Below are 53353 nucleotides of genomic sequence, written 5' to 3'. Positions count from 1 at the left end.
CCCCCGTTGGCCTTCACGTAGTGCACCACGTAGTCCACGGCCACCCGCGCGTCCTCGCTCCCCCGGTTCACGAGGTCCGCCGTGAACTCCAGGCTCGTCGGCAACTCGACGGCCTCACGGTCCAGCGTCAGTCGCGGCACCTCGACCTGCGCGGGGACGAAGCCCAGGAGCGCCATCGCGCCCGGATGCGCCTTCTTCACGAGCGTGCGCAGCCCGTGGCGCACGACCCAGCGCGCGTCCTCGCCGCCGTCGCGCATCCAGCGCCCGGCCACCGCCACGACGAGGTCCGGGGCATGCCGCGCCAGGTCGTTCAAGTGGTTTGCCACCGAGCGCCGCACGTACTCGCTCGGATCGGCATACAGCGCGTCGAGGATGGGCACGGTCGCGCCGGGATCGGCGATCAGCCCCGGCACCCGCACCGCCCACGGCAGGTAGCTCCGCGTCCCCTCGCTGGCCAGACGGCGCACGTGTTCATCCGGATGCGACGCCCATCCCCGCGCCACGAGCAGCGAACGCTGAAGATCGTGCCGCAGCATCCGGCGGATCGGGAACTCGCTCGTCAGCCGCGGCGTCAGCTCCGCCAGCAGCACCAGTGCGTCGTCGAACGACGCCGTGGCCCCGTCGTCCAGCGCGAGCGTCACCACCGTCTCCCCCACCGGCCACACCATCCAGCCCTTCAGCCCCTCCCCGGCGAGCGCCTGGCGCACGGCGGAGGCCCCGGCGTCGTACCCGGCCCCGGAGCGCCCCAGCGAGGCGAGCATCAACCCCGACACGGCGTCCGCCCGGGCACGGATCGACATCGCGCCGTAGCCCGCCGGCAGCTCCGCCAGGCCGTCCCAGCGGATCTCCGGCGCCGCCGCCTCCAACACGGAGCGCAACCGCGCCACGACCTCCGGGGAGAGCAGCTCGTCAATGGCGCCCATGCGCGTCCTCCCGTCGCCCGGCCCCGTCCTCGGGCCGCGGCTTGAGCATCCGCGGCAGCGCGACGAGCAGGAACAGGACGGCGGCCAGCACGCCGAGGCCGATGGCGAGCGACGGTCCGATCCCGAGCATGACGTCCACGATGAAGAACACGCACGCGCTGACCATCACGCCGATGCTGACCACGGAGATCTTCACGATCCGGTGCCCGTGCCGCACCGTCGCCTCCTTGACCTGCTTGCCGAAGAAGCGGCGGTGGATCGCCACGGGAGTCATGATGAGCCCCGTCAGCAGGGCGGAGAACGCCAGGAGACCGATGTAGAAGCCCTGCTGGAACGCGCCGAGGTCCTCGAAGCGCGATTGGAACGGCAGCATCATGAGGAACGCCGTGATGATCTGCGCGCCCGTCTGCATGACGCGCAGTTCCTGGAGGAGGTCGTTCCAGTTCCGGTCGGAGCGTTCCTGCGGGGTCTCGTCCCGCCCCCGGCCCGGCCGCCCGCCGGACGTGTCGCTGCCTGTTTCCATAGGGTCAAGGTACCGGATGCCCCGGCGTCCGGACGGCCGTGTGGTCCACACACCTGCCGCGCGGGCCGCGGGCTGCATAAGCTGTCCCCCATGGACGCCCACCCCTTCGACCACATCACGTCCGAGGAGCTGCGCCGCCGCGGATCGCTCAAGTGGACGGGATACCCGGAGATGCTCGGCGCCTGGGTGGCGGAGATGGACTTCGGGACGGCGCCCGGCGTCATCGAGGCGGCGCAGGAGACGGTCGCCTCGGGCATGCTCGGCTACGCGCCCCCGCGCCTCGTGCGGAACCTGCGGGAGTCGACGGCGGCGTGGCTCGCCGCGCGCTTCGGCTGGGAGGTCGACGACGACGCCGTCCGCCCCGTGCCGACCGTCCTGTCCGCGCTCGTCGCCGCGATCCTGCACTTCTCCCCCGTGCACCGCCCGGAGGCGCCGGTCGTCTTCCTGACGCCCGCCTATCCGGGGTTCCTCGACGTGCCGTCCCGGCTGGGCCGCCGGTCCCTGCACGTGGAGATGGTTGCCGGCGACGCGGGCTGGGAGGTCGATTGGGCGGCGCTCGAGGAGGCGCTGCGCGGCGGGGCGCTCCTGATCCTGGTCAATCCGCACAACCCGCTCGGGAAGGTCTACGCGCACGCCGAGCTGGAGCGCATCTGCGACCTCGTCGACGCGACGGGATCGCGCGTCTTCGCGGACGAGGTGCACGCCCCGCTCGTGTACGACGGCGCCACGCACCTCCCGTACGCCTCGCTCGGTCCCACGGCGGCGGGCCATGCGCTGACGGCCGTGAGCGCGTCCAAGGCGTTCAACCTGCCGGGACTGAAGTGCGCGCAGGTGGTGCTTTCCAACGACCTCGACCGTCTCGTGTGGGGCGCGGTCGGCTCGATCGTGGAGGACGGGACCGCGAACGTCGGGCTGGCGGCCACGGCCGCGGCGTACGACGGCGGGGCGGCCTGGCTCGCGGGGGTGGTCGACTACCTCGACGACAGCCGCCGACGCCTCGAGGGGCTCGTCGCCGAGCACCTGCCGGCCGCCCACTACGTGGCCCCGGAGGGAACGTACCTGGCGTGGCTCGACGTCTCCCGGCTCATGCTCGGCCGCAACCCGGCCCGCTTCTTCCGGCACCAGGCCGGGGTCGCCACGGTCGGCGGGACGGACTGCGGCGAGGCCGGGCGCGGCTACGTCCGGCTGAACTTCGCCACGCCGCGTCCCGTGCTCGAGGCGATCGTGCACCGCATGGGAGCGGCCGTCGACGGCTGCGACCCCAACGACTCCGGCGACCTGGACGACTACCTCTAGCCCGCCCCGGGCGCTACCTGCCCTGGATGTCGGCCAGGAGCTGCTCGAAGGGCAGGGACTGCATCGGCCCCGCACCGGAGCTGCCCCGCGCGGAGGCGGGCTCCGCACCGGGGCCGACGTCCGGCGTCGTACCCGCTGCCTGCCCCGCGCTCCCCGTGCCCGCGGCCGCGGCACCCTGCGCCTGCGCCTGCGCCTGCGCCTGACCGAGGTTCCGCGCCACGGCGTCCGCGAGCTCGCGCCCGGCCCGGTCGCCGCGGGCGGACAGCGGGCCCTCGCCCGTGTCGCCTCCCCAGTCCTCCGGCGCGGCGAAGACGCCGGTCGGGGCGACATCGGCGCGCAGGTAGCTGAAGACGGGGCGCATCACGTGGTCCAGGACCATGCTGTGCCGGCTCGAGCCTCCCGTCGCGGCCAGCAGGACGGGCTTGCCGGCGAGCGCCTGGGGGTCGAGCACGTCGAGGAAGGACTTGAACAGTCCGCTCACGGACGCCGTGAACACGGGGCTCACGGCGATCACGGCGTCCGCGGCGAGGACCCGCTCGATGGCCTCCGCGAGCCGCGGCGAGGGGAAGCGCGTGAGCATCATGGTGGCGATGTCCACGGCGTGCTCGCGCAGCTCGACGACCTCGACCGCCGCCTCGATCCCGCGCCCGGAGAGGGCGCGGAGGGTGGACGCCGCGAGCTGGTCGCCGAGCATCCGGCTCGTGGAGGGGACCCCGAGGCCTCCGGAGAGGACCACGATGTGCGCGGACATGGGAACCGCCTTTCCTTGGGTTTCATGCGTTTGCATATAAAACCGGGGACGCGGCGGATTCATTCCCGGGGTCCGCGCGCCCTCTCCTTCCGACCCCGGCCGGCCCGCGCGGGTTCCCGATTCGGCGATGGGCTTAAGGGGTGGCGCGCCCCACCATGCCCCGTTACCGTGGCGTAGGTAAGCGCCCATCCGGGCACACGGACCAGCGAAAGGAGCCTGTTATGGGTTTGGGTGACAAGATTTCGAACAAGGCCGAGGAGCTCAAGGGCCAGGCCAAGGAAACGATCGGCGACCTGACGAACAACGAGTCGCTGCAGGCCGAGGGGGCCGCCGACAAGGCGGCCGCCGGGGCCAAGCAGGCCGGCGAGCACGTCAAGGACGCCGCGCAGGACCTCAAGGACGGCTTCAGCAAGTAGCCTCCTGCACGGAAGCGCCGCCCCCGTTCGCGTGGGGCGGCGCTTTTTTATGCGGGTACGACGCCGGCGCCACACCGGCCGCGGCTACGTCGCCTAGTTCTCGCGGTCGCCCGGAGAGTCGTCCCACAGCTTCTGAAGCACGTTGCTGCCGCCGATGCGGCGGTAGATCCCGTAGCCGATCATGCACAGGCCGAGGAACATCGCGAAGAACAGCGATCCCCCGGCCCCGGATCCGCCCAGCCCCACGGCGCTGAACCAGGCGCTGAAGAGCAGGAGCGCCAGGCCCCAGCCCGTCAACGCGGCCCCGGGGAGATGGCGGGTCCTCATCGGGCGGCCTCCCCGTGTTCCACCCGCTGCGGCGATGTACTGGTGTCCCATGGCGCTCGCTCCTTTGCTGCGGCCTCACCGGCCAACGCAGCCGGTTGGATACCCCAACGGTAAACTCGCCGTCAACACCGGACAAGGGGTGGACGGCGACCGTCACGGCCTTGTGATCTGCCGGCCCCGGCGACCGCCCGCGCCATGCATCCAGGCCGCCCGTCCGGCTACGGCGAGGCCTTGCCGCCGTTCACGTTCAGCGTCTCTCCGACGACGTAGCTGGACTCCGCCGACGCGAGGAAGACGTAGGCCGGCGCCACCTCGACCGGCTGGCCGGCCCGCCCGAGGGGCGTGTTGTGGCCGAATTCCGGGAGCTTGTCCTTCGGCTGCCCGTCGGAGACCTGCAACGGCGTCCACACCGGGCCCGGCGCCACGGCGTTGACCCGGATCCCCTTCGGCGCGAGCTGCATGGCCAGGCCCTTGGTGAAGCTGTTGATCGCGGCCTTCGTGGAGGCGTAGTCCAGGAGGTTCGGTGACGGGTCGTAGGCCTGGATCGACGTCGTGTTGATGATGCTGGCCCCTGCGGGCAAGTGCTTGAGCGCGGCCCGCGTGATGCTGAACATGGCCATGATGTTGACCTGGAACGTCTCGAGGAGCTGCTGTTCGTCCAGGTCCTCCAAGCGGTCCACGCTCAGCTGCTTCCCCGCGTTGTTGACCAGGATGTCCAGCCCGCCCAGGGCCTCTGCGGCCTGGTCCGCGAGGCCGTTGCGGTACCCGGAGTCCATGAGGTCGCCGGGGAAGCCGATGCCGACGCGCCCTTCGGCCTCGATCAGCGCGATGATGCGGCGCGCGTCCTCCTCTTCCTGCGGAAGGTAGGCGATTCCGACGTCCGCGCCCTCGCGTGCGAAGGCGATGGCCACGGCCGCGCCGATGCCCGAGTCCCCGCCCGTGATGAGCGCCCTGCGCCCCTTGAGGCGGCCCGTGCCGCGGTAGCCGTCCTCACCGAGGTCGGCACGGGGCTGCAGCAGCGCATCGAGCCCCGGTTCGGGCTGGTCCTGCTTCGGCGGCGAGATCCGCGGGTGCCTCGTGACGGGGTTGTCCAGCGTCAGCTGCCCGGAATCACCCACCGTCGTGCTCGCTTCGCGCATGTCCGTGTTGGCCTCGTTGTCGTCCCGCATGGTGCCGTCCTTTCGTGGTTGGAACTCATCCGGCGTCGAACCGGTCCTCGTCCTCGCTGCCCGCGCGCTCGCGGCCCCGGTTGCCTCCGCTGCCGTCCGGCAGCTCATCCGCGTCCGGCCGCACCCGGGAATCGACGACGTCCTCGGCCCGCCGCTCCGAATCCGAGTCCGAGTCCGCAGGATCCTGGCCGTCGTCGCCGGGGATCGCGGCCCCGGCGGACTCGGAGTCCGCCGGATCGGCGCCCGGGAGGCCCGGGCCGGGGCGCTCCAGCAGCGCGTCGACGTCCTTCAAGGGGTCGACGGCGTCGAGCGTTCGCGGGTCGTCGGACGAACCCTCCTCGACGGGCTGGCCGTCGCGGCCGTCCAAGGGCTCGGAATCCGGCGAGCGGGGCGCTGAGCCCGTGAACTCGGGCTGTTCGGTCGGTGACATGGTCGTCTCCTTCGCGTGGGTGGTGGGTCCGGGGAGGAGCTCCCCGGTGGTCGGACGTCCGGGCACCGCGCCTCCACGAGGCGCCGTCCCGGGACGTGCGCCGGGTAGTACAGCCTAGGAGTCGCGCAGGGCCTTGATGAGTCCCGCCTTCGCCAGCCCGGAGTAGCCCTCGAGGCCGATCTCCCTGGCTCGCTGCCGAAGCTCCTCGACCGTCCAGTCCTCGTAGCTGCCGGAGCTTCCGCCGCGTTCCCCGACGGCCTTGCGGCCGTCCCGGGCGGCGGCGTTGGCGATGCGGGCGGCCTTCTGCTTCGACTCGCCCTCGTCCCGGAGCTTCTCGTAGAGTTCCGGATCCTTGATGCCGGGATCGTCGGCTGCGCCTCCGCCGGATCCGGTGGACCTCTGCTGCCCTGCCATGCGTGCGACCTCCGTACGTGGACTGCTGGGTGGACTGCGCGCGCCGCCGGATCGGGGAGAACCGGAGCACCCCGCCACCATAGGCACGGACCGGCCCCCCGGGTCAATGGTTGTGCTGGCGACGCCGATTCCCGGTGTCGGCGGGCGTGGGAACGGACCATCCCGGGGATTCGGGACGGTCCGTGCTACTGGCTGAGGCAGTGGTGGGCATCCGCCGCGTCGGCTTCCCGCGCCGGCGGCGGGACGGGCGTCCTAGCCGCCGCGCTGATCGGGATGGAATCCGCCGGGGTAGTCGAGCGCGCTCGGCCCGACGAACCAGCGGACGAGCCCCATGCCGATCATGAGCAGGCCGAAGACGGCCCCGATGACGACGGGCGAGAGGCCGCCGCCCTGGACGGCGACGACGATCGCGAACGCCGAAAAGAGGGCGATGACCAGCAGGCCCGCGACGATCAGGACCTTGCCGTTGTGCGCCGCCTGCTCCCGGACGGGATCGTGGCGGTCGAGGTGTACGTGGTGAAACGGTCCAGCCATGACAAGTACCTCCTATGCCGCTGGTACTGCCAACGGTAGACCTGCCCACGCCAGAGTCAAGGGGCCGGACCCCGCACGCCCGAGGGGTCCGGCACGCGGCCGGGCCCCTCGTCGACGTACCGCGCGGGGACGCCTCAGGACACGGCGGCCCCGTTCTGCTTGGCGCGCTCGATCTGCTCCTGGCGCTCCTCGGCGGCCTGCTCCGTCAGGCGCGCGCCGGCCTCGGCGTCGCGGGTCAGGTTCTCCCCCGAGCCGGGATCGAAGATATGCAGGCGGCGCGTGTCCAGCCACAACTCCGCCGGATGCCCGCCACGGATCCGGCTCGCGGCGTCGAGCGTGACGACGACCTGCGGGCGCAGCTCCTCGGCGTCCATGTCCGCCGCGAGGCCCTGCAGCAGGTCCCGCACCTCGGGGCTCGGCTCGAAGTCGATGTAGCCGTACTGCTCGTTGCCGAGCCACTCGGTGTGGGTGAGCTCCGCCTGGAACCGCGAGCCGTGCTGGAGCTTGTGCTCCTCGACGAGCGAGGCGTCTTCGAAGAACTCGGGCCGCACGCCGAGCAGCACGACGTCCTTCCCACGCGCCACGGCGGCCTTCTCCTCGGGAACCGGGATGTCTCCGATCGGGGTCTTCAGGACGGTGCCGTCGAGCGTGGCCGGAAGGAAGTTCATCGACGGGCTGCCGATGAATCCGGCGACGAACAGGTTCACCGGCTGCTCGTACAGCTCCCGCGGCGAGGCGATCTGCTGCAGGAGGCCCTTCTTCAGCACGGCCACGCGGTCGCCGAGGGTCATGGCCTCCGTCTGGTCGTGGGTGACGTAGACGGACGTCGTGCCGAGGCGGCGCTGCATCTGCGAGATCTCCGAGCGCATCTGCCCGCGCAGCTTGGCGTCGAGGTTGGACAGGGGCTCGTCGAACAGGAACGCGTCGGCCTGCCGGACGATCGCGCGGCCCATGGCCACGCGTTGGCGCTGGCCGCCGGAGAGGTTGCCGGGCTTGCGCTCCAGGTGGTCCATCAGCTCCAGCGTCTTCGCCGCCGACGTCACGCGCTCGCGCACCTGCTCCTCGGTGAACTTCCCCTTGGCCAGGCGGAGCGGGAACGCGATGTTCTCGAACACCGTCAGGTGCGGGTAGAGGGCGTAGTTCTGGAACACCATCGCCAGGTTTCGGTCGCGCGGCGCCTTCTCGTTGACCCGCTTGCCGTCGATGAGCAGGTCGCCGCTCGTGATGTCCTCCAGTCCCACGATCATGCGCAGGAGCGTGGACTTGCCGCAGCCCGACGGGCCCACGAGGATGATGAACTCCCCGTCGGCGATGTCGATGGACACGTCGTTGACGGCCGGGAAGCCGTCGTCGTACTTCTTGACGATGTTCTTCAGGGTGATCGATGCCATGGAAACAGTCCTTTTCGAATGGTGCGGGCCCTAGCCCTTGACGGCGCCCTGGGTCAGGCCGGAAACGATTTGCCGCTGGAACAGGAGCACCAGCAGGACCACGGGGATGGTGACGATGATCGCCGCCGCCGAGATCGCCCCCGTCGGCGATTCGAACTGCGAGGCGCCCGTGAAGAACGCCAGCGCCGCCGGGACGGGCCTCGCCGCCTCGGTGGAGGTGAGCGAGATGCCGTAGACGAAGTCGTTCCAGGCGATGAAGAACGCGATGATCGCCGTCGTGAACACCCCCGGCGCGGCCAGGGGGACGATCGCCTTGCGGAACGCCTGCCACGTCGTGGCCCCGTCGACCTGCGCGGCCTGCTCGAGCTCCCACGGAATCTGCCGGAAGAACGCGGCGAGCGTCCAGATCGAGATCGGCAGGGTGAGCGAGAGGTAGGGGATGATGAGGCCGAGCCACGTGTCGTACAGCCCGATCGTGCGCCACACGTTGAACAGCGGGGTGACGATCGAGATGACGGGGAAGATCGAGACCGCCAGGGCGGTGGTCAGGATGAGCTTCTTCCCCGGGAAGTCGAGCCGGGCGATCGCGTACGCGCACAGGGTCGCGAGGACGACGGCGACGAAGGTCGCGATGAGCGCGATCCCTATTGAGTTGCGCAAGGAGCTCAGGAACAGCTCCTGCGCGTCCCCGACGAGGATCTGCTCGTAGTTCACGCTGGACCAGCGGGTCGGCAGGAACTTGCCGTTCGCGAGGTCGGAGGGCTGCTTGAAGCTCGTGGCGAAGATGGACGCCACGGGGAACAGCGCGTAGAGGACGACGACGACGGAGATGACGGCCCAGACGATCCGGGTCCTGGTCTTGGAGCCCTGCATCACTTTCCTCCCCGGGTACCGGCCAGATCGACCTTGAACAGCTTGATGGCGATGAAGCAGATCAGCAGGACGCAGATGAACAGCAGCACCGAGACGGCCGAACCGAGCCCGATCTCCAGGCGCCCGATCGATGTCCTGTAGGCGAGCAGCGAGAGCACTTCCGTGCCGTACGCGCCGCCCGTCATGATGAAGACGTTGTCGAAGATCCTGAAGGCGTCCAGCGCCCTGAACAGGACGGCCACCATGATGGCGGCCTTCATGTTCGGCAGGATCACGCGCTGCATCTGCTGCCACCAGGTGGCGCCGTCGACCTTGGCCGCCTCGGTCAGCTCGTCGGGCACCTGGGCCAGGCCGGCCAGCAGCAGCAGCGAGATGAACGGGGTGGTCTTCCAGATCTCGGAGGCCATGATGACGAACAGCGAGGTCCAGGTGCCGGCGAACCAGTTGGTCTCCTCGCCGATGCCCGGGACCCAGTCGAACCAGCTGTTCACGAAGCCCGAGTTGATGTCGAACATGTAGAACCAGGCGAACGCGGAGACCACGGTGATGATGCCGTACGGCACCAGGATCGCGGTCCGCAGCCAGCCGCGGACCGACTTGAGCGCCTTGCTCATCACGAGCGCCAGGGCGAAGCCGAGCACGAGCTCGACGACGACGGTGACGACGGTGATGAGCAGCGTGACGCCGAGGCCGTTCCAGAAGACCGGGTCGGTGAGGATGACGGCGTAGTTCTTCAGGCCGATGAACCCGCGGTCGTCGGGCGCCGTGAGGCGGAAGTTGAAGAGCGAGTCCCAGACGGCCTGGAGGATCGGGTACAGCGTCACGAGGAGCATGATGACGAACGCCGGGCCGGCGAGCCACCAGCCGAGCCGGCGTTCGGCCCGCCGGCGGTCGCTGAGCACGATCTTCTGGTTCTGGTTCCTCGAGCGCCGTGCCTCCGCCCGGGGTCCGGTGGTGGTAGTCACAGCAGCCTCTCCCCTCTCAGGACCTCGGTGATGAAGTCGGAAGTGTTCTTCGGCGTCGTGTCGGGATCAACGCCCGACGGCGGGGCCCAGTTCTGCTGGATCCCCGTGGAGACCTCGTTGTAGTACGGGGTCTGCGGGCGCGGCGCCGACTGGTCGAGCGACTCGCGGATGGTCTCGGCCATCGGGAACTGCTCGATGATCGACGGGTCGTCGTAGGCCGTGGAGTCCGACGGCGGGTTGCCGTTGGTCACGAAGTACTCCACCTGGTTCTCCGTCGAGACGATGCACTCGATCGCCTGGTACGCGAGCTCCGGGTTCCGGCTCTCGGACCCGACCCCCAGGTTGATGCCGCCGAGCGGCGGCGCGGACGGCGTGCCTTCGACCGTCTGCGGGTAGACGCCCCAGCCGATGTCCTCGATGAGCGAGGCGTCGAGGTTGCCCGCGTCGACGCCGGCGTTGGTCGCGGGCCAGACGAACGGCCAGTTGACCATGAACGAGCCGCGTTGGCCCTGGAACTGCAGCATCGACTCGTTTTCCGCCTGGGTCGGCAGGCCGGGACCGCCGAGGCCCTCCCGGCCGATCGTGGCGACGATCTCCGCGGCCTTGCGCCCCGCCTCCGATTCGAGGCCGAGCCGGACCTCGTCGGCCGTCGCCTCCGGGTTGGTCACGATGTTCTCCCCGCTGGATTCGATGAGCGCGTTGACCCATACCGTCATCGACTCGGCCCTGGCCCCCTGGACGCCGAGGTGCTTGTCCTGGTCGCGGGCGGCGTCGATGATCTGGTCCCACGTGACGGAGCCCGACATGTCCAGCCCCGCGGCCTCGGCGACCGATTTGCGGTACCAGAGGATCTGCGTATTGGCCCAGAACGGGACCGTGACGAGCTCGTCCTTCCACATCGCCCCGGCGAGCGCGCCCTCGAGCGTGTTCCCGGTGGTGCGCTGGGCGACGTCGGCGGGGACGGGAGCCAGGAATCCGGGCTCGGCGAGTTCGGGAATGAAGGGCGGGTCGAGGCTCATGATGTCGAGCGAGGTGTCGCCGGCGGCGAGGCGCCGGGCGAGCTGTTCGCGCTGGGACGAGGCGTCGGACGGCAGGAGCGTGACCTCGATGCGGTAGTCGCCGCCCGCGTCGGCGGTGCACTTCTGCGCGAGCGCCGCCTGTCCGCCGTCGTCCGGGTTGATGTACCAGGTCAGGACCGGCGGCCCTTCCTCCGCCGGGCCGCACCCGGACAGCAGGAGGCCCGCCGCTGCGACGGCCACCACGGTGGCACGACGCCGGCGGCGGGCCGCCGCGGGTGGTTGATTCTTGGGCATTGTCACAGGCCTCCAGATCGTCTTGTCCACACTTCTCGTGTCCAAGACCGTCGGCACCTGTCACAGGCCAACGGCCTCTGTGACTAGACCCTATGCCGGAAAGGTGTCGCGCGCCACAGTCCGCCGCCCGCGGCGCCGACGTGTGTGGTTTACCTGCCGGACACCTCCCTGATGCCCCGACGCCGGACTACTCGACCGTGAAGGTCACCGAATGCCATCCCGAGGCCCCGTCCGGGACCGGGTCGGCCCGCTCGGCCGTCTGCGCTTCGCCGTCGCCGTCGACGGCGCGCACCGTGACGGTGTGCCGGCCCGGCGCGGCGTCGGCCCACGCGTAGGACCACTGCCTCCACGTGTCGACGGAGGCCTCGGCGGCGAGCTCGGCCTCCACCCAGTCGCCGTCGTCGATCCGCACCTGCACGCCGGAGATCCCGCGCTGCTGCGCCCACGCGGTCCCGCCGAGGGCCACGGAACCGGCCGGGACGCGCGCGAACCCGCGGGGCACGTCGATCCTGGAGGCGAGCTTGATGGGCCCTCGATCGGACCAGCCCCGGTCCGTCCAGTAGGCCGTCTTCTCGTCGAAACGGGTCACTTCCAGGTCGACGACCCATTTCGTGGCCGAGACATAGCCGTAGAGTCCGGGGACCACGAGCCGCACCGGGAAGCCGTGCTGCAGCGGCAGCGGCTCGCCGTTCATGCCGACGGCGAGCAGCGCATCCCGCTCGTCGGTCAGCACCTCGAGCGGGGTCGAGGCGGAGAAACCGTCGATGCTCGTGGACAGGAGCATGTCCGCCTCGTCGAGCGGGCGGGCGCGGTCCAGGAGCTTGCGCACCGGGTAGCCGAGCCACCGGGCGTTGCCGGCCAGATCGCCGCCGACGGGGTTGGAGACGCACGTCAGGGTCACCCAGGCCTCCTCGAGCTCGAGGGCCAGGAGCTCGTCGAAGCCGAGCGTGAACTCCTCCTCGACGAGACCGTGGACGCGCAGCGACCACGTCGAGGGATCCACTTCCGGCACGACGAGCGCCGTGTCGATCCGGTAGAAGCCCGTGTTTGGGCTCTGCCACGGCGGCATGCCCTCGATTCCCGGTTCGAGGCCGTCGGGCAGCGGAGGCGCGGGGCTCGCGGGCGCAGGCAGGCGGAGCGCGTCCCGCGTCGCCGCTGCCAGGTTGCGGACCCCCGAGGCGGCGCGCCCGGCGAGCGTTCCCGCCGCGGCCAGGAGCGCCGCCGCACCGGCCCAGGCCAGGAAGGCCCGCCTCCCGGACCCGCCGGACGACGCCGGAGCCCCGCCTTCCGTACGCAGTTCAGTGGCCACCGGTCCCTCCTGCAGGGCGGCCTCGGCCCGGGGGCGCAGGAAGGCCAACGCGGCGAGGCCGGAGAACACGCCGACGATGGTCGGCACGACGTCGAGCGGCCCGGTCGCCGGACGGCTCAGGACGCTCGCGGACATGGCGACGCCGAGGGCCGCGATGGCTGCGTAGGCGGCATTCGGACGGCGCCTCGAGAGCAGGCCGATCCCCGCCGCGGCCACCGCGGCGACGAGGGCGATGGACACGAAGAGCGCGATCTTGTCCGCGGTCCCGAACAAGCCGATGGCGAGGTCCTTGAGCCAGGGCGGCGTGATGTCGATGAACGACCCGCCCATCGCCACCATGGGCGACGACGATCCGCCGAAGAACGCGGAGACGAGCTCGGCCGTTCCGAACAGGAGTGCGGCGGAGGCCAGCCCGGCGACGGCAAAGGGCCAGGGCCGCTTGGAGCCCATTCCGTGCGCGTGGTTCATGATGAGCCTGCCTTCCCGTTGCGGTCGGATCCGGTTCGGAGCCGCGGGCGGAACGGATGGGATCAGGATCCCCCGGATGCGCCATGGAGGAAAGCGCCACGGCGGAGAGCACCTCGGGCCCCGGGCGCGACGGGCAGCCGCCTACTCCCGCGTCGCCCGCTGTCCCGCCCGCGGTTCCCCCTGCCCGGGGCGGGCGGCGCGCGTGGGCGGGGCCCCGGCGTCGTGCGCCTCCTGCGGGTATTCCGTGGCGTCCGCGAGGTCCTCCGCGGCAGCCCGTTCCCGGGCCGCGGCACCGATCCGGACGACGCCCGAGCCGACGACGCAGATGACCGCGGCGATGAGCAGGATGTAGAACGCCACCGAGGCGTAGCCGTTCGCCGACGTCCCCGGGTTCAGGAACGGGTACGGGTACCAGTGCCCATCGGTGCGCGGATCGATGGTCAGCGCACCGCGGACCAGCGTGTAGGCGGCCCACGCGATCGGGAACGCGACGATCCCAGCGAGGGTGCGCGGCGGCAGCCGGCGGCGCCCCGGCGCCACGAGCCAGTCGAGCGCGACGATGACGGGTCCCGCGACGTGGAGGATCTCGTTGGACCAGGCGACGACTGAGCCGATCGGCAGCTCCACGCCCCGAAGCAGCAGGTTGTAGACGACGCCCGTCGTGACCATGTAGGTCGTCGCCGCGGCCCGGACCGGCCCCAGCCAGGCCGGCTCCGGAAGCGATCCGAGCGAATAGGCCGCCGCCGTGGCCAGCACGGCGGCGGCGATCAGATTCGACTCGACCGTGAAGAAGCTGAAGAAGTTCACGGCCACGAAGGCGGTGTGGCCCGCGCCGGCCGACTCGAAGTTGACGGTGTTGATCAGCTGCGCGGTGAGGGCGGCGAAGATCGCGATCGCTCCCCCGACCCGGAGGGCCAGCACCAGTTCCCGCATACGGGAAGCCTACAGCTCCTGCAACACGATCGGGTCGGTCGTGGGCGCCGGGGAACCGCCTTCGGGCTCGACCGTGATGCCGAAGTGCGTGACCCCCTCCATGGGGCCGGTGACCATCGTCAGCTCGGCCGCGGACACGGCCTCCGCGCTGAGCATGCCCGCGGGGGTCGCGCCGTCGCCCGAGATCAGCCACAGCTCGTAGCCGTGGCCGCTCGGCGGTTCGGGCAGCCCGCGGGTCGAGACCGCCATCATGCCTTCGGCCGCCGAGTAGCTCAGGCTCACCGTAGCTCCGTCGTCCAGGCGCTGGACCGCCGTCTTCAGGTCGCTCGACGCGAAGAGCTGATGGAGGGCGGCCTGGCTGGACTGGGCGGCCGTCAGCTGCTCCTGCAGGCGGGACTGCTCGTTCTGCTGCACGGCCACGACACCGGCGAGGCCACCCGTCGCGAGCAGCAGCAGCCCGGCCGCGAGGGCCCACCATTTGGTCGCCGCCGGCACCGCCGGCCCCGTCGGTGCCTCCGAGCCGGGGCTGGCGGCGGGCGGCACGGACGAGGGGGGTCGAGGGGACTCCACGGCCGGGGCGGTCTCGGGATCGCTCGAGCCGGCGTCGGCGTCGGTGTCGACACCGTCATCGGCGTCGGCCGGGGCGGCGACCGCGGGCAGCTGCCGCGTGCTGCGGATGGCGTCCATGACGCTCTTCTTGAGCCTCGGAGGAGGGGTGACTTCGGGCGTTCCCAAGGCCAGCAGTGCCGCGGTCTCCGCGAGCTCGCGGGCTTCCTGCGCGCTCTCCGGGGACGCGGCGGCATGCCGCTCGAACGCCTCCCGTTCACCATCACCCAGCGCGTTGAGGGCGTGCACGCCGGTCATCCGGCAGTCCTTCTCTTCCATCACGCCACCCCCATCATGTCCCGTAGTCTGATCATTCCATCGCGGATCCGCGTCTTAACGGTCCCCACCGGGACCTGCAGCAGTCCAGCGACCTCTTGGTGCGTGTAGCCGCCGTAGTAGGCCAGGCGGATGGCATCGCCTTGGGCCTGCGTCAGGGAGTCGAGGGCCTTGAGCACGCGCTCGCCGTCGGCCCGTAGGACAGCCTGGTCCTGGACGTCGTCGTAGGATTCCTGGAACTCCTTGATCCCCTGGCGGAGGTCCCGGTCACGGCTGGCCTGGCTCGCACGGACCCGGTCGACGGCCCGGCGATGCGCCACGGTACAGATCCACGACAGCGCCTTGCCGCGATCCGCATCGAAGAGGACGGCCTTCTGCCAGACCTCGACGAAGATCTCCTGTGCCACTTCCTCGCTCTGCGACGGATCGCGGACGATGCGGCGGACCAGGCCGAAGACCACGGGTGCCACGGCGTCGTAGAGGGCCTCGAAGGCGTCCTCGTCCCCCAAGGCAACACGGCGCAGCAGATCTTCCTGGGTCGGCGGCCGCTCCGCCGCGATCCGGATCCGTGGAAGGCGCATGGGGTCCACGCTCTCATGCCCGTAGTCCATGTCCCACCCCTCCTCCTGCTTTAGTGTGTCCTCGCGGCATGTGGCGCGGTGTGCCGAGGCGGTCGGCGCGGTCCCCCGGGTCCGGCCGACCGCCGTAACGGCGGGCTACTTCGTCTCTGCCGGCGGCATCAGGACCGCGTCGATCAGGTAGACGGTGGCGTTCGCCGTCTTCACGCCGCCGCAGATGACGTTGGCGTCGTTGACCATCAAGGAGTCACCGCTTCCGGTCACCTCGACGTCCGCCCCTTGAACGGTCGCCTGCAGGCCCACGACCTCGTCGGGAGTGAGCTGGCCGGGGACCACGTGGTAGGTGAGGACGCTCGAGAGCATCTCCGAGTCCTCGACGACGCCTGTCAGATCCGCCTCGGGGATGGCGGCGAACGCCTCGTCGACGGGGGCGAACACGGTGAACTCGTCGCCATTGAGCGTGTCGACGAGGTCGACGTCCGGGTTCAGCTCGCCGGAGACGGCCGACGTCAGGGTCGTCAGCAGCGGGTTGTTGGACGCGGCTACGGCCACGGGATCCAAGGCCATGCCCTCGACGGATCCGGCGCCGTCCGGCACCTGCTCCGCATAGGCGGCACAGCCGGGGCCGACCAGGCCGGCAGCCGGATCCATGGCGGCTTCCGAAGTCGCCGGAGCGGATGCCGGGGCCGACGTGGCATTGCCGCCCTCCGGCGAGGACGGATCCTGGCCCGGATCGGCACCGCCGGCACAAGCCGTCAGGCCCAGTCCGGCGATGGCGACGATTCCGAGGGCTCCTGCGAACCTGCGGTTCAGGGTCTTCATGATGATGCTCCTTCAACCGATCGGCGGTTGCCCGCCGTGGGATCCCGTTTCCGTCTCCGGTACGGGCTGTCGCAAGGCTGTTCGGAGCGGGAAGGGCGACGGATTGGAGCAGCCCTCGATGCCTCACGGAGCACGGACGCCGTGGCGGCCGGAGACCGCCCGGCCCGTCGGTCCCGTCAGCGCAGGAGCGACTCGACCCAGTCCCGCCAGGGCCGCTCCTCGGCGGCCGCGCGCTCGGCCGCGTCGACCCCGTAGAGGTAGCCCCGCACCGTGAGCATGCGCGTCGGGCCGAACTCGGCCGTGCCGAACTCGTAGATCCCCGCGCCGTCGACCCGCAGCGTCACGGATCCGGGATCCCGGGCGATCACCGTCCCGGCCAGCGGCGGCACGCCAGGGGCCGTGACAGCCGGACGACCCGCTTCCACCCCGGCCAGCCCCGCCGCCTCGGCGAGGTCGGGGACTGGGCCGGGGACACCGCCGTCGTCCAGGGAACCCACCCCGGTCACGACGTCGTTCCCGCCCGGCTCGACCTGGACGATGAACTGGGCCGCAGGAAGCCCGGCGAAGTGCGTGTGGTATTCGCGGAGCATCCGCACCGCGCCCACCCATCCTTCACGCGTCGGCAGGATCTGCTCCCTCCAGCGCGGCCCGTCCTCCAACAGGCCAGAGGTCAGGCGCACCACCAGCGGCGCACCGTCGCCCGGATCCTCCACCTCGACCTCCGTGGACCACGGCGGCACCGGGGTGTCCTCGCCCATCCACCCCCCTTCGTCGTAGGAGATCCGGCGCGGCGGGTCCCACGCCGTGATGGTGCCCTCGGAGTCACCGAAGCTCCCGTGGTGCATCGTGACACCACCGCCCTCGCCGGGCTCGACCTCGGCCGGCACGAACCACGCCGTGTAGCCGGGCCCGGTCCCCACCGACTCCCAGACCGCCTCCGCCGCCGCGGCGATCCGTGCCTCCACGACCACCAGGCAGCGGCCGTCCTCCTCCTCGATCCAGTCCGTGATGGCATCCATCGATTCCTCCTGCTCCGTCCGTTCCGTCGGTCATGCCCGGCCCGCGGGATGCGGGCCCGCCGGGCAGCGAAACGGCGGGCCCGGTAGCCCGGACCCGCCGTCGTGTGTCAGTGCCGCTGGCGGGACGTCTTGCCCGTGTCGATGAGCGGGGTCCCCGCGGCCTTGGCGCGCTTCTCCGCGCGCTTCTGCTTGATGCTCTTGCCGACCTTCTTGGACTGGTGCCGGCCTGGATCCTTGATGGGCATGGCGTGCCTCCTCGTTGGGAACGGGGTCCCCGTGGAATCAGGGGTTGCTCCCCCACACCGAACTGTACGCCCGGGCCCGCCGGCGCAACAGGGGCCGATTGCGTCGCCGAGCTCCTGTTCGACCACGGACGGATGCGCCCCGTCCTCACCCACGAGATCCCTGCCACCGTCGGGCTGGTCCGCGCGTTCAGCTACCCCGTGCTGCGGTACTTCCGCACGCTCGGCAAGTGGAACCTGGGAGCACTGACGCCGCAACAGGTCAATGCCCTGACCACGCCGCTTGTTCCCGAGACCTCGGGCATGATCCCGGAGGCGCCGCTCGAGGGCATCGACCGGAGGCTCGCCGACGTCCTGTTCGAGGACGGCCGGGCCACGATCGAGACCCTCGCCCGGCGCGCGTCGACCTCGGAGACGACGGCGGCGCGCAGGCTCGAGTGGATCCTCGCCAACCGCCGGGTGCAGATCCGGGCGCTCGTCGAGCCGCTCGTCGCCGGACGGCCCGTCGAGGCGATGCTCTGGCTCAAGGCCTCCCCCGACAAGGTCGAGCAGCTCGGTCGCTCGCTGGCCTCCCATCCCCAGGTCCGCTACGCGGCGGCCGTCGCCGGCGAGCGCCACGTCGTGGCCGACGTCGTCTTCGAGACCAACGCGGCACTGTACGACTTCACGACACGGTCCGAGTGGACCCGCGACGCGGAGGCGATCGAGACGACCCTCCTGCTCCACGCCCGGAAGCGGGGCGGACGCCTCAACCCCGGTGAGGCGTAGCCCGCGCGGCGCCCCGGTTCCCCTGTGATCCACCTCACCTTTCCCCTGGAGGAGTCGCTGGGACCATGATCCACCGACCGCTTCCCACCGCCGCCGATCCCGCCTCGACGGACCTCCTGGCCCTGGCCAACAACCCCGTGGTCTGGTTCTGCGCCTTCGGCGTCTTCGCCGTCATCTTCGTCCAGACCTTCATCTACATGAAGGCCGCGCGCAGGGCCGGCCCCGAGATCGGCATGGAGACCCGCGAGGTCATGGGCGCCTACCGGGCCGGCGCCGTCGCCTCGGTCGGGCCATCGCTCGCCGTCCTGCTCGTCGCGATCGCACTCCTGGCGCTCTTCGGAACGCCGGCCGTCCTGGTCAGGATCGGGTTGATCGGCTCGGCGGCGGCCGAGACGGCCTCGGCGGGCATCGCCGCGAACAGCGTCGGCGCCACGCTCGGCGGCCCCGACTACACGCAGCAGGTCTTCGCTCTCGCCTTCATCGTCATGAGCCTGTCCGGAGCCATGTGGATGCTCGCCACGCTGATCCTGACCCCCATCCTCAAGCGCGGCAGCAGTTCGCTCGCCCGTGTCAACCCGGCAGCGATGGCGATCATCCCCTGCGCGGCGCTCCTGGGGGCCTTCAGCATGCTGACCATCGCCGAGCTGCCGAAGCCCGCGGTCCACGCCGTCACCGTCGGCGTCTCCGCCGCGGTCATGGCGGGCTGCCTCTTCCTGGCCAGGACGCTCAAGGCGCACTGGCTCAAGGAATGGGCGCTGGGCATCGCGATCGTCGTCGCCCTCTTCACCGCCTACTTCGCCCACACCCTCTAGGACCCGGGAAGGAAACCCATGAGCACCGTCACCGAATCCCGGGCCGCCGCCGGAATGGCCGGCTTCGAGGCCACCACCAACCGCTGGGGCCGGGTCACCATGATGATCGGCCTGGCCCTGTCACTCATCGGCCCCGTCTACGTCGCCTTCTTCACCGGCATGGACCTCGCGGCCCAGCAGATCTGGCTCGCCTTCATCGGCGTCGCGGCCGCCTTCGGCGTCCTGTGGGTCCTGGAACCCGTCACCTACTTCCCGATCCTCGGTTCATCGGCCATGTACCAGGCGTTTATGATCGGCAACATCTCCAACAAGCTGCTCCCGGCGGCCATCGTCGCCCAGTCCTCGATCGGCGCCAAGGCCGGAACCCGACGTGGCGACCTCACCGCCGTCATGGCCATCTGCGGCGCGGCGACCGTCCACCTCGTCTCCCTCCTGGTGTTCGTCGGGTTCCTCGGAACCTGGCTGATCAGCGTCATCCCGAGCGACGTCATCGAGGTCGCCCGGCTCTACATCCTTCCCTCCGTGCTCGGCGCCGTGCTGGTCCAGGCCGTCGTGACGATGCGGCAGCTGCGGCCCACCCTGATCGCCGTGGGGCTGTCCCTGCTCTTCCTGTTCGTCGTCGTTCCGGCATTCCCGACCCTGGGCCTGTTCGCCACCGCGATCGTCGTCGTCCTCACGATCTCGCTCTCGTGGCTGCTCCGTGACCGCACCCGGCACACGGGCCGCCCCGCCGATGCCACCACCGAATCCCAGCCGTAGCGCCGAAGGAGAACCACCCCATGACCACCGCCACCGCAGCCCTGACCCTCACCGAGGCCGAGCGCGCCGATCAGCACGCCTTCTACCGCCACCTGCACCCCCACCCGGAGCTGTCGATGCAGGAGCACGCCACCGCGGCCCTGATCGAGGAGCGGCTGGAAGCGCTCGGGATCGAGCACTTCCGCTGCGGCGGGACCGGCGTCGTCGGCATCGTGCGCAACGGCAACGGCAACGGCCCGGTCGTCGCCTACCGGGCGGACACGGACGGCCTGCCCATCGCGGAGGACACCGGGCTCGACTACGCCTCCACGGCGACGGGCCTCCTGCCCGACGGGTCAGAGGTCCCCGTCATGCATGGCTGCGGACACGACACGCACGTGGCCACCGCCTTCGGCGCGCTGACCGTGCTCCTGCGCCGCCGCGAGGACTGGGCGGGAACGCTGGTGCTCGTCTTCCAACCGGGCGAGGAGACCGGCGCCGGCGCGGCCGCCATGGTCGCCGACAGCCTCTGGGACAAGGCCCCGCGGCCCGGAATCGTCCTCGGCCAGCACCTCATGCCCCTCGCCTCGGGGCGCGTCGCCTACTCGAGCGGGAACACGATGGCGATGGCGGACTCCCTGCGGGTCACGCTCTTCGGCAGGCAGTCCCACGGCTCGCAGCCCCAGGACTCGATCGACCCCATCGTCATGGGGGCGCACCTCGTGACGCGGTTGCAGACCATCGTCTCCCGCGAGCTGGGGCCGCTCACACCGGCCGTCGTCACGGTGGGCACGTTCCATGCCGGCCTGAAGGAGAACATCATCCCGGAGCGGGCGGAGCTGACCCTGAACATCCGGACCGCGGGCGAGGAGGCCCGGTCGCGGGTCCTGGAAGCCGTCGAACGCATCGTCGCGGCCGAGGCCGCCGCCTCGGGAGCGCCGAAGCCGCTCGTCGAGCCGATCTCCCGGTTCCCGCGCCGCTACAACGACCCCGCCGAGACCACCCGCGTCGCGGCCGCCTTGGGCCGGGCGCTCGGCGAGGACCAGGTGCAGCCGCAGCTCATGGGCAGCGAGGACGTGGGGAGACTTGCGGACGCGATCGGGGTCCCGCTCGTGTACTGGTTCTTCGGCGGCTTCGATCAGGCGGCGGGACCGCTCCCGGTCAACCACTCCCCCCATTTCGGCCCCGAACTGGGTCCGGCCCTGGAAACGGGGACGACGGCGGCGGCCGCCGTGTTGCTCGAGTACCTGGGACGCTGACGGAGCCCGGGGAACGGACTGGGGCGGTGATCTGACAACAGACGAAAAGAGGGGCCCGTGGCGCGATGCTGGAACACATGGACCAGACCCTGGACGACCTCAAGCGCCACGTCCTCGGGGCCGGGGTACGACGCCGGACGTCCCCTCCGGGATGACCGACCCCTTGCTCGTGGCCGGGTTCCTCGAGGAATCCGGCGCGGACCTCCTCGCCGTCGCGATCGGCAACGCCCACGGCAGCTACCGCGGCGAGCCGCGCCTGGATGGGGAGCTGCTCGGGCGGATCCGCGGCGCCTCCGCCGGCGTACCGCTCGTACTGCACGGCGCCTCGGGCCTCCCCTCCGGGGACCTGGCCCGGCGACCAGATCGCCGCGGGGCCCTGTCGGCCGGCCGTGATCGGTGCGACGATGGCCGTATGCAGACACCATCGGATTCCACGACGCCAGGGTCCGGATCGGGGCACCGCAAGCGGGGCTCCTCCGCCCGCCACCACGAGGAGGTCTTCCAAAGCCACGAGGAGCTGCGATCGCTCGCGCAGCGCCGCCGGGAAGCCGAGGAAAAGCTCGAGAAGCACTTGAAGGAGCAGGAGGCGCTGCACCCCAGGCACCACGACGCACACGCCGCACCGCGGCCGCCGGCGCCGGATTCCAGCCCCGATTGACCCCGGACCGCGAACACGCCGGAGTGGCCATCGGGCCGGTATCGCGCCGAGACCTGCCGAAGCGTCCGCGACGACGCCTGGATCAGGAGAGCAGGAGCGCCCGGGCGATGGCGGTGCGGCGGCGTTCCGCCTCCTGGTGCCCCTCGCTGCCGAGCCGCGAGCGGAGCGGGCCGGCGAGGGTGTGCATCAGCGCCAGGTAGCGTTCCGGCGGGGGCACGTAGCCCATCAGGGGTCCGCCCTGCGAGTTCGTGTAGCCGATGACCTCCATGGCCCGGTTGACCAGCTCGTGCCTCGCCATGGAGTCCCGCGCCGCTTTAAGCCCTGGGCCTCCTGCGGTGACGAGGAGCTCGATCACGGTCTCGTCGCGGAGCGTCCCGTGGCCGCGGTCCTCGATCCAGTCGACGACCCTCCCCCACAGGTTCTCCGGCTTCGACGCGAGGCGCACCGCGCCCGTGCCCGCGGTCAGGCGCTTGCCCTGCCGGCGGGCGAGCTTGAGTTCCAGGGCCATGGTCCGCAGCCGGGCGACGACCGGGTATCCGTTCTCCGTCTTCTGCTCGGTTCCGTAGGGGTGCGGATCCTGCCAGCCCAGCTCGTCGACGATCCGGGCGACCTCGACCTTCTTGAGACGGTTGGTGTCCGTGAGCTCGAAGCCCCGCTCGTGGGCCTCGAGGACGAACCAGATCAGCGGCTTCAACAGGGTCTCCAGGTCCAGACCGGCAGCGGCCAGCACCGCGTCGACGCCGGGAGCGACGAGCGGATCGGCGGCCGAAAGAGGCTGCTCCCCCCACAGCCCCGCGGCACGGGCCAGGCTCCGCAGCCAGCGCCGACCGTAGGAATCCTGCTCGGCGATCCACCGCAGGCCGAGCGCCTGGGGCGCGGCCCCGGCGTCGTCCCCGGCACCCGGACCACCCACCGCGGCGCGGACGGCGGCGTTGGCGAAGCCCGCGTCGAACTCGCCCGGATCGAACTCCCCCGTCAGGCCCGCCATGCCACGCACCCACTCGAGCGTCTGCCGCTCGTCCTCGGAGAGTTCGCCGTCACGCCGGGCCCATAGTTCCAGGCACTGCCGGTAGCCGCCGATCCCGCCGCTGTCCTCGAGCGGGGCACGGCGGGCGCCGTCGAGCACGGACGCCAGCGGCTCGCCGTCGGCGAAGGGGCGCGAGGAGATCAGCCGGAGCTGATGGATCCAGGAATCACCGAAGTCTTATTCGTAGTAGAGGTTGCCCTGACCGATCGAGAGCGCCCCGCCGACCGTCTCCTCTTCCTCGGGGAAGCCCTCGAGGCCCTCGTCGATCGAGGACTCCATAAGCCACGTCCGTGGCACCACACGCAGGGCCCGGCGGACGTCCTCGTCGGGCGAGCGGTCCATGAACAGGTGCAGGTGGTAGCCGTCCCAACCGAACGCCTCCTGGAGCACCTTGTGGAAGCGGTCCAGCGGCAGCGTTGAATCCACCTCGACGAGGCGCCAGATCGACGGATCGGCCCCGAGGATCTCGGCATGGATGGTCAGCAGTTCACGGGAAGTGGCCATGCGTCCATCCAACAACACGAAGCGGCCGCCTCTCGTGCTCCCCGGGGCACGGCCTGCCGCGCTCGCGGGGGCCGGACGCGGATCACGGCTCGGAGAATTCTTCGCCTCGAGGGGGAACGGATCGGCGCCTGCGGCGCGATAATGCGGGCATGATCAACGGCATCCCGCTCCACCCGCTCATCATCCACGTGGTGGTGGTCTTCATCCCGCTGACCGCCGTCTTCGCGGCCGCGGCGCTGGTTCCGCGGTGGCGCATGGCCATGGCGCCGCTGGCCGGGCTCTTCGCGCTCGCCTCGGTCGCGGGGGCGATCGCGGCGCGGGCCACGGGCGAGCAGCTGCTGGAGACGACCGGTAGCTCCCCGATCCTGGAACGCCACGAGGAACTGGCCGAGTACATCGTGCCGCTCACCGTGGCCACGGCCGTGTTCCTCGTCGTCGCGGCCGTGCTGCACCTGGGACGCCCCGGATTCGTCGCGCAGTTGAACGAGGGTGCCCTGGCCGGTGTCCCGTGGGTGCACACGGCGCTCAGCGTCGTCGGGCTCCTGTTCGCCCTCGCGTCGACCGTCCAGGTGATCCTGATCGGCGACGCAGGCGCCCAGTCGGTGTGGCTCGGCGGCTGAGGCCGCGCTTTCCAGCCGCTATCCAGCCGCTATCCAGCCGCTGTCTGACCGCGCTATCCGGCCGCCTTCTCGACGGCGGCCAGGATCAGCTCGCGCAGCTCGGTGGGGCGCGTGAACTGGGGCCAGTGACTCGTGGGCAGCTCGATGATCTCGTAATCCTTGATCCTGCCGAGCTCTGCCACGTACGGGTGGTCCTTGGCGATGAGCTCGCGCAGGAGATCCCCGGGCATCTCGCAGGTGATGACCGTCGCCGGGACGTCGTAGCGGCGCTCGTTGCCGAGCACCTGAGCCTGCTCCGCAACGCCCCGGGGCTGCGGAATGGCCCGGGCGCGGAAGGCCTCGCGCAGCCCGTCGTCGAGATCGGCGAGGCTTTCGTCGTCGAAGACCTCCCAGTCCGGCAGGGGAATCGAGTCGCCCTCGGCCGGTAGCTCGTCGTTGATCACTCCGCCGTGGCCGAGCGGTCCCGAGTCCACGTAGACCGCCCGCGCGACGCGGTCCGGCCGGGCATCGACCACACCGTGGATGATGGCGCCGCCACCGGAGTGGCCGACGAGCACGACCTGGCCCTCGAGACCGTCGACGACCTCGATCACGGCGTCGATGTGGTCGCGCAGGCCGATGCCCGCGCGCGGGGCGTCGACCGATTCGAGGCCTGGAAGGGTCAGGGGGTGCACGGTGTGGCCGGCGGCGAGCAGGGGAGGCAGCACGTCGTCCCATGACGACGCGTCGAGCCAGAAACCGGGTACGAGGATGATGTCCATGCCCCAGACGCTAGCGGAGGGCACCGACAGTGGGGAATGGGGGCGGCACAGGCCAGCCGACGGCCCGGGACGGCTCCCGCCCATCGCCCGCGGATCGCCCGGGACGCTCGGGCGCGGCACGGGCATCGCGCTTCCTCCTGCCTGTCGCGGGCACCTTCCCCGGGGCCAACGCATGTGGGAGCGTGGCTCGCATGGTTGAGGAATTCGATGCGATCGTCATCGGCATGGGCCCTGGAGGCGAGGTAGCGGCCGACCGCCTGCTGTCCGCCGGGAAGAAAGTCGCGGTCGTCGAGAGGGAACTGATCGGCGGCGAGTGCGGATACTGGGCCTGCATCCCTTCCAAGACGCTCCTGCGCGGGCCCGAGGCGGTCCACGCGGCGGGCCGCGCTCCCGGCGCCACCGGCGCCGTTCTGGACTGGCGCGCGGCAGCGGAGTACCGGGACGCCATGGTCCGCCACCTGGACGACTCGGCACAATCGGCAGCCTACGAGGAACGTGGCGCCACGGTCGTCAAGGCACACGCCACGGTGACCGCCCCGGGACGCGTGGACGCAGGAGGGCGCACGCTGCAGGCACGGAACCTCGTCATCGCCACCGGAACCGTTCCGGAGCTGCCCGCGCTCGAGGGGCTCGGGGACATCACCGTGTGGACCAACCGGGAAGCGTACTCCGTGCAGGAGCTGCCCGGCTCGGTGGTCGTGGTCGGAGGCAGCGCCGTCGGGGTGGAGACCGCGACGTTCCTGGCCGGCTTCGGCGTCCGGACCACGCTGGTTCATCGTGGCCACCGCCTCCTGTCGCGGGAGGAGCAGCGCGTCTCGGAGCTTGCCGCCGCGCAACTGCGGGAGGCGGGCATCGACGTCGTCCTCGGCGCCGCCCCGCACCGGGCCACGCGGCGCGGCGGGCTCAGCACCCTCGAGCTCAAGGGAAGCGGCGGCCCACGGGAGGTCTCGGGGGATGCCGTCGTCTTCGCGACGGGACGCCGCCCGCGGACCGACGGCCTCGGGCTGGAGGCGGCAGGCGTCGTCGTGGACGATCGCGGAGCCGTCGTCGTCGATTCGACGTGCCGCGCGGCCGAAGGCGTCTGGGCCGTCGGCGATGTCACGGGACGCCTGCCGTTCACCCACGTGGCCAAGTACCAAGGACGCATCGTGGCCGAGGCGATCCTCGGAAGGACTCCCACGGCCGACTACGCGGGCATACCGCGCGTCGTGTTCAGCATCCCCGAGATCGCAGCCGTCGGCTTGACGGCGGGACAGGCCAGGGAGCGGGGCTTCGACGTGGAGGCCGTCGAGCTGGACGCGGCGGAGGCCCTGGCCCGCCCATGGACCTATGAGCGGGACCCGGAGACGCGGCTCGGACTGCTGGCCGACGTCGTCCGTGGCGTCCTGCTCGGCGCGTGGGCTGTGGGACCGCAGGCCGGAGAGTGGATCCACTACGCCGCGCTCGCGATCCGCGCGGAGTTGCCGATCGGGGTCCTGCGCGACCAGGTGGCCCAGTTTCCGAGCTACCACGAGGCCTACCTCGCGGCGCTGGACCTCTTCGAGAGGGTCTGAACCGGGCCCGCGGCACCCCACCCGCCGATGCCCTCCGGCCCCCGGGCCGGGGTCCGTGACCTTGCGCGGCCCGCCGCGCGCTTTTCCATGAGATCCCCTCCACAACCGTCGAACGAGACGATCGATGCACAGGTCACGTGCGTGTGTGCCCTGTCCACGACCCGGCCGGTACCGTGGTCTCCGAAACGGGACGCCGGTCGGCGGTGCGCTACCGGCAGGGCGGGAAGGAGAGGTGGGGATGGACGCGTTGTTCGGCGACGAGCTGATCGAGCGGCCGCGCCGCGAGCTCGCTCCCGGAGCCGTGTGGGTGCCGGGGTGGCTGGCGCCCGGCCAGCAGGCGTGGATCGCAGAGCGCTTCCGCGAGTGGGTCGCGGGTCCGGTGCCGCTCCGCTCGGCCGTGGTGCGGGGACACCGGATGAGCGTCCAGACGGTGTGCCTGGGCTGGCACTGGCGGCCGTACGAGTACACGCGGGAGGCCGTGGACGTCAACGGGAACCGGGTCCTGGACTTCCCGGAGTGGATGGTGCGCCTCGGCCGCAAGGCGCTCCTCGAGGCGGGCGTCGACGAAGGCCGGGCGCTCGCCTACACGCCTGACACGGCGCTGGTTAACTACTACGATTCCACGGCCCACATGGGCATGCACCAGGACCGGGATGAGAAGTCGCGGGCTCCGGTCGTCTCCCTCTCCATCGGGGACACGTGCCGCTTCCGCTTCGGGAACACGGAGCACCGCAACAAGCCGTACGAGGACATCGAGCTCGCGTCCGGGGACCTGTTCGTCTTCGGCGGCCCGTCGCGGCTGGCCTACCACGGGGTCGTCAAGGTGCACCCCGGAACCGCCCCGGCCGGGTGCGGGATCGGCAGCGGAAGGATCAACATCACCATGAGGGAGACGGGACTATGACAGTGGTTGTGGGCGAGGACGGGCTGGCGCGGCCGGCGTGGGCGAGCACGGACCCCCTGATGCGCGAGTACTACGACACCGAATGGGGCATGCCGGTCCGGGACGAGCAGGGGTTGTACGAGAGGATCTGCCTCGAGGGCTTCCAGTCGGGGCTCTCCTGGGCGACGATCCTGCGCAAGCGCCCGGCGTTCCGGGAGGTCTTCGCCGGCTTCGACCCGGACGTGGTCGCCGGGTTCACGGAGGAGGACGTCGTGCGGCTCATGCAGGACGCCCGGATCATCCGCAACCGGGCCAAGATCCAGGCGGCGATCGCCAACGCCCGGGCGACGATCGGGCTGCGCGCCGACGGCGGGCTCGCGGCCCTCGTGTGGTCCTTCCAGCCGGAGACGACCCCGGAGCCGGCCACGTTCGACGAGGTCCCCTCGCAGTCCGAGGAGTCGGTGGCGCTGTCGAAGGCGCTACGGCGGCGGGGCTTCAAGTTCGTGGGTCCGACGACGATGTATGCCCTCATGGAGGCGATCGGCATCATCGACACGCACCTCGTCTCGAGCCACCGCCGCGGCAGCTCGGGAGTCTGGCCGCGCTGACGCATTCCCTGAGGAAAGGCCTTCGTCGATCCACGACAATTCCAAACAAGGGATATTTATAAAGCTTGGATCGCAATCTCAGAAAATTGTTGCAGTGCAACGAAGGTACATTCATAATCATCGATTACAGATCATTCGGCGGTGCCGTTTGTGAATCTGGCACCTTCTATCCATAACTCCACACTCAGACGTCATGCGGCCTAGGCACATCCCTGCCCTCATCCAGTCCACATAGTTCACGCCCGAAAGCCCTGCTTTCGGGCGTTTCTGCATACACCACCCCAAAGGGGCCCGCCGTCAGCGGGCCCCTTTGCGCATCTGCGCGCCCTCGTGTCGGCGTCCTCACCCACCGGAACCCTCGAATCGATTCCCCACTCAATCTGGCACAACCCGAAAGGAGCAGTCATGAACGACCTCACCTTCCGCAACGACGCGGACGACGTCGAAGACGTCACCCTTCTCATCTGGGAAGCCGTCGAAGGACAACTGCCAGGAGCTGAAGAGTGCTTCCGCATGGCCACTCTGCTGGCGGGCGTCTTCCTGCGTCTGCAAGCGGGCGAATCCGGAGGCACCCGCCTCTCCGACTTCCGCGGCACAACGCAAAACGTCAAGGCCCAGTTTGCAAGCCTGCCCGCCGGACACCCACTTCGGAAATTGAGCGAGTTCGTCTACTTTCTGGTCTCGGCCCACCGGGACGATCAGTCCGACGAAGTGAGCCGCGCCGTCGCGTTCCGGGCGGACGAGGCGGACTTCGAGGGCTTCAGGCGATTCCTACCCCGTGAGATCGTCGCCGAGTTTCAAGTGGCCGCCTACAGACAGCGTGCCGGGCGCGCTTCCCTCCGGGTGCCGGCGGACTCGCCAGGCCGGGAGATGACCGCAGCGGAACAGGCTCAGCAGTACCAGTCGGCCGGCGAACACTGGCGGCTCCCCCGGCCGTAGCTTCCGGCGTCGTCGGCCAAGCGCCTTCCCCGAGTCCGACCTGATCTGATCGATCCCCGGGGAAGCTCACGCCCCGGCTACCTGCGCCCGCAGGGCTTCCAGCTCTTGCCTCCCGGGGCGTAGCAGCGCGGACCCGTGTAGCCCGGGTACGGGTTGGACGGCGTGGTCTTGGCCTTCTGCGTCGGAGCCTTCTTGGTCGGTGCCTTCTGGGCCGGCTGGGACTTCCGCTGTTGCTGCTGCTGCGCCTTCTGGGAAGCCGCCCGCTCGGCGGCCGCACGCCGTTCTGCCGCGGCCTTCTCGGCGGCCCGCTTCGCCGCGGCATTCTTCTCGGCCTCGCGCTTCTCGGCGGCCTTCTTCTCCGCAGCCGCCTTCTCCTCGGCCGCCTTCTTCTTCGCGGCGGCCGCTTCAGCGGCGCGCTTCTCGGCCGCGGCCTTCTCCTCGGCCGCCTTCTTCGCGGCCGCGGCCTCCGCGGCTTCGCGCTGGATGCGGGCATCGATGCCCTTCAGTCGCTCGTGCTGCTGCGCGCCGGACGTCCGGGCCGCGACCAGGCCGGCGACGAGCGCTCCCGTCCCCGCCGCCTTGTAGGCCGCGGACGCCACGGACCCCAGCGCATGGCCACCCTCGCGCACCGCCGCGGCGAGTGCATCGGCCGCGGCCAGTGCGGCGGCGCCTGCGGCGACGGCCGCCGCGGCCCCGGTCGCCGAGACGGGCGACAGCGCCTCCAACGCCGCGAGGTCCGCGATCGCCTCGTCGACCTGCCCGGGCAGCGTGCACTCGATCGCCGGATCATGGAAGCCCGCCAGCTGCGCGGGCGCCTTCGCCTGCGCGTCGAGCACCTCCTGGTAGAAGCGCCGGTTCGGCTCGAAGAGCACCGCGACGCCGAGCCCGGCCTCCGCGATGTCAGCGTTGACGAGCGAACCGCCCTCGTACACCCCAGCCAGGGTGCGCCCGTAGCGGTCGGTCCGTTCGACGTCGTACACCAACCGCACTTCCTGCCCCGGGACCAGACGGCCCTCGAGGAACTCGGTGGCCTCCGGCCCGAGGCACTCGACCGGCTGTCCTGGCGCCTTGGTCTCCGGGGTGTCGACGTTGAGCAGGCGGATGGTCTGCTCCGATCCGCCCACGCGCGCGACAAACGTGTCCCCGTCGATGACGCGCTGGACCGTGGCCCGGTCCCCCTCGCCGAGCGGCAGCTTGACGAACTGCGCCCCGCCCACGGCGATCAACCCGACGACCGACGCCCCGACGGCCGCGGCCGCCACCTTCCCGAACGCGGTCATTCCCCCTGTTGCCGACAACCACCCCATGGCTCCCCCTTGTACTCGATGCGAATGACAACGGGGCCCGGCACCAGCCGGGCCCCGTGTCAGCACCCTAGGGGATGCCGGTGACGGTTTGGATCAGGCCAGCTTGGACAGCGCGCCGCGGCGGCCGAAGAGCACGGTGTCGAGCGACCAGCGGCCCGCGCCGAGCAGCGCGACCGTCGCTGCGCCGGCGCCCAGGGCGAGGACCAGCTCGAAGCCGCCGGCCTCGACGAACACCCCGGCCGGGGCATGGACGAGGGCGATGGCGCCCAGCATGACGGCGGCCAGGACGGCGCCGACCGGACGGGCGAGGAGGCCCAGGATCAGCGCGATGCCGCCGGCCAGCTCGAGCGTGGCGACGAAGGGCGCGGCCAGGTTCGCGGCGGGGACGCCCATCTGCCCGAAGGCGGCCTCCGTGCCGGCCAGCGTGAATTCGTTGTACTTCTGCCATCCGTGGGCGGCGAAGAGGAAGCCGGTGACGACGCGGAGCAGCGTCTGGGCGGTGGTCAGCGCCCCCGGGCCGGGGCGCAGGATCGTGTTCGGAGTCGTCTTCGGGCCTGTCGTGTCCTGGGCCGTCACGTTCTGAGTGGTCATGGTTCCTCGCTGGTTCCTGGGGTCATCGGTTCGGTGGCCGCCCAGCAGGCGACGCTCATCGTGTGGAGGTCCCATGGACCGGGCCCTCCTTCCCTCCACTCAAGCAAGAATTTAGTTGTTACTTCAACTAATGTGGGATTTGTCTCGAACGGGTTGACCCGCGGGGGCCCGATGCGATGGAGCACCGGACACCGGCGCGAGGTCAGCCGCCTCCTGCGCCGGGTTTCCGTTCGGTCTCCGAGACGGCCAACGACCATTCGGTCTCCCGGCCCGCGTCGACATGGATGTCGATGAGGCGCCGCCGCTCGCCGATCTCGAACACCCCGCTGATGTCGTTCGAGGCCGCCGCGCACTCGAGTCCGAACCCGCCGGCACCGCCGATCCGCACCGAGATCTTCCCCTCCCCGCGGCAGGCGACGGCGACCGCGATCGCCCCTCCCCTGGGGCGGACGCCTTCGATCGAACCGGGCCCGATCTGCCCGTCGGCGCGCACGAGGAGGTCTCCACCCAGCGCGGGCACTGCTAGCGGCGACACCTCGGTTCCGCCGGCTTCCGCGTCGCCTCCGGCCTCGCCGCCGCCCACCCCGGCGCCGGGCGCGTCGCCGGGCGACGCGGACGGGCTCGTTTCGAGGGTGGGCCATGCAGTAGAGGAAGAGGACGACGCCGGAGCCGGCCCGGGTGCCCCGGTGCATCCGGACAGCAGGGCCGCCGCGCAGGCCACGAACGCCGCCACACCGGCCGCGGCGAGGCGTCCGGCGCCGCGCGCCTTCCAGTCCGCCCGTTCGGGACGGACCTCCGGGCGGACCCCGGGACGGACGCCGGCGCGTGGGCGCGCGCCGGTCGCCCGCCCCTCGCGATATCCGCGGCCCACGGCGCCTCCCTTGCTCGATGCCCGTCAGCCGGCGGCGCCGCTGATCCGGGCCCCCCGGTGCACCGAGCCTACTCCCGCGGTGGGGGCCGCGCTCCGTGCTAGGCGTCCGCGCCTGCTCCGATCTCCCACTCCCAGCCGAGTCCGTCCCCGTAGGGCTCGAAGATCAAGGTGCCCTCGGCCTCGGGAACGTCCAGGACGACGACGCCGCTGGCCTTCTGGGCCGGCCCGATGTCAAACGGCAGAGTCTCGGCGTCGGCGAGGCAGAAGAACGAGGGCATGGTGGCCAGGCTGCCATTGAAGGTCGTCCCGGCGGCGGAGACGAACGTCCACGTGTGCGCCGAGGCGTCGAAGGTCTTGATCCACTGGTCCTCGCCGCCGAGCGCCTTGTGCGTCTCGACGTCCAGGTGCAGGCCGATCAGGCGTCCGTTCTCGGCCTTCTCGGCGAACTGCTCGGTGCACTTCAGGGCCAGATCGACGTCCTTGACCACGAAGTCCACGATGGACTCGCCCTCGGCGTTCGCCATCCCGGCCGCCTCGCCGAGCTTCTTGATGCGGAATCCGCGGTCGCTCGTGGCCCCGGCCGGAGCCGCCGAGGAAGCGCTCGCGGCAGCCGGTTCCTCGGCGCCCTCCCCGGCGCCCTCCGCGGGGCCGGAGGAGGCCGCGTCGACCGCGGGCTCGGCGTCCGGCCCGGCCGGCGCCGCGTCCGAAGCAGAGGCCGGCGCGGCCTGGATCGGCGTGACATCCGGCGTCGAAGGCGACGACGACGGAGTGCCGCCGCACGCGGACAGGACCAGGAGCGCCACCGGCGCCCACAACAGCTGCTTCTTCATGCTTCCCCCAGGGGTCTCGCTGCGGGGTTCCCAACGGCCCCGCCCGTACCGGCGGTGGGCCGGCACTTCCGAAGCTACGAACCGGCACCGACACTTTGGGTCGGCCGCTCTTGGCCGACACCCCAAGTCCGCTGGCGCTCAGCTGGCGCCCCGAGCCCGCCGAGCCCTCCAGCGTCCGGCCGAGGCCTCCAGCGCGCGGGCGTTCAGCCGATGCGCGCGAGCATCCCGGTCTGCGGCCCCACGGAGGACCCCGCGGCCGGCGCCCCCGGCTGGCCGCGGCGGACGAGCAGCGCCAGCAGCACCCCGGCGGCGGCGAGTCCGGCGGCCCAGGCGAGCGCAGCCTGCGGCCCCGGGCCGTCGATCACGATCCCCGCGACGGCGGAACCGATCGCGACGCCGACGAGCTGCGCCGTCGTACTCCACCCGAACGCCTCGGCGACGTCCGCGGCGGGCACCCCGGCGGACGTCATGGTGGTCATCGCCGCGATGACCGGGGCGACGCCCAGCCCGGCCACGAACACCGTCGCCAGGATCCACCAGAAGTCCAGGGACACGGCGGCCAGCGCAAGCCCGACGGCCACGACGCCCATGCGGCGGGCCAGGGAGAAGCGGCCGATCGCGTGGTGTCCGAGCGCCAGGCCCGCCGCGAGGGAGCCGACGCAGAACACGGCCAGGACCACCCCGGCCAGCGCCCCTCCATGGCCGAACACGGCGACGATCGCCGCCTCCAGCATCGCGGTGCAGGCGCAAATCAGGAAGCCGATTCCGGAGGCCAGGCGCAGCGCCGGGCTGCGCAGCACGGAACCGAACCGCCCCGTCGGCGCGGCGGGCACGGCCGTGCGGATCTGCGGGGCCGAGAGGAACCAGAGGCCGCCTCCGGCCAGGAACACGGCGGAGAGCAGGATGCCGAGGGAGGTGTTTACGCCGAGCGCGACGAACGTCGTCAGGACGGGCCCCATGATCCAGATGACCTCCTGGATGGAGGCGTCGAAGGCGAAAAGCGCGGTGCGCCCGGAGGCCGGGACGAGCGAGGGGTAGATGGAGCGCGCCGCGGGCTGGATGGGCGGCGTGGAGATCCCGGCGATGAAGGCCGTAACGGCATACAGGGGCACGGACAGGTCCGGGATCGCGAGCGCGGCGGTCGCGAACCCGGAGACCGTGAGCGTGGTCCCGATGACGCGGCGCATGCCGAACCGCCCGAAGATCCGGCTGGTCAGCGGGCCGGCGACGGCCTGGCCGACCGCGAGGGCGGCGATGACGAGCCCGGCGGCCGCGTAGGAGCCGTGGACGTGCTCGACGTGGATGAGCGCGGCGAGGGAGAGCATGCCGGCCGGGAAGCGCGCGAGCAGTTGCGAGAACACGACGCGGAGCACGCCGGGGGCACGGAAGAGTTCGCGGTAGGAGGCCATGGATCCATGGTAGCCGCGCGTGCAACATAATGCACTATGCTGCGCATCATAGTGAGCTGGACCACGGGGACCCGCGGGTAGACTGGGGCACCGACACCGTCTGGAAGGACCCCCTTGACCGGCAACCAGGACATCGCCGCGCTGATCGGCCAGCGCATCCGCGCCCGCCGCACCGCCCGCCAGTGGACCCTGGACGAGCTCGCGAACCGGGCCGGGGTCAGCCGCCGCACGCTCGTGATGATCGAGCAGGGGCAGGCCAACCCCTCGATCGCCGTCCTCTCCGGGATCAGCGACGCCCTCGGTGTGGCCTTCGTCGCCCTCGTCGGCGCGGGCTCGCCGGACACGCTGCTGGTCCGGCGGGCGGGCGAGGGCGCCGTCCTCTGGGAGGGGGACGACGGCGGGGCCGCCCACCTCGCCGGGAGCCTCCCGGGCGCGAACGTGGCCGAGCAGTGGCAGTGGCGCATGGAGCCCGGCGAGGAGCACCTCTCCAGCCCCCACCCGCCCGGGACCCGCGAACTCGTCGTGGTCCACGCGGGCCGCCTGCGCCTCGGCGTCGCGGGCGAGGAGGTCGTGCTCGCCGCCGGCGATTCCGCGGCCCACCCGGGCGATGTCGAGCACTCCTACTCCCCCGCCGGCCGCGGCGCGGTGGGCTTCTCCGTCGTCGTGCAGTATCCCGCCTCGGCGGCGCCGGCCGAGTAGCCCGGAAGCGGGCACGACGCCGGAACCCGGCCCGCGCGGGGCGGCGCATCGGCGTCCCCCTCCGGAGGGGCGTGGGAGCGGCACCCGGCCCGGGGGACGCCTCAGCGCAGCCGGCACGGTACCGCGGGGGCCGAGCGCTCCAGGCTCCACCTCCGGGCCAGATCCAGGGTCTCCGCGGACGGCGCGACCCCGAGCTCGCGGCGCAGCAGGGCCTGGCAGTAGGCGTACGCGCGCCTGGCGTCGAGCACGTTGCCCTCCGCGACGTGGACGCGCATCACGGCACGGTGGGCGCTCTCCCGCAGGGTGTCGGCGTTGAGCGCGATCATGGCGGCCTCGAGGGCCATCCCGAACGCGCCGCGTGCCAGGAGCTGCTCGGAGAGCGATTCGAGCACGTGCAGTCGCAGTTGGCGGAGGCGTTCGCGGTCGACGATCAGCCAGTCGTCGGTCCAGTCCGGCAGCAGGTCCTCCTCCACCTGGTGCAGCCGCGGCTCGTCGAGCTCGACGAAGCGGCGGCCCTCCATGATCTCGTGGGCCATCTCGACGAGGCGGGAGACGTCGACCTCGACATCGGAGGCGAGGGAGACGTCGTCGTGCCCGGTCAGGAGCAGCCCGGGAGCGATCCGCCCCGCCCTCCAGATGGCGGTACGCAGGCTCGCGAGGGCCTTGGCCTCGGTCGTCTCGGGCCACAGCAGCCCGGCCAGGCGGCTCCGCCCGCAGGCGCCCCGCAGGGCCAGCTTGGAAATGAGCCGCTGGGTCCCCACGGGCACCTCGAGCGGCTGGCCGTCGGCGCTGACGTGGAAACGGCCCAGCAGTTCCACCCGGTACCGCCCCCGCCCGGCCCCCGGCCACACCTCGCCCATCCCGACACCCCCGATCCCTAAGGCACAGCGACTGGTAGGGCCAACTATGCGCCGAGATCGCCCAAAAATCAGCACTTGCGCGGCACCCGGCCCCTGTCCGCGGCGCGGCGAGTGGTGCATCATGGTTCCCAGGACGGCCCCGCGCCGCGGAAGGGAGGACTCCGATGCAGGGAACGGCGACGATCGTCGGGGCCGGAATCGGCGGGCTGGCGGCAGCGCGCGCGCTCACGGCCGCGGGGTGGGACGTGACCGTGCTGGAGCGCGGACCGTTCCTGTCCTCGGCGGGGACCCAGCTCGGCATCTGGCCGTCCGCGTGGCGGGCGCTCGAGCGCCTCGGCGTCGCCGATCACCTCACGGCGGGCGGGGCGGGGCTCCAGCGCGGCGAGATCCGGCGGCCGGACGGACAGGTCCTGGCGGCCTTCGAGACGCGGGGCAACCTCCGCACGGTCCCGCGGACGGAACTGCTCGAGGCCCTCTTGGCGGGGCTGCCTCCCGACACGGTCCAGTGGTCCCGCACCGTCGGGCCCGAGCGGCCGGCTCCCCCGGCGGACGTCGTCGTGGCGGCGGACGCAATCCACAGCGCCGTGCGCGCGGCGGCGTTCCCTCTCGCCCGCGTCCGGGACACGCAGGTCGTCGCCTTCCGCGGGGTCGCGCCGATCCCGGCCGGGCAGACCTCGGAGACGTGGGGCAGCGGGCTGATCTTCGGCATCAGCCCGTTCCCGGGCGGCGGCACGAATTGGTACGCGGGCGTCGCCGCGGGGCTCGCGGGAGAGCGCGACGGCGACTGGCCGGGGCTGCTGCGCGCGCTCTACTCGGGATGGCATGCGGACGTGCAGCGCGTGCTCGACGCCGTGCCCGGGGACGGCGTGGACCGGCGCCGGATCGAGGAGTCGGTGCCGCTGCGCTCCTTCGTCTCGGCGAACACGGTCCTGCTCGGCGACGCGGCGCACGCCATGGCGCCGCACCTGGGCCGGGGCGGCTGCGAGGCGCTGACGGACGGGCTGGTCCTGGCCGAGTGCCTGCTGGCCTCGCCGACGGTCGCCGACGGACTGGCCCGGTACGACGCGGCCCGCCGGCGCCGGTCCCAGCGGATCGTGCGGGCCTCGGCGGCGATGTCGCGCGTGAGCAACCGCACCCGCCGCACGGGCCTGCGCGACGGGCTGATCGCGACGGCGGGGCGCCTCGCGGCGGCGCGGGGTTCCTAGCTCTACGCCGCGTGGCGGTCCGTGACCTCGAGCGCCCGGTCGATGATCTCCAGGCCGCGGCGGACGTCGGCCTCGGACGTATTCAGCGGCGGCACCACGTGGATGCGGTTGAAGTTCGCGAACGGCAGCATCCCGGCAGCCTTGAGCGCGGCCACGAGCTCGTTCATCTCGGGCGAGGAGCCCCCGTAGGCCGCCATCGGCTCGCGCGTGGCACGGTCCTTGACCAGCTCGATCGCCCAGAAGACGCCGAGGCCGCGGACCTCTCCGACGCTGCGGTGCCGCGAGGCGATCTCCCGCAGCCCGGGGCCTATCACGTGCTCTCCCAGCCACGCGGCGTGCTCCACCATGGACTCCTCGCGCATCGCGTTGATGGTCGCGACGGCCGCCGCGCAGGCGAGCGGGTGCCCGGAGTAGGTGAGCCCTCCCGGGTAGGGGCGTTCGACGAACGTCTGGTAGACCGCCTCGGAGATCGCCACGCCGCCGAGCGGCACGTACCCGGAGTTCACGCCCTTGGCGAAGGTGATCAGGTCCGGGACCACGCCGAAGTGGTCGACGGCGAACCACTTCCCCGTCCGCCCGAAGCCGGCCATGACCTCGTCGGCGATGTAGACGATCCCGTGCCGGCGGGTCAGCTCCCGCACGCCCTCGAGGTAGCCGGCCGGCGGGACGTAGATGCCGGCGGTCCCCGGAACCGTCTCCAGGATCAGCGCGGCGATGTTCTGCGGGCCCTCCAACAGGATCATGTCCTCGAGGTGCCGCAGCGCCCGTTCGGTCTCCTCGGCCTCGCTCGTGGAGCCGAAGTAGGAGCGGTACGGGTAGGCGGGCATGAAGTGCACGACGCCCGCGTCGCCGTCGTCGTTGGCGAAGCGGCGGGGATCCCCCGTGACGTTGACGGCGAGGTGCGTGCCGCCGTGGTAGCTGCGGTAGGCGGCGAGGACCTTGCGCCGCCCGGTGTGCAGGCGGGCCATGCGGATCGCGTGCTCGACCGCTTCCGCGCCGGCATTGGTGAAGAACACGTGGTCCAGATCGCCGGGGGTGAGCTCCGCGATGAGCCGCGCGGCCTCGGAGCGGGCGTCGTTGGCGTGCTGCGGCGCGACGGTGCAGAGCTTGGCCGCCTGCTCCTGGATCGCCGCGACGACCCGGGAATGCTGGTGGCCGATGTTGGTGTTGACGAGCTGGCTCGAGAAGTCCAGGAGCCTTCGCCCCTCGCCGTCCCAGACGTGGGAACCCTCCGCCTTGAGGATCGTCATCGGCGTCAGGGACCCCTGGGCGGACCAGGAGTGGAACACGTGGGCGCGATCGAGCTCGTAGGCGCGGCGCCCGGCCTCGATCTGCTCGGCCGTGATGCCTCCGTCCGGCCCGGGCCCGTCCGTGGATCCGCCCGCCGCGGGATCCGTGGCGCCGGGTACGACGCCGGGGCCCTCCTCGGGGGCGTCGGCTGCGGTCGTGGTGTCGGTCATGGCGGTTTCCTTCCGGGCTTGCTCGGCTTTGCCTCTAGGATCGCACGTCCGCCGGCTGCGGCAGGGCGGCGAGGATGCGCTCGGCGGTCCGGCGCCCCATGCGCACGGCGCCGTCGACGTGCTGGTATCCGGCCCCGGCCAGGTCGGAGGAGGCGAAGAGGAGCGGCCCCACGGCCTCGTGCTGCCGCGGCCCGTAGCGCAGGAGCCCGCCGAGGTCGTAGCTCGTGGCGTAGGCCCCGCGGGTCCACTCCTCCGAGCCGAAGTCGGACTCGAAGTAGACCTCGGGGTCGAGGGCCTCCGGGCCGAGGAAGCCGGCGAGCGAGGACAGGACCGCGGCCCGGCGCTCGTGCTCGTCGAGCGCGAACACGGCGTCGGCCTTCTCGTCGGAGACGAAGCCCACGAGGGTCCCGCGCGTATCGCCGTGCAGCGTGTTGTCGTAGACCTCCTGCACGAGCCCGTCGGGGCTGAACCCGGTTCCGGAGAGGCTCTTGGCGCGCCAGAAGGGGGTCGGATACACCGCGTGGACCTTGATCACGAGGCCCATGGACTGGTGCTGGTGGGCCAGGTGCTGCCAGCGCGGCAGGGGCGGGTCGTAGCTGATCCGCGAGTACAGGTTCGGCGGCACGGCGACGACGGCCTGCCGGGCGCGCACCACCACGTCCGCGCCGTGGGCGGTCACGCCGTCCTCGTCCCATTCCAGCCGCAGCACGGGGTTGGACAGGAACACGTCGTCCCCGAGCTCCTCGGCCATGCGCTGGGAGACGGCCTGCATCGTGCCCTTCACGCGCCGGTCCAGGATGAACCCGTCGTCGACGAGGTTCGAGAACGATCCCGCGGAGGCCGCCATGAGCACGGCCTGCAGGGCGGAGAAGGTGTGCGCCGGCTTGGTGAGCATGCCGCCCGCGATGAACAGGCCGATGTTCCGGCACGCCTCCTCGTCGTCCGAGTGGGCGCGGAGCCAGGCGTGGAAGGAGACGGAGTCGAGCTCGCGGGCCTGCGGGTGCTCCCACGGGTGCTCGGGATCGGTCTCGGCAGCAAGCCGGTCCAGGAGCGCCGTGAGCCGTTCCATCGCCTCGAGCGTCGCCCGCGCCACGGGGAAGTCCTCGCCCGCGTACTCGTGGCGCGTGCCGCCGGGGGCGATGAACACGCTCGCGCCCTCGCGGTAGCGCGGGTAGGTCTCGAGCCGGAGCTCGTCGAGCAGCTCCAGGAGCGCGGTCTGGTCCGGGGAGACCCACTGGCCGCCGATCTCGAGGGTCGCTCCCCCGATCTCGCGGGTCCAGGTCCGGCCGCCGACGCGGTCGCGGGCCTCGAGGACCGCGACGCTGCGGCCGGCGCGGCTCAGGGCGCGGGCGGTGGTGAGGCCGGTGGGTCCGGCGCCGATGACGACGACATCGCGGTGCAGCGTTGCCATGGGTATCACGTGCTTCCTGGCTCGGGGCGCCCGGGGGTTCCGGGTCGTGTTCTGTGTCGGACAAGTAAATGAATCGCATTCATTTATAGGATGATCGTACGGCATCCTCCCCGGCTTGGGAAGGACCAGGATTTCGGGAGGGCTCGGATGGTCGAGGAGAACGACGCCGGGGCCGCGCCCCGGGCGCGGAACGGCGCCACCGGGACCCCCGGGCGCGGGACGAACCATGTGCCGGGCCGGTCCCCGGACCCGGCGTCGGCGCCGTCACCCGGCCCGGCCTCCGTGCAGTCACCCGCCCCGGCCCCCCCGCGGGGCTCCGCCCCGGCACCCGGGCCGAAGCGCCGGGCGGGACGGCCGCGCACCGCGGTGCTCTCGCAGGCGCACATCACGGCGGCGGCCCTGGAGATCATCGGCGAGCGCGGCTACGAGGCGCTGACGATGTCGGCACTCGCGTCGCGGCTCGGCGTCGCCCCGTCGGCGCTCTACAACCACGTGGCCAACAAGCACGAGCTCCTGGCGTGGGTGGAGAACTCGGTCATGGCGGAGGTGGACCATTCGGGCTTCGGCATGCTGCCGCTGCGCGAGGCGCTGCGCCGCTGGGCCGTGAGCTACCGCGACGTCTTCGCCCACCACGGCCCGCTGATCCCCGTCATCGCGGTGCTGCCCGTGGGCGGCGCGCCCGCGACGGTCACGATGTACGAGGCCGTCGCGGCCGGCATGGCCGCCGGCGGCTGGGAGCGGGCCCGGATCATCCCCGCGATCGTGGCGCTGGAGTCCTTCATCTTCGGCTCCGCGCTCGACGCGACGGCGCCGCGGGACATCTTCGACGCGGCCGGGGGACGGCGCGGGGGCGAGTTCGCAGCGGCCCTGCGGGCCCAGCGCGCCGAAGGCGTGGACCCCGCCGACGACGCGTTCTTCGCGGGCCTCGACGCCCTCCTCGATGGGCTCTGCCCGCAGGTCCCCCAAGAGACCTGAGCCGCACGGCACCGCAGGCCCGGCCACGACGCCCGGTCGGCGCCGGAACCGGTCGCCCCGGGCGACGGATCAGCGGGGCGGGGGCTCCGCCGTCGTCCTGAAGAAACCGGGACGGCGGCGGCCGGCGCGGATCAGGAACAGCGCGCCGACGGCGAGGATCCCGACGCCGACGACGAACACGAGCCCCACTCCCCCGATGTGGGATCCCGAGCCGTAGCCCGGGTCCCAGCTGTCCACGGCGGTCTGCGCGAAGGCCGCCGTCAGCGCCAGTCCGCCGGCCAGCGGGGCCGCGCAGCGCAGCAGGAAGTTCCGCCAGGATGTCAGCGCGCTGCGGCGGAAGTACCAGGCGCAGGCGAGCGCGGTGATCCCGTAGTAGAAGCAGATCATCATGCCGAGCGCCAGGATCGTGTCGTTCAGGACGTTCGTGGACAGTACGCGCATCAGGGCGTAGAAGCCGGCCGAGACGACGCCGGCGAAGACGGTCGCGAACGCGGGGGTGCCCCAGCGCGGGTGGAGCCGCGCGAAGCGGTGCGGCAGTGCGCCGTGGTGGCCCATGGCCAGCAGGGAGCGTGCCGGGGAGATCATCGTGGACTGCAGCGAGGCGGCGCAACTGGAGAGCACGGAGAGGGAGAGCAGGATCGCGAAGGGGCCCATCACCGGGTGCGCGAGGGCGGCGAATATGTTCCCGGCGTTCTCCGGGTTGGCCAGGCCCAGGCCCTCGGTCCCCGTGCCGGCGAAGAGGGTCGCCGCGACGGATCCCGCCAGATACAGCGCCAGGACGACGACGGCGGTGACGCCCGCCGCGATGCCGGAGGTCCGCCCGCCGTCGGTGGTCTCCTCGTTCATGGTCAGGCACACGTCCCAGCCCCAGAAGGCGAAGATGGACAGGCTCAGGCCCACGGCGAACGCGGAGAACGAGCCGATGTGCAGGGGGTTGAACCAGTCCCAGCTGAACTGCGGAGCCCCCGGCTGCGTTCCGGCATGTCCGATCGCCGAGGTGATGAACCATGCCAGGACCACCACTTGGAAACCGACGAGCACGGCCTGGACGCCGCGCGTGGTGTGCAGGCCGCGGCAGGAGATCCAGACCGCGGCGCCGACGAGCACCAGGCACGTGGCGATGTTGACGAGCGGGTCCGCCGCGAGGTCCGCGAGCCCGGGACGGCCCGTGAGCTGGGCCAGGAAGAGGTAGAGGAAGTCGACGGCGACACCGGCCAGGTTGGACAGGACGATGATGTTGGCCGCGAGCAGCCCCCAGCCGCCCATCCAGCCGGCGCGCGGGCCGAACGCCTTCCATGTCCAGGTGAACGTGGTGCCGTTGTCCGGCATCGCCGCGTTGAGCTCGCGGTAGGCCAGGGCCACGAGGAACATCGGGATGAATCCGGCCAGGAAGATCGCGGGCAGGTGCTCGCCGACCGCTTCCGCCGTGGGGCCGATCGATGACGTGAGGACGTAGGCGGGGGCGATCGTGGACACACCGATCACGATCGCCGCGAGCAGCCCGATCTGCCCGCCGCGCAGGCCCTTGGAGCCGGTGCGCGGCGCGGAAGGGCCTCCCGGGTGGGGAGCCGCGGGGACGGGCACGACGCCGGTGCCCGGCTTCGGGTTCATGGCCGCGCCTCCGTCCGGGGCCGGGAAGGTACTCCCGCTAGGGCCGGCGCGGTGTCGCGTGCCGAGGCGGCGGTCGGGCCGGGCGCGGGGGCCGGGGCGGGGAGGCGCGCGGGCTGCTGCTGCGTGATGCAGTGGATGCCGCCGCCACGGGCGAAGAGCTCGCGGGCGTCGACGCCGACGACCTCACGGCCCGGGTAGGCCTCGGCGAGGACGGCGAGCGCCTCGGCGTCGTTCGCGTCGCCGAACGTGCAGGCGATCACGCCGCCGTTGACGACGAGGTGGTTGATGTAGGAGTAGTCGACCCAGCCCTCGGCGTCGTGCAGGACCGCGGGTGCGGGGACCGGCAGGATCCGCCAGGGGCGTCCAGCGGCGTCGGGCGTGGACTCGAAGACGGCGCGGATGCGGCGGGAGACCTCGAAGTCGGGGTGCGCCGGGTTGCGCTGTTCGTGGAGCAGGACGGTGCCCGGGGACGGGATCGCCGCCGTGAGGTCCACGTGGCCGCGCGTGCCGAAGAGCCCGTTGTCCCGGGTCAGGCCGCAGGGAAGCCAGATGGTCTTCGTGGCGCCGAGGAGGCGGGCGAACTCGGCCTCGACGTCCGCGCGCGTGGCGCCGGGGTTGCGGCCCGGGTCCAGCTGGACGGTCTCGGTGGCCAGGACGGTGCCCTCGCCGTCGACGTGGATGCCGCCGCCCTCGTTGACGATCCGCGCGCTCAGCACGGGGACGCCGGCGAGGCCGGCGACCTCGGCGGCGATGGCCGAGTCCTGGTCCCAGCTCGCCCAGTCCTGGGTGCCCCAGCCGTTGAAGCCCCAGTCAATGGCGGCCAGGGAGCCGTCGGCGGCTCGGACGAACGTCGGGCCGATGTCCCGCATCCACGCGTCGTCGAGCGGGCGGCACACGTACTCCACCGCGTCGCCGAGGTGGCGGCGGGCGTCGGCCTCGGCCGAGGGGTCCACGACCATGGTCACAGGGGCGAAGCGGGAGACGGCCCGGGCCGTCGCGGCCCACGCGCGGCGGACGGCTTCGGCCTCCTGAGGCGAGTCCCCGAGTGTGTAGCCGCCGGACGGGAAGGCCATCCACACCCGCTCCTGCGGGCCGGTCTCGGCCGGCATGCGGTAGCCCGGCGCGACGGCGGTCGCGGTCGGCGTCGCCGCCACCATAGTGTTCTCGGCGCGCATCTCAGGCACCCAGCCCGGCGGTTGCCGTGCGGTCCGCGCGGAGGGAGGCCCCGGCGTCGTCCGCGCCCCCGCGGCGCGCGTCCCGGCGGGAGGGGGCCCCGGCGTCGTCCCGAATGCCCAGCGGTGTGTCCGCGACGGGTTCGGCGAGGACCCCGTAGGTGTCGGGGCGGCGGGTGCGCAGGAAGGGGAAGAGGGTGAGCCAGTCGCGGCGCTGGTCAAGGTCCAGGGAAGCGACGAGCACGGCGGAGGCGTCTCGCGGGGCGCGGGCCAGGACACGGCCGAAGGGATCGGCGATGAAGGAGGATCCGTAGAACGTCAGGGATCCCTCGGCGCCCCAGCGGTTGGGGACGATCATGAACAGGCCGTTGGCGATCCCGTGGCCGATGATGCTCTGGCGCCACAGCGGCTCGGTGTCGAAGCCGGGGTGGTCCGGCTCGGAGCCGATCGCCGTGGGGTAGGCGAGTGCGTCGGCGCCGGCGAGCGCATAGGCGCGGGCGGGCTCGGGGAACCACTCGTCCCAACACGTCGGCAGGCCCAGGCGCAGCGGGGACCCCGCGTCCGTGTCCAGGCCGGCCGGGGCGTGCACCGGGTAGGGATCGGCCGCGGGGCCGGGGCGGAAGTAGCGGTCCTCGTGGTAGCCCGCCGTGCGGGGGATGTGGAGCTTGTGCGTGGCGGCGGCGAGCGTGCCGTCGGGGGCCGCGATGATGGCGGTGTTCAGGCCCAGGCCGTCGTCGGAGCCGTCCTCCGCGGTCGCCTGCTGGTAGAGCGAGGCGTGGACGTGGACGCCGTGGCGGGAGGCCTGTTCGGCGGCGAAGGCGAACGTCGGCCCGCCCAGGAGGTCCTCGGCGGCGTCCGCCGCGCGGCCGGCAGGCAGTGTGTCAGCCGGATAGCGGGAGAGCGTGAGCTCGGGCAGGAACACGGCCCGCGCCCCGTGGCCGGCGGCCCGGGCGATGCCCTCGGCGAGTTCGGCGCGCAGGGCGGCCGGGTCCGGGTTCCAGCGGTGCTGGACGAGTCCGACCACGACGCTGCCGCGCTCGGGCGCCTCCGTCCGGCACTCGGAGGCGGGCGGGGCGAGGGTGACGATCTCCTGCATGGGGCTCTCCCGGGGGTTGCCGCCTCGGAACGGGGTGCGAGGCACTAAATGAATGACGTTCATTATCGAGTATGGCGCACGCCACACTCCCACGCAAGGGGTGATGTGTGTCAGGATCCACCCGGTGCCGGAAACACAGGGAAGTAGGAGCACCCGAGCGAAGGGCCCCACCGCGTGGACACCACCGAGACCACCGAGCAGGACCACCCGCCGCGCGCGACGGCACCGCCCGGCGGGACCGGCGGGACCGGCGGGCCCGGCGGGCAGCACGGATTGGACGGGAGGTACGGGCCGCAAGGGCCAGATGATCCGGTCGCGCCAGACAGTCCGGACGCGACGGTCGCCACGTTTGCGACGGTTGCAACGGTCGTCGAGGGGTTCAACGCGTCCTACCGGGCCAACTATTGGCTCGTCGTGGCCTTCGCCGAACGGCGCCTGGACGATCCGGACGCGGCGCGTGACGCGGCGGCCGAGGCGTTCAGGATCGCAGGGGACCGCTGGCAGGACCCCGAACCTCCCGGGCTGGGCTTCCTCTACGCCACGTGCCGGAACCTCATCGGCAACGAGTACCGGCGCAGGCTGCGCAGCAAGGCCCTCGCCCGCCGCCTTGCGGCCGAACCGGAAGCGGTGGAGCCCGGCCCCGAGGAGGCCCTCGACGCCCATTTCCTCCGCGAGGCCTTGCTCGAACTCCGTGGCCCCGACCGCGAAGTGCTCTACCTGAGCTATTGGGAGGAACCGAGCGCGGCCCGCATCGCTGCCGTCCTCGGCTGCTCGGAATCCGCGGTCTGGGCGCGCATCAGCCGCGCCCGCCGCGCCCTCACCTCGACCCTCCGCTCGAAAGGCCTCCACCATGGCTAAGTCCGACGACTCACTCGGCACCGCTCTGCGCCTTGCCAACCCCTCCCCCGTCGACGCCGACCGTCCCCTGGACCGGCGCGCCGAGGAGGACCTCGAACGGATCACCGCCGTCCCGCGCGCCGAACGGATCGCCGCAGGCCTCCCGGGCACCGATGCGCCCCCAGACGGAGGACCCGCGACCTCGGATGCGCCCGACGACTCCGGGGCCGCCGTCCCCGCTGTGCGCGGTGGAACCGTGCCAGCGGTCCCCCGGCACCACGCATTGCGGTGGGGGCTTGCCGCAGCGGCCGCTGTCGCCGTCGTCCTCGCGGGGTCCTTGTGGGGCACGGGCCTCGGCAGCCGGGCGGCCGCCGCGGTGCCGGCCGTGCTGGGCCCCGTTCCCGACGGCGAGTCGACTTCCGCGTTCCTCGACCGGATCCGTGCGGGCGCAGCGGCCCGGCCCGGCCCGGTCGACCCGGGCCACACGGACGTCGAGCACTGGGAGCTCGGCACCATGTGGGACGCCGCTGCCGGCGCCTACAGCGACACCGTGACGCTGCCGGTCCGCGTCGAGACGGCGCGCGCGGGAGACGGCTCGGGCACGCGGACCGCGACGGTCGGGGAGCCCTTCGGCGAGCCGGGACCGGGAGCCGACTTCACCGCCGTCGGGCTCGACACGCCTCCGGCCCCCGGAACTGAAGCCGACCCCGACGCCCCCCTCGTCGTCGAGGAGGGACCGTTCCCGACGGTTGCGCCCGGCACGGTGGAGCAGGGCAGCCACGGCGCCGGTACCCTGACGCCCACGCTGTTTCCCGGGGCGCCGCCGCGGGAGGCTGCGGCCTTCGGTGACTATCTCGCTTCCTTCCAGCGCCGCGCGGGCGCCATGGTGGGCGACGGAGCGGGCGGGATGTTCGCCTCCGTCGGATTCCTCGCGGGCGAATGGAAGCTCGACGCCGCACAGGAGCTCGCGTTGGCAGAGGCCCTGGCCGGGCAGCCCGGCGTCGAGGTGGCCGGATCCGTCATCGACCGCCGGGACTGCCCTGGCGGTCGAGACCACGGCTCCCGAAGGCACCTACCGCGCGCTGGCGGTCTTCGGCGGCGACGGCTCCTTGCTGGCCATCGAGGAGCAGCTCATCGGCGGGCCGGCCGAGGGCGCGGCATCGGCGCCCGTACCAAGCGTCCTGCGCTACATCGCCATCGGATGAGTACCTAGGATCTGAGGGTGGAACTTCCTGAACCGGACCGGGCCGACGCCGCCCGCATGTGGGCCTCCTACCTCGCCTCGGGCGCCGAGATGCACGGGGAGCGGGACATGCCCAGCGTGGAGTACTTCGGCGATTCCCCCGCCCTGGCGGACGAGCTGCTGGGACTCGTGCTGTCCGGCCGGAAGCGGGCGACGGCGACGCTGGCCGCGGAGTTCGGGGCCGATGGCGAACCGCTGCCGCGGATCGGCGGGCATTGGATCGCGTGCGACGGCGGGGGCGCGCCCCGCGTCGTCCTGCGCACCACGGAGCTGCGGCTGGGGCCGATCACGAGCGCCGACGCCGCCTTCGCCCGCGACGAGGCCGAGGACGACGGCTCGCTTCCGGTCTGGCTCGACGGGCACCGCCGTTACTGGTCCCGCGTCGCCGCGGCGCGCGGCCTCGAGTTCACCGACGCGACGGAGATCGTCTTCGAACGCTTCGACGTGGTCTGGAGCGAGGCGCCGTAGGGCCGACGACCCGGGTCGCTCCGCAAGAGCCACGACCGCGGTGCCGCACGGGAGCCGCTACCCGAGCTCCACGGGAGCCACGACCCGAGGTGTTCCGCGGAAGGCACGACCCGCGCTCCGCTGACCTTCTGCCGGCAGGTGCACCACGCGGTCTTCGGCATCGCTGAGGCGCGCCGCGTCGAGGACCTCGAGGACGTGGACCGCCTCCCGGGCGGGGACGGGCCCCTCCCCTCCCGCGAAGACGGCGAGCGCGAAGCGGCGGTAGTACTCCTGGTACGCGCCTTGGAGGGAGGGTACCCGGACCCGGCCGTCCGCCGTCGTCAGCGTCCCCCAGCGGGACTCCTCCTCGTAGCCCCACCCCTGCGGGTCGACGGCGGGGCGGCGGCCGGCGATCGCGGCGTCCGCCTGGACGTCCGAGTAGGTGGAGACGTAGTTGCCGCGCGAGCCGAGGAGGCGCAGTTCCCGGCTCTCGAGCCGGTGGGTCTTGCTGCCGGCCAGTCGCGAGCGCACGCCTCCGGCGTGGGTGATGGTCAGCGCGAACCCTGAATCGGTGCGCCCCGCGGGCAGCTCGGTCCACTCCAGCGCCGCATGCACGCCGACGGCCGGCCCGAAGAGCCACAGGGCCTGGTCCACGAGGTGACTGCCGAGGTCCCGCAGCAGTCCGCCGCCGGGTCCGGCGTCGAGCGAGCCCGGCTGGTCCTGGTCGAGGCGGGATTCGAAACGGGCCACGTCCCCGATCGCGCCGGAGTCCAGCACGGAGCGCAAGGTGACGAGGTCGGTGTCCCAGCGGCGGTTGTGGAAGGCGTTCAGCACCACGCCGGCCGACTCGGCGGCGCGGAGCAGTTCGCGGCCGGTCTCCGCCGTCGGGGCGAAGGGCTTGTCGGCCACGACGTGCACGCCGGCGGTCAGGGCCTCCAACACGAGCTCGCGGCGGGTCTCGGGGGGCGTCGTGATCGCGACGGCGTGGACGCCGGAGGCGAGCAGCTCGGCGAGCGAGTCGAAGAGCGGGACGCCCGGGTAGTCCGCGGCGGCGGCCTCGCGGCGCGCGGCGGACCGGGTGACGATGCCCGCCAGCTCGACCCCGTCGGCGGCCTCGATGAAGGGGGCATGGAAGTACCGCCCGCCCGTGCCGTATCCCACGAGTCCGAGCCTGATTGCCGCCGCCATGTGCCGACCTCCTGTGTCTCGATGTCTTGGTCCCGCATCAAGACTTCCCCTGCTTTGTCAGCATGTCAAGACAAACTAGGGAAAGCGCAGTTCGCGGCGTCCCGGAAAATTCCCCGGCCGCAGGTGTCGGATCGGCGGTCCGCCGTTCGTAGAGTGTGTAGCGGCGGCCATCCCGGTCGCCGCACCGCAGGGAGCCGCGAGGCCCCCGCCTTGCCTGAAAGGAGACCGCGATGGCGCAATACCTGATCGCGTTCAACGACGAATGGGTGCAGGAGCACACCTTGGACGAGCTGCGTGCCAAGGGCACCGCCTCCCTGAAGGTCATCGAGGAGATGGAGGCCGCCGGCGTGTTCGTCTTCGGCAACGGCGGGCTCGACGCCTCGACGGTGCTGTGCAATGTCGAGGCCCGCGACGGAGAGCCCGTCTTCACCGACGGCCCCTTCGCCGAGACCAAGGAGCACCTCGGCGGCTTCACGGTGATCGACGTGGCCGACGACGACGCGGCGCGCCACTGGGCGGGACGGCTCGCCGTCGCGCTCGAATGGCCGCAAGAGGTCCACCGCTTTCCGCGCAGGGAAGACATCCTCCACCTGGAAGAAGGGAACTGACATGCCCCGGTACATGCTCTCGGTCTTCGGCCCGACGGAACGCCCCGAGTTCGGCGGCTACCCCTCCCGCGAGGCGATGCTGGAGTCCTTCGCCGACACGGGCGCGTTCAACGACAAGCTCGAACGGGACGGGCACTTCGTCTTCGCAGACGGCCTCGAGGCGGCCACGGCCGCGACCACCGTCGACGGCCAGGGCGGCGAGCCGGTCTTCACCGACGGACCCTATCTGGAGACCAAGGAACAGCTCGGCGGCTTCTGGGTCATCGAGGCGGCCGACCTCGACGAGGCGCTGGCGCTGGCCGCGGAGGGCTCGAAGGCATGCCGCGGCACAGTCGAGGTACGTCCCTTCCAGACGGAGGAATCGGTCCGGGCGCTGCTCGAACCGTGACACCCTCGCCGGACACGGTCCCGCCGGCCACTCCCTCGTCGGACGCGGTCCCACCGGCCACTCCCTCGCCAGACGAGTCGTCCCCGGCTACACCCACGCCGACCACGCCCTCGCCGGTCGACGAGGCGATCACCCGCGCCCACCGCGAGGAGTGGGCGCGGGTCGTCGCCGGGCTCGCCCGCCGCTTCGGCGATCTGGACATCGCCGAGGAGGCGGCGGCCGAGGCCTTCGCGACCGCCGTCGAACGGTGGCCACGGGACGGCGTGCCGCCCAACCCCGGCGGCTGGCTCGCGACGACGGCGGCACGCAAGGCCATCGACCGGCTGCGCCGCGAATCCCTCCGTGGCGCCAAAGACCGGGAGGCGCTGATGACGCGCGACGACGCCGCTCCCCCGCCCCGGGGACCGATCGAGGACGACCGGCTCCGGCTCGTCTTCACGTGCTGCCACCCGGCGCTCTCGATGGAGGCGCGGGTGGCCCTGACCCTGCGGCTGATCGGCGGCCTGACCGTGGCCGAGATCGCCCACGCGTTCCTGGTCGGCGAATCCGCGATGGCGCAGCGGATCACGCGCGCGAAGGCGAAGATCAAGGCAGCCCACATCCCGTACCGGGTGCCGTCGCCGGCGGACGTCCGCGAGCGGCTCGCCGGCGTGCTCGCGGTCGTCTACCTGGTCTTCAACGAGGGCTACCTGGCCAGCGTGGACGAGGAGCCGCTGCGCACGGAGCTGAGCGACGAGGCCATCCGGCTCGGCCGGCTCCTGCGCACCCTCCTGCCCGACCACGGCGAGGCGACCGGGCTCCTGGCCCTGATGCTCCTGACGGACGCGCGGCGGGCCGCCCGCGTGTCCCCGGCCGGGGAGCTCGTGACCCTCGACGAGCAGGACCGCGACCTGTGGGACCGGGGCCTGGTCAGCGAGGGCCACGCGCTCATCCGGGAGCGTCTGGCCGCGGTGGCCGACGGCGGCGAAGCACCGGGACGCTACCAGCTCCTGGCCGCGGTGAACGCGGTGCACACGCACGCCCTGAACGCGGGCGAGACCGACTGGTCGCAGATCCTGGCGCTCTACGACCGCCTCGCGGCGATCGACTCGTCGCCGATCGTCCGGCTGAACCGGGCGGTCGCGGTCGCCGAGCTCGACGGCCCCGCGGCGGCCCTCGCCGAGATCGACCGCCTGGCCGGGAGCCTCGACGGCTATCACGCCTTCCACGCGACGCGGGCGGAGTTGCTGCGCCGCCTCGGGCGCAACGGGGACGCGGTGTCCGCCTATGACGCGGCGATCCGGCTCGCCGGCAACCCCGCCGAGCGCGCCTACCTCTCCCGGCGCCGCGGCGAGACCGCCCCCTGACCCGACGCCACACGGAGACCGCTCCTGATCCGGCGTAGCTGCCGACTGCCGCGTGAACCGGGCGCCCAGACACCGCCGTGGCGCCTCCGGTCGCGTTTCACGCGCCCCTGCGCCGACCATCCGCCGCCGATGGCCGCCGCGCTGCCGCTGCTCCTACGTCGAGAGGGACACCGCGACGAGGAGGGCCGTGAGCCCCAGGAACGGCATGAACAGGACCAGGTGCAGCCACTTGTGGGCGACGACGACGGCGGCGAACTCGCGCAGGAACGCGCTCGGGAGGTAGTACCGGGCGGTCGGTGAACCGACGACCTGGGCGTCGACCCCGATCCGGCGGGCCAGGAGCGCGGCGCGCAGGGCGTGGTAGTTGTTGGTGACGGCGAGAACGGGACCCGGCCGTCCGGCGTCGCCCTGGATCCGGGCCGAGAACCTCAGGTTCTCCTCCGTGGTGGTGGCCAGGTTCTCAGGGAAGACGTCGCCCGGGTCGGCGCCGGCCGCGAGGAGGTACTCGGCCATGGCGTCGCCCTCGGCCCGCGACTCGTCGGGTCCCTGCCCTCCGGAGGGGATGAGCGCGGGGCGCGGCCGGGCGGCCCGGTAGACCTCGAGCGCCTTGTCCAGCCGGCTGCGCAGAAGCGGCGGCACCTCGCCGTCGATCAGCCGGGATCCGAGGATGACGACGGCGGACGGGTAACCCTCGTGCCGCATCCTTCCGTACGCGAAGGCGTAGCCGAGGTAGACGACGAACACCACGCCGGCGTAGCTGCAGAGGAAGAACAGCAGGACGGCGGCGCCGATCGCCACCGTCTGCTGCGTCATCACGAGACCGAGGGCCAGGACGGGCAGCACGGGGATCGCGATGCCCAGGGCCAACGAGAGCAGGTTGCCGAGGCGGCGGCCCTCGCTGCGCAGCATGGTGATGCCGTTGGCGATGAGGAAGCCGGCCAGGAAGAGGACGGCGAAGGGCAGCAGGAACAGCACGGCGAGGACCAGCCAGCTCGTGGCGGGAACGAGCCCCTGGACGACCTCGGCCGCCCCGAGGAGCCCGAACCAGCAGGCCGCGACGAGGACGACGCCGTTGCGGAGCATCCGCTTCTCGCGGCGCCGCAGCAGGTAATAGACCACGCCGAGGAGGGCGGCGATCACGAGTGAGGTCATGGATCCAGCCTATGTGGGACGCCGCCTTGGGGTCGCGGGACCGTGGGTCCCTCGGACCCGCGGCCTTGGGCCCGCCGCCTCGGAGTCGCGGGACCTTGGGGACTCGGAACCGTGGGGATCGTCGGGTTGTGGTTTAGGTGGGGGTGGCTTGGGGGTGGAAGTAGGTGTTGCGTTGTGGTCTTCGGGCGGGGTCGATGTGGGGTGGTGGGATCCAGTAGGGGGCGTTGTTGATCATGGTGATCTGCCAGCCGCCGTCGTGGACGAGGTGGTGGTGGAAGGGGCAGCAGAGGGCGCCGTTGTCGATGTCGGTGGTGCCGCCGCGTGACCACCAGGTGATGTGGTGGGCTTCGGTGCCGCTGGCGGGGGTGGTGCAGCCGGGGGCGGTGCAGCCGCGGTCGCGGGCGTAGAGGATCTTGCGTTGTTCCTCGGTGAAGAGCCGTTCGGAGCGTCCGGCGTCCAGGACCTGTCCGGCGGATCCGAGCACGACGGGGATCAGCTCGGCTTCGCAGGCGAGGCGGCGGATCTGGGCGGGGCTGACGAGTCCGGCGTGCACGGCTTCGGAGCGTTGGGTGCCCATCGTGGCGAGCTCGCCCAGCAGGGTCTGGTAGTCGATGGTGACCATGACCTGGGGCCGGTTCCCGCCGTTGCGGGGCAGCTTGTTCGTGGACAGGGCGATCCCGACCGCGTTGACGAGTCCCTCGAGTTGGTGCTGGGCCCGCGTCCTGCCATCCGCGGGCGCCTCGGCCGGCTCCCCCTCCACGTCGGCCGCCGCGGTGGGGGCGGGATCGCTGGCGGCGTCTGCGGTGTCACTGGTCTCGGTGCTGTGGGCCTTGGTGTCTCCGGCCCCGTCGGCGTCGTGGGGCGCGGTGCGGGGGCCGGTGCGGGGGTTGGCGGCCGGGGCGCAGACGCTGAAGAGCTGTTCGGCCTGGGCGTCGTCGGTGACGAGTTTGAACACGTGCAGGTTCTGGGACCGGCCCTGGTAGAACAGGCCCTGGAGCGCGCGCTTGGTTTCCTCGCTGGGTTCGCGGCCGTCGGGGTCCAGGAACAGGGTCCAGGTGTCGGCGACCTGGTGCATCGTCGCGGGCCCGTCCTGCAGCACGGTCTGAACGAGGCTGTCTTCCATCGCGGCCAGTTCCGCGGTCCCGCCTCCGGGGCGGGTCCTGGCCGTGGGCGCCGCCTTCTCGACGCGGCGGGTCAGTTGCAGGGCGGCCGGGACCGAGAGCCGGCCCGCGTGCACGGCGGCCGCGGCGGCCTCGTAGCGGGCCGGGAGCGGTTCGCCGGTCAGGGAGGTGCGCGGAAGCAGTTTCCGGGCCGCTTCGAGCCGGGCCCGGGCCTCGGAGCGTGGGATGTGCAGTTCCTTGGCCAGGTAGTCGGAGGTGTCCCGGTACTCGGCCCGCCCGCCGGGTCCCGGGGCGGCACCGAGGAGGGTGATCTGCTCGTCCTCGGCCGCGCGGGCGGCGATGACCTGGGCGCGTTGGACCTCCACGGAGAGCTTCTCGAGTCCGCGCAGCAGGCCCGCGAGCGCGTGCCGGCCCGGTGGTTGGGCCTGGATGGTGTCCGACCAGCCGCGCAAGGCCTCCCGCAGCCCGGCCAACGCCACGGCCCCGCTGCCGGCCCCATCGCCGGCTCCATCCCCGGACCCGTCCGGCAAGGGCGCGGGACCCGTTCCGGGGACGGCCCATCCGTCGTCAGGGACAATGGCCCCGCTGTCAGCGGGCATGCCGTCGCCGGTTCCCGGGCTGCCGCCTGGAGCGGGCCCGGCGGCCGCAGCGGCCGCGGCAACACCGCCCTCCGGGAAGGGCGCGGGATCCGCTCCGGGGACGGCCCACGCGCCCTCCCGGAACGGATCCGCCGGCAGCTCGTTGATGGTCATGAATCCATCATCATCGAAACTTTCTTCGAATGAGCAAGAGTTTCCGGCAACCGTGGACAACACCCC

At 72.0% G+C, this 53353-nt stretch carries 56 protein-coding genes and 1 pseudogene (1 of these 57 cut by a window edge); 21 read left to right on the top strand and 36 right to left on the bottom strand.

The window, feature by feature from the left end; genetic code table 11:
* Window positions 1–923, bottom strand: the 5' portion of a protein-coding gene (locus ACQ3I4_RS00285; RefSeq protein ID WP_430632597.1) for a DNA alkylation repair protein. 205 nt of this gene lie to the left of the window's left edge; the window shows 923 of its 1128 coding nt (coding positions 1–923); it begins with the start codon at window positions 921–923; its stop codon lies off the left edge, out of view.
* Window positions 910–1446 carry a DUF6328 family protein gene (locus ACQ3I4_RS00280; RefSeq protein ID WP_329859598.1) on the bottom strand — a complete coding sequence of 179 codons (537 nt, stop codon included), beginning with the start codon at window positions 1444–1446 and terminating at the stop codon, window positions 910–912. Before ACQ3I4_RS00280 ends, ACQ3I4_RS00285 begins: the two co-directional genes overlap by 14 nt.
* Window positions 1447–1536: 90 nt before the next feature.
* Here ACQ3I4_RS00280 and ACQ3I4_RS00275 point away from each other — a divergent pair, with 90 nt between their 5' ends.
* Complete coding sequence (locus ACQ3I4_RS00275; protein WP_430632596.1) at window positions 1537–2742, top strand: MalY/PatB family protein; 1206 nt, start codon at window positions 1537–1539, stop codon at window positions 2740–2742.
* Between the two features lie 13 nt (window positions 2743–2755).
* On the opposite strand, the gene ACQ3I4_RS00270 is transcribed toward ACQ3I4_RS00275, so the two are convergent.
* Window positions 2756–3493, bottom strand: a complete 738-nt coding sequence (locus ACQ3I4_RS00270; protein ID WP_430632595.1) for an FMN reductase — start codon at window positions 3491–3493, stop codon at window positions 2756–2758.
* A gap of 221 nt (window positions 3494–3714) precedes the next feature.
* Between ACQ3I4_RS00270 and ACQ3I4_RS00265 the strand changes: the two genes are divergently transcribed.
* Complete coding sequence (locus tag ACQ3I4_RS00265) at window positions 3715–3909, top strand: CsbD family protein (RefSeq protein ID WP_329859595.1); 195 nt, start codon at window positions 3715–3717, stop codon at window positions 3907–3909.
* A 93-nt stretch (window positions 3910–4002) separates the two neighbouring features.
* Here the strand turns inward: ACQ3I4_RS00265 and ACQ3I4_RS00260 are convergent, their stop codons facing one another.
* The 16 genes from ACQ3I4_RS00260 to ACQ3I4_RS00185 all read right to left on the bottom strand — a co-directional run bounded on the left by ACQ3I4_RS00260 (window position 4003) and on the right by ACQ3I4_RS00185 (window position 17581).
* Complete coding sequence (locus tag ACQ3I4_RS00260) at window positions 4003–4236, bottom strand: hypothetical protein (RefSeq protein ID WP_329859592.1); 234 nt, start codon at window positions 4234–4236, stop codon at window positions 4003–4005.
* 218 nt (window positions 4237–4454) lie between these two features.
* Window positions 4455–5375 carry an SDR family oxidoreductase gene (locus ACQ3I4_RS00255; protein ID WP_329859805.1) on the bottom strand — a complete coding sequence of 307 codons (921 nt, stop codon included), beginning with the start codon at window positions 5373–5375 and terminating at the stop codon, window positions 4455–4457.
* Between the two features lie 55 nt (window positions 5376–5430).
* The gene (locus tag ACQ3I4_RS00250; RefSeq protein WP_329859590.1) at window positions 5431–5835 is read right to left on the bottom strand and encodes a hypothetical protein; all 405 of its coding nucleotides are present in this window, start codon (window positions 5833–5835) and stop codon (window positions 5431–5433) included.
* 114 nt (window positions 5836–5949) lie between these two features.
* The gene (locus tag ACQ3I4_RS00245) at window positions 5950–6249 is read right to left on the bottom strand and encodes a DUF7218 family protein (RefSeq protein ID WP_329859588.1); all 300 of its coding nucleotides are present in this window, start codon (window positions 6247–6249) and stop codon (window positions 5950–5952) included.
* Window positions 6250–6501: 252 nt separating this feature from the next.
* Window positions 6502–6783 (bottom strand): hypothetical protein, encoded by a 282-nt coding sequence (locus tag ACQ3I4_RS00240; protein ID WP_430632594.1) that lies wholly within the window; start codon window positions 6781–6783, stop codon window positions 6502–6504.
* A gap of 134 nt (window positions 6784–6917) precedes the next feature.
* Entirely contained in the window at window positions 6918–8174 is a 1257-nt protein-coding gene (locus ACQ3I4_RS00235) for an ABC transporter ATP-binding protein (RefSeq protein WP_430632593.1), read from the bottom strand.
* Between the two features lie 30 nt (window positions 8175–8204).
* Window positions 8205–9047 carry a carbohydrate ABC transporter permease gene (locus tag ACQ3I4_RS00230; protein ID WP_329859585.1) on the bottom strand — a complete coding sequence of 281 codons (843 nt, stop codon included), beginning with the start codon at window positions 9045–9047 and terminating at the stop codon, window positions 8205–8207.
* A complete protein-coding gene (locus ACQ3I4_RS00225; protein ID WP_430632592.1) occupies window positions 9047–10012 on the bottom strand; it encodes a carbohydrate ABC transporter permease in 966 nt (321 codons plus the stop codon). The genes ACQ3I4_RS00230 and ACQ3I4_RS00225 overlap by 1 nt, the downstream gene beginning before the upstream one ends.
* Complete coding sequence (locus ACQ3I4_RS00220) at window positions 10009–11325, bottom strand: extracellular solute-binding protein (protein ID WP_430632591.1); 1317 nt, start codon at window positions 11323–11325, stop codon at window positions 10009–10011. The genes ACQ3I4_RS00225 and ACQ3I4_RS00220 overlap by 4 nt, the downstream gene beginning before the upstream one ends.
* 187 nt (window positions 11326–11512) lie before the next feature.
* On the bottom strand, window positions 11513–13102 hold the full coding sequence (locus ACQ3I4_RS00215) for a molybdopterin-dependent oxidoreductase (protein ID WP_430632590.1): 1590 nt from the start codon (window positions 13100–13102) through the stop codon (window positions 11513–11515).
* A 141-nt stretch (window positions 13103–13243) separates the two neighbouring features.
* Window positions 13244–14035 carry a Pr6Pr family membrane protein gene (locus ACQ3I4_RS00210; RefSeq protein ID WP_430632589.1) on the bottom strand — a complete coding sequence of 264 codons (792 nt, stop codon included), beginning with the start codon at window positions 14033–14035 and terminating at the stop codon, window positions 13244–13246.
* Between the two features lie 9 nt (window positions 14036–14044).
* Window positions 14045–14899, bottom strand: coding sequence for an anti-sigma factor domain-containing protein (locus ACQ3I4_RS00205; protein ID WP_430632588.1), 855 nt, complete (start codon window positions 14897–14899; stop codon window positions 14045–14047).
* 20 nt (window positions 14900–14919) lie between these two features.
* A complete protein-coding gene (sigK, locus tag ACQ3I4_RS00200; protein WP_430632786.1) occupies window positions 14920–15498 on the bottom strand; it encodes an ECF RNA polymerase sigma factor SigK in 579 nt (192 codons plus the stop codon).
* A gap of 135 nt (window positions 15499–15633) precedes the next feature.
* Entirely contained in the window at window positions 15634–16317 is a 684-nt protein-coding gene (locus ACQ3I4_RS00195; RefSeq protein ID WP_430632587.1) for a fasciclin domain-containing protein, read from the bottom strand.
* Window positions 16318–16493: 176 nt separating this feature from the next.
* Entirely contained in the window at window positions 16494–17336 is an 843-nt protein-coding gene (locus ACQ3I4_RS00190) for an SRPBCC family protein (RefSeq protein WP_430632586.1), read from the bottom strand.
* 107 nt (window positions 17337–17443) lie between these two features.
* The gene (locus ACQ3I4_RS00185) at window positions 17444–17581 is read right to left on the bottom strand and encodes a hypothetical protein (protein WP_329859577.1); all 138 of its coding nucleotides are present in this window, start codon (window positions 17579–17581) and stop codon (window positions 17444–17446) included.
* Window positions 17582–17713: 132 nt separating this feature from the next.
* Between ACQ3I4_RS00185 and ACQ3I4_RS00180 the strand changes: the two genes are divergently transcribed.
* From ACQ3I4_RS00180 to ACQ3I4_RS00160, 5 genes are all read left to right on the top strand, one after another.
* Window positions 17714–18346, top strand: a complete 633-nt coding sequence (locus ACQ3I4_RS00180; RefSeq protein WP_430632585.1) for an Lrp/AsnC family transcriptional regulator — start codon at window positions 17714–17716, stop codon at window positions 18344–18346.
* Between the two features lie 65 nt (window positions 18347–18411).
* Window positions 18412–19158: a DUF5058 family protein gene (locus tag ACQ3I4_RS00175; protein ID WP_430632584.1), complete on the top strand. Its 747-nt coding sequence runs from the start codon at window positions 18412–18414 to the stop codon at window positions 19156–19158.
* A gap of 18 nt (window positions 19159–19176) precedes the next feature.
* Window positions 19177–19917 carry a hypothetical protein gene (locus ACQ3I4_RS00170; RefSeq protein WP_430632583.1) on the top strand — a complete coding sequence of 247 codons (741 nt, stop codon included), beginning with the start codon at window positions 19177–19179 and terminating at the stop codon, window positions 19915–19917.
* Window positions 19918–19937: 20 nt separating this feature from the next.
* Window positions 19938–21155 (top strand): amidohydrolase, encoded by a 1218-nt coding sequence (locus ACQ3I4_RS00165; RefSeq protein ID WP_430632582.1) that lies wholly within the window; start codon window positions 19938–19940, stop codon window positions 21153–21155.
* Between the two features lie 151 nt (window positions 21156–21306).
* Window positions 21307–21813 (top strand): class II fructose-bisphosphate aldolase, encoded by a 507-nt coding sequence (locus tag ACQ3I4_RS00160; RefSeq protein WP_430632581.1) that lies wholly within the window; start codon window positions 21307–21309, stop codon window positions 21811–21813.
* Window positions 21814–21895: 82 nt separating this feature from the next.
* Here the strand turns inward: ACQ3I4_RS00160 and ACQ3I4_RS00155 are convergent.
* Both ACQ3I4_RS00155 and ACQ3I4_RS00150 read right to left on the bottom strand, forming a co-directional pair.
* Window positions 21896–23005: pseudogene (locus ACQ3I4_RS00155) on the bottom strand (IS1096 element passenger TnpR family protein); the annotation flags it as partial.
* Window positions 23006–23017: 12 nt separating this feature from the next.
* Window positions 23018–23344 carry an IS1096 element passenger TnpR family protein gene (locus ACQ3I4_RS00150; protein WP_329859569.1) on the bottom strand — a complete coding sequence of 109 codons (327 nt, stop codon included), beginning with the start codon at window positions 23342–23344 and terminating at the stop codon, window positions 23018–23020.
* Between the two features lie 149 nt (window positions 23345–23493).
* Here ACQ3I4_RS00150 and ACQ3I4_RS00145 point away from each other — a divergent pair, with 149 nt between their 5' ends.
* Window positions 23494–23964 (top strand): DUF2231 domain-containing protein, encoded by a 471-nt coding sequence (locus ACQ3I4_RS00145; RefSeq protein ID WP_329859568.1) that lies wholly within the window; start codon window positions 23494–23496, stop codon window positions 23962–23964.
* A gap of 53 nt (window positions 23965–24017) precedes the next feature.
* On the opposite strand, the gene ACQ3I4_RS00140 is transcribed toward ACQ3I4_RS00145, so the two are convergent.
* Entirely contained in the window at window positions 24018–24725 is a 708-nt protein-coding gene (locus tag ACQ3I4_RS00140; RefSeq protein ID WP_329859567.1) for an alpha/beta fold hydrolase, read from the bottom strand.
* A gap of 191 nt (window positions 24726–24916) precedes the next feature.
* On the opposite strand from ACQ3I4_RS00140, the gene ACQ3I4_RS00135 reads away from it, so the two are divergent.
* From ACQ3I4_RS00135 to ACQ3I4_RS00120, 4 genes are all read left to right on the top strand, one after another.
* A complete protein-coding gene (locus ACQ3I4_RS00135) occupies window positions 24917–26278 on the top strand; it encodes a dihydrolipoyl dehydrogenase family protein (RefSeq protein WP_329859566.1) in 1362 nt (453 codons plus the stop codon).
* 238 nt (window positions 26279–26516) lie between these two features.
* On the top strand, window positions 26517–27182 hold the full coding sequence (locus ACQ3I4_RS00130) for an alpha-ketoglutarate-dependent dioxygenase AlkB family protein (protein ID WP_329859565.1): 666 nt from the start codon (window positions 26517–26519) through the stop codon (window positions 27180–27182).
* Complete coding sequence (locus ACQ3I4_RS00125) at window positions 27179–27769, top strand: DNA-3-methyladenine glycosylase I (RefSeq protein ID WP_329859564.1); 591 nt, start codon at window positions 27179–27181, stop codon at window positions 27767–27769. The genes ACQ3I4_RS00130 and ACQ3I4_RS00125 overlap by 4 nt, the downstream gene beginning before the upstream one ends.
* A 405-nt stretch (window positions 27770–28174) precedes the next feature.
* Entirely contained in the window at window positions 28175–28708 is a 534-nt protein-coding gene (locus tag ACQ3I4_RS00120) for a hypothetical protein (protein ID WP_430632580.1), read from the top strand.
* A gap of 77 nt (window positions 28709–28785) precedes the next feature.
* On the opposite strand, the gene ACQ3I4_RS00115 is transcribed toward ACQ3I4_RS00120, so the two are convergent.
* The 5 genes from ACQ3I4_RS00115 to ACQ3I4_RS00095 all read right to left on the bottom strand — a co-directional run bounded on the left by ACQ3I4_RS00115 (window position 28786) and on the right by ACQ3I4_RS00095 (window position 33716).
* Window positions 28786–29988, bottom strand: coding sequence for a thermonuclease family protein (locus ACQ3I4_RS00115; RefSeq protein ID WP_430632579.1), 1203 nt, complete (start codon window positions 29986–29988; stop codon window positions 28786–28788).
* Between the two features lie 120 nt (window positions 29989–30108).
* A complete protein-coding gene (locus ACQ3I4_RS00110; protein ID WP_329859560.1) occupies window positions 30109–30606 on the bottom strand; it encodes a DoxX family protein in 498 nt (165 codons plus the stop codon).
* Between the two features lie 202 nt (window positions 30607–30808).
* Entirely contained in the window at window positions 30809–31477 is a 669-nt protein-coding gene (locus ACQ3I4_RS00105) for a hypothetical protein (protein WP_430632578.1), read from the bottom strand.
* A gap of 98 nt (window positions 31478–31575) precedes the next feature.
* On the bottom strand, window positions 31576–32307 hold the full coding sequence (locus tag ACQ3I4_RS00100) for a hypothetical protein (RefSeq protein ID WP_430632577.1): 732 nt from the start codon (window positions 32305–32307) through the stop codon (window positions 31576–31578).
* A 203-nt stretch (window positions 32308–32510) separates the two neighbouring features.
* Window positions 32511–33716, bottom strand: a complete 1206-nt coding sequence (locus tag ACQ3I4_RS00095; protein WP_329859556.1) for an MFS transporter — start codon at window positions 33714–33716, stop codon at window positions 32511–32513.
* Window positions 33717–33830: 114 nt separating this feature from the next.
* Here ACQ3I4_RS00095 and ACQ3I4_RS00090 point away from each other — a divergent pair, with 114 nt between their 5' ends.
* Complete coding sequence (locus ACQ3I4_RS00090; protein WP_329859555.1) at window positions 33831–34415, top strand: helix-turn-helix domain-containing protein; 585 nt, start codon at window positions 33831–33833, stop codon at window positions 34413–34415.
* Window positions 34416–34516: 101 nt separating this feature from the next.
* On the opposite strand, the gene ACQ3I4_RS00085 is transcribed toward ACQ3I4_RS00090, so the two are convergent.
* Entirely contained in the window at window positions 34517–35275 is a 759-nt protein-coding gene (locus tag ACQ3I4_RS00085) for an AfsR/SARP family transcriptional regulator (protein ID WP_329859554.1), read from the bottom strand.
* A gap of 164 nt (window positions 35276–35439) precedes the next feature.
* Here ACQ3I4_RS00085 and ACQ3I4_RS00080 point away from each other — a divergent pair, with 164 nt between their 5' ends.
* A complete protein-coding gene (locus ACQ3I4_RS00080) occupies window positions 35440–36480 on the top strand; it encodes an FAD-dependent oxidoreductase (RefSeq protein ID WP_430632576.1) in 1041 nt (346 codons plus the stop codon).
* Window positions 36481–36482: 2 nt separating this feature from the next.
* Here the strand turns inward: ACQ3I4_RS00080 and ACQ3I4_RS00075 are convergent, their stop codons facing one another.
* A complete protein-coding gene (locus ACQ3I4_RS00075; protein ID WP_329859551.1) occupies window positions 36483–37940 on the bottom strand; it encodes an aspartate aminotransferase family protein in 1458 nt (485 codons plus the stop codon).
* Between the two features lie 34 nt (window positions 37941–37974).
* Window positions 37975–39351, bottom strand: a complete 1377-nt coding sequence (locus tag ACQ3I4_RS00070) for a flavin monoamine oxidase family protein (RefSeq protein ID WP_329859550.1) — start codon at window positions 39349–39351, stop codon at window positions 37975–37977.
* A gap of 147 nt (window positions 39352–39498) precedes the next feature.
* Between ACQ3I4_RS00070 and ACQ3I4_RS00065 the strand changes: the two genes are divergently transcribed.
* Window positions 39499–40326: a TetR/AcrR family transcriptional regulator gene (locus tag ACQ3I4_RS00065; protein WP_329859549.1), complete on the top strand. Its 828-nt coding sequence runs from the start codon at window positions 39499–39501 to the stop codon at window positions 40324–40326.
* Between the two features lie 69 nt (window positions 40327–40395).
* On the opposite strand, the gene ACQ3I4_RS00060 is transcribed toward ACQ3I4_RS00065, so the two are convergent.
* The 3 genes from ACQ3I4_RS00060 to ACQ3I4_RS00050 form a co-directional block, all read right to left on the bottom strand.
* The gene (locus tag ACQ3I4_RS00060) at window positions 40396–41937 is read right to left on the bottom strand and encodes an APC family permease (protein ID WP_329859548.1); all 1542 of its coding nucleotides are present in this window, start codon (window positions 41935–41937) and stop codon (window positions 40396–40398) included.
* Window positions 41934–43046, bottom strand: a complete 1113-nt coding sequence (locus tag ACQ3I4_RS00055; protein ID WP_329859802.1) for an agmatine deiminase family protein — start codon at window positions 43044–43046, stop codon at window positions 41934–41936. The genes ACQ3I4_RS00060 and ACQ3I4_RS00055 overlap by 4 nt, the downstream gene beginning before the upstream one ends.
* A 67-nt stretch (window positions 43047–43113) precedes the next feature.
* Entirely contained in the window at window positions 43114–44205 is a 1092-nt protein-coding gene (locus ACQ3I4_RS00050) for a nitrilase-related carbon-nitrogen hydrolase (protein WP_430632575.1), read from the bottom strand.
* 174 nt (window positions 44206–44379) lie between these two features.
* Here ACQ3I4_RS00050 and ACQ3I4_RS00045 point away from each other — a divergent pair, with 174 nt between their 5' ends.
* The 3 genes from ACQ3I4_RS00045 to ACQ3I4_RS00035 are packed head-to-tail and all read left to right on the top strand — an operon-like array spanning window position 44380 to window position 46753.
* On the top strand, window positions 44380–45063 hold the full coding sequence (locus ACQ3I4_RS00045; RefSeq protein WP_430632574.1) for an RNA polymerase sigma factor: 684 nt from the start codon (window positions 44380–44382) through the stop codon (window positions 45061–45063).
* A complete protein-coding gene (locus ACQ3I4_RS00040) occupies window positions 45056–46255 on the top strand; it encodes a hypothetical protein (RefSeq protein WP_430632573.1) in 1200 nt (399 codons plus the stop codon). Before ACQ3I4_RS00045 ends, ACQ3I4_RS00040 begins: the two co-directional genes overlap by 8 nt.
* A gap of 9 nt (window positions 46256–46264) precedes the next feature.
* The gene (locus ACQ3I4_RS00035; protein ID WP_430632572.1) at window positions 46265–46753 is read left to right on the top strand and encodes an ASCH domain-containing protein; all 489 of its coding nucleotides are present in this window, start codon (window positions 46265–46267) and stop codon (window positions 46751–46753) included.
* Between the two features lie 57 nt (window positions 46754–46810).
* Here the strand turns inward: ACQ3I4_RS00035 and ACQ3I4_RS00030 are convergent, their stop codons facing one another.
* Complete coding sequence (locus ACQ3I4_RS00030) at window positions 46811–47920, bottom strand: Gfo/Idh/MocA family oxidoreductase (protein ID WP_329859541.1); 1110 nt, start codon at window positions 47918–47920, stop codon at window positions 46811–46813.
* 230 nt (window positions 47921–48150) lie between these two features.
* On the opposite strand from ACQ3I4_RS00030, the gene ACQ3I4_RS00025 reads away from it, so the two are divergent.
* The 3 genes from ACQ3I4_RS00025 to ACQ3I4_RS00015 all read left to right on the top strand — a co-directional run bounded on the left by ACQ3I4_RS00025 (window position 48151) and on the right by ACQ3I4_RS00015 (window position 50262).
* On the top strand, window positions 48151–48528 hold the full coding sequence (locus tag ACQ3I4_RS00025; protein ID WP_329859539.1) for a YciI family protein: 378 nt from the start codon (window positions 48151–48153) through the stop codon (window positions 48526–48528).
* Between the two features lies 1 nt (window position 48529).
* Window positions 48530–48916, top strand: a complete 387-nt coding sequence (locus ACQ3I4_RS00020) for a YciI family protein (protein WP_329859538.1) — start codon at window positions 48530–48532, stop codon at window positions 48914–48916.
* A gap of 128 nt (window positions 48917–49044) precedes the next feature.
* Entirely contained in the window at window positions 49045–50262 is a 1218-nt protein-coding gene (locus tag ACQ3I4_RS00015; RefSeq protein ID WP_430632785.1) for an RNA polymerase sigma factor, read from the top strand.
* 153 nt (window positions 50263–50415) lie between these two features.
* On the opposite strand, the gene ACQ3I4_RS00010 is transcribed toward ACQ3I4_RS00015, so the two are convergent.
* Together ACQ3I4_RS00010 and ACQ3I4_RS00005 are read right to left on the bottom strand one after the other, a co-directional pair.
* Window positions 50416–51414, bottom strand: a complete 999-nt coding sequence (locus ACQ3I4_RS00010) for a YdcF family protein (RefSeq protein WP_430632571.1) — start codon at window positions 51412–51414, stop codon at window positions 50416–50418.
* A gap of 133 nt (window positions 51415–51547) precedes the next feature.
* On the bottom strand, window positions 51548–53287 hold the full coding sequence (locus ACQ3I4_RS00005) for a DUF222 domain-containing protein (protein WP_430632570.1): 1740 nt from the start codon (window positions 53285–53287) through the stop codon (window positions 51548–51550).
* Window positions 53288–53353: the final 66 nt, after the last annotated feature.

The sequence above is a fragment of the Zafaria sp. Z1313 genome (assembly GCF_050563205.1).
In the GTDB taxonomy this organism is placed as follows: domain Bacteria; phylum Actinomycetota; class Actinomycetes; order Actinomycetales; family Micrococcaceae; genus JAZDCJ01.
This window is presented reverse-complemented; position numbering and strand designations above follow the sequence as displayed.

Bases quoted from the DNA above. Each gene is read 5' to 3' on its own strand.
- ACQ3I4_RS00280 (WP_329859598.1), bottom strand. From the start codon at position 1,446: ATGGAAACAGGCAGCGACACGTCCGGCGGGCGGCCGGGCCGGGGGCGG.
- ACQ3I4_RS00275 (WP_430632596.1), top strand. From the start codon at position 1,537: ATGGACGCCCACCCCTTCGACCACATCACGTCCGAGGAGCTGCGCCGC.
- ACQ3I4_RS00270 (WP_430632595.1), bottom strand. From the start codon at position 3,493: ATGTCCGCGCACATCGTGGTCCTCTCCGGAGGCCTCGGGGTCCCCTCC.
- ACQ3I4_RS00265 (WP_329859595.1), top strand. From the start codon at position 3,715: ATGGGTTTGGGTGACAAGATTTCGAACAAGGCCGAGGAGCTCAAGGGC.
- ACQ3I4_RS00260 (WP_329859592.1), bottom strand. From the start codon at position 4,236: ATGAGGACCCGCCATCTCCCCGGGGCCGCGTTGACGGGCTGGGGCCTG.
- ACQ3I4_RS00255 (WP_329859805.1), bottom strand. From the start codon at position 5,375: ATGCGCGAAGCGAGCACGACGGTGGGTGATTCCGGGCAGCTGACGCTG.
- ACQ3I4_RS00250 (WP_329859590.1), bottom strand. From the start codon at position 5,835: ATGTCACCGACCGAACAGCCCGAGTTCACGGGCTCAGCGCCCCGCTCG.
- ACQ3I4_RS00245 (WP_329859588.1), bottom strand. From the start codon at position 6,249: ATGGCAGGGCAGCAGAGGTCCACCGGATCCGGCGGAGGCGCAGCCGAC.
- ACQ3I4_RS00240 (WP_430632594.1), bottom strand. From the start codon at position 6,783: ATGGCTGGACCGTTTCACCACGTACACCTCGACCGCCACGATCCCGTC.
- ACQ3I4_RS00235 (WP_430632593.1), bottom strand. From the start codon at position 8,174: ATGGCATCGATCACCCTGAAGAACATCGTCAAGAAGTACGACGACGGC.
- ACQ3I4_RS00230 (WP_329859585.1), bottom strand. From the start codon at position 9,047: ATGCAGGGCTCCAAGACCAGGACCCGGATCGTCTGGGCCGTCATCTCC.
- ACQ3I4_RS00220 (WP_430632591.1), bottom strand. From the start codon at position 11,325: ATGCCCAAGAATCAACCACCCGCGGCGGCCCGCCGCCGGCGTCGTGCC.
- ACQ3I4_RS00215 (WP_430632590.1), bottom strand. From the start codon at position 13,102: ATGAACCACGCGCACGGAATGGGCTCCAAGCGGCCCTGGCCCTTTGCC.
- ACQ3I4_RS00210 (WP_430632589.1), bottom strand. From the start codon at position 14,035: ATGCGGGAACTGGTGCTGGCCCTCCGGGTCGGGGGAGCGATCGCGATC.
- ACQ3I4_RS00205 (WP_430632588.1), bottom strand. From the start codon at position 14,899: ATGACCGGCGTGCACGCCCTCAACGCGCTGGGTGATGGTGAACGGGAG.
- sigK (WP_430632786.1), bottom strand. From the start codon at position 15,498: ATGCGCCTTCCACGGATCCGGATCGCGGCGGAGCGGCCGCCGACCCAG.
- ACQ3I4_RS00195 (WP_430632587.1), bottom strand. From the start codon at position 16,317: ATGAAGACCCTGAACCGCAGGTTCGCAGGAGCCCTCGGAATCGTCGCC.
- ACQ3I4_RS00190 (WP_430632586.1), bottom strand. From the start codon at position 17,336: ATGGATGCCATCACGGACTGGATCGAGGAGGAGGACGGCCGCTGCCTG.
- ACQ3I4_RS00185 (WP_329859577.1), bottom strand. From the start codon at position 17,581: ATGCCCATCAAGGATCCAGGCCGGCACCAGTCCAAGAAGGTCGGCAAG.
- ACQ3I4_RS00180 (WP_430632585.1), top strand. From the start codon at position 17,714: ATGCGCCCCGTCCTCACCCACGAGATCCCTGCCACCGTCGGGCTGGTC.
- ACQ3I4_RS00175 (WP_430632584.1), top strand. From the start codon at position 18,412: ATGATCCACCGACCGCTTCCCACCGCCGCCGATCCCGCCTCGACGGAC.
- ACQ3I4_RS00170 (WP_430632583.1), top strand. From the start codon at position 19,177: ATGAGCACCGTCACCGAATCCCGGGCCGCCGCCGGAATGGCCGGCTTC.
- ACQ3I4_RS00165 (WP_430632582.1), top strand. From the start codon at position 19,938: ATGACCACCGCCACCGCAGCCCTGACCCTCACCGAGGCCGAGCGCGCC.
- ACQ3I4_RS00160 (WP_430632581.1), top strand. From the start codon at position 21,307: ATGACCGACCCCTTGCTCGTGGCCGGGTTCCTCGAGGAATCCGGCGCG.
- ACQ3I4_RS00150 (WP_329859569.1), bottom strand. From the start codon at position 23,344: ATGGCCACTTCCCGTGAACTGCTGACCATCCATGCCGAGATCCTCGGG.
- ACQ3I4_RS00145 (WP_329859568.1), top strand. From the start codon at position 23,494: ATGATCAACGGCATCCCGCTCCACCCGCTCATCATCCACGTGGTGGTG.
- ACQ3I4_RS00140 (WP_329859567.1), bottom strand. From the start codon at position 24,725: ATGGACATCATCCTCGTACCCGGTTTCTGGCTCGACGCGTCGTCATGG.
- ACQ3I4_RS00135 (WP_329859566.1), top strand. From the start codon at position 24,917: ATGGTTGAGGAATTCGATGCGATCGTCATCGGCATGGGCCCTGGAGGC.
- ACQ3I4_RS00130 (WP_329859565.1), top strand. From the start codon at position 26,517: ATGGACGCGTTGTTCGGCGACGAGCTGATCGAGCGGCCGCGCCGCGAG.
- ACQ3I4_RS00125 (WP_329859564.1), top strand. From the start codon at position 27,179: ATGACAGTGGTTGTGGGCGAGGACGGGCTGGCGCGGCCGGCGTGGGCG.
- ACQ3I4_RS00120 (WP_430632580.1), top strand. From the start codon at position 28,175: ATGAACGACCTCACCTTCCGCAACGACGCGGACGACGTCGAAGACGTC.
- ACQ3I4_RS00115 (WP_430632579.1), bottom strand. From the start codon at position 29,988: ATGACCGCGTTCGGGAAGGTGGCGGCCGCGGCCGTCGGGGCGTCGGTC.
- ACQ3I4_RS00110 (WP_329859560.1), bottom strand. From the start codon at position 30,606: ATGACCACTCAGAACGTGACGGCCCAGGACACGACAGGCCCGAAGACG.
- ACQ3I4_RS00100 (WP_430632577.1), bottom strand. From the start codon at position 32,307: ATGAAGAAGCAGCTGTTGTGGGCGCCGGTGGCGCTCCTGGTCCTGTCC.
- ACQ3I4_RS00095 (WP_329859556.1), bottom strand. From the start codon at position 33,716: ATGGCCTCCTACCGCGAACTCTTCCGTGCCCCCGGCGTGCTCCGCGTC.
- ACQ3I4_RS00085 (WP_329859554.1), bottom strand. From the start codon at position 35,275: ATGGGCGAGGTGTGGCCGGGGGCCGGGCGGGGGCGGTACCGGGTGGAA.
- ACQ3I4_RS00080 (WP_430632576.1), top strand. From the start codon at position 35,440: ATGCAGGGAACGGCGACGATCGTCGGGGCCGGAATCGGCGGGCTGGCG.
- ACQ3I4_RS00075 (WP_329859551.1), bottom strand. From the start codon at position 37,940: ATGACCGACACCACGACCGCAGCCGACGCCCCCGAGGAGGGCCCCGGC.
- ACQ3I4_RS00070 (WP_329859550.1), bottom strand. From the start codon at position 39,351: ATGGCAACGCTGCACCGCGATGTCGTCGTCATCGGCGCCGGACCCACC.
- ACQ3I4_RS00065 (WP_329859549.1), top strand. From the start codon at position 39,499: ATGGTCGAGGAGAACGACGCCGGGGCCGCGCCCCGGGCGCGGAACGGC.
- ACQ3I4_RS00060 (WP_329859548.1), bottom strand. From the start codon at position 41,937: ATGAACCCGAAGCCGGGCACCGGCGTCGTGCCCGTCCCCGCGGCTCCC.
- ACQ3I4_RS00055 (WP_329859802.1), bottom strand. From the start codon at position 43,046: ATGCCGGCCGAGACCGGCCCGCAGGAGCGGGTGTGGATGGCCTTCCCG.
- ACQ3I4_RS00050 (WP_430632575.1), bottom strand. From the start codon at position 44,205: ATGCAGGAGATCGTCACCCTCGCCCCGCCCGCCTCCGAGTGCCGGACG.
- ACQ3I4_RS00040 (WP_430632573.1), top strand. From the start codon at position 45,056: ATGGCTAAGTCCGACGACTCACTCGGCACCGCTCTGCGCCTTGCCAAC.
- ACQ3I4_RS00030 (WP_329859541.1), bottom strand. From the start codon at position 47,920: ATGGCGGCGGCAATCAGGCTCGGACTCGTGGGATACGGCACGGGCGGG.
- ACQ3I4_RS00025 (WP_329859539.1), top strand. From the start codon at position 48,151: ATGGCGCAATACCTGATCGCGTTCAACGACGAATGGGTGCAGGAGCAC.
- ACQ3I4_RS00020 (WP_329859538.1), top strand. From the start codon at position 48,530: ATGCCCCGGTACATGCTCTCGGTCTTCGGCCCGACGGAACGCCCCGAG.
- ACQ3I4_RS00010 (WP_430632571.1), bottom strand. From the start codon at position 51,414: ATGACCTCACTCGTGATCGCCGCCCTCCTCGGCGTGGTCTATTACCTG.
- ACQ3I4_RS00005 (WP_430632570.1), bottom strand. From the start codon at position 53,287: ATGACCATCAACGAGCTGCCGGCGGATCCGTTCCGGGAGGGCGCGTGG.